We start from the raw sequence: 55,673 nt of genomic DNA, 5'->3' as shown, positions 1-55,673 counted from the left end.
ACGCGTTCGAGCCGGAAGCCTCTGCACTACTCGGCCGTAAGCACCGTGACGTCCGCGGCGCTGCCAAGGCCGGTGCGCACCAGGCGAGCGGCTGAAACCCCACCGTGGATCTGCATCTCAAAGAACGCCAGCGTCGCCGCGCGCGTGAGTTCGTGCTGGCGGGCAAAGAGCATGTGCGTGGGCGGGGGCAGGGGGCAGATAGGCTCGCAGGCCGACCCCGCGGTGTCTATCCCGGCGGCGGCACCGCCGAGAAAGCTTGGGTCGAAGCCGCCACTGGACGGCAGGGGTCTCGGGTCACCGGGTTGGAGAAACACGCCGGTGCAGATTGCCTCGTCGCCGTTTTCTTCTGGGGCGAAGGTGAGCCTGTCGGCGAAGCTCATGTGGGTGCCGCCGTCGAGGGTAACCAGGAATTTTGACGGATCGGCCAAGCTGTAGGGCACGGCCTGGTTGCTGTTGTAGGGGGTGATGAGGTCCTCGTCACCGCCCAGTATCATCAGCGGTGCGCTGCCGCCGTCGTAAAAGGTCTCGGTAAACGCGCAGGCAAAGGGAGCGAGCGCCACCACGGCGTCTATGCGCGGGTCTAAGAGATCCACGTGGTAGCCTGACAGCAGCACGGTGGCTCCGCCCAGCGAGTGACCGGTGGCACCTACGCGGCTGGTGTCTATCGCCCCGTAGAAGAAATCATTAGGGTCGGCGTTCATGGCCTCGAGGCTGTCGAGCATGAAGGAAAGGTCCAGTGCCTGGTTCGCCAGGTCGAGAAGCGTCGAACCACCGGGGGCAAACAACCACGACAGCGGAAAGTTGGGGGCTATTACTATGTAGCCTCGACTGGCGAGGTGGCGGGTGAGGTTGGCCGAATCACTGTTGACTCCACCGAAACCGTGCGCGCGCACCACCACCGGCCACGGAACACCGGAGGCCTGCAGGGGCGCGTTCACAAACTGTCCAAACACCGGCGAGATTGTGGACGGGTACCAGATCTCTACTTCCAGGCTGCGTTCGGCGGCACCGGGAAAAGTGCCGTTAGCGGGCACCGTCCTGCTGCTGTCGACCAGCGTGAGCGACTTGTTGCCCACGCCGTATTCACGCAGCTCAGCGAAGTCTTCTACGCCGAGGTCGGCCAGGTCGGCTTCGATCTCGATGTAGGCGTCGTCAATGTGAGACGACACGGCGGCGGTGTCTCCTGTCGAAGGGCACTGGCCGCCGGCCTTGGTTTCGGCTTTCTGGAAACCGGCCGCAAACTTGGAGTCACACTTGGTAAAATCGGTCGCGGCACCCTTGGCTTCAGCCTTGGACTGGGCCTTGAGAACGCAAGCCAGCTGTTTACCGGAAGCCTTGAGCTTGGCCGCACGGCACTTAGAGGCGGTCTTGGTCGAGTCGCCGTTTCCGACCAACTCGAGTGTAACCTGCGAAGCGACCAACTCGAGCCTGGGCTCCACCGCGGCCACGGTGCCACCCGCGCGGCACTGCTCCTTGGCTTCGACCTTGGCAAAAGCTGCGGCCAGCTTGCTCGCACACTTGGACACGTCGGCGGTGGTGCCTTTGATCTCGGCCTTGGCCTCGGCCTTGAGCCTGCACAGGCCGGCCTTACCGGCCTGCTTGAGCTTGTTCATCTTGCACTTGGTCTCAGAGTCCGGGCCCGCAAAGGCGGCGGGCGCTGTGGCCAGGGCAACAAAAATAAAAAGGCCCAGAATGGCTGCGACGTTCTTGGGGCGGACGGTCTTCATGCGGTACAGTCTCCCGGGTTACCTGCGAGGGCAGGGCCACTGCAGACTATAGAAAGGGTGAGGGTGTTTTGTCCAGTGATTTAACGCGAGACCCCCCCTTGTGGGGGCTTGCAATCGTGGGTATGCGAACTTATTCGTCCCAGGTGACCGCTGCAGCAACTACAGGGGAGACTATCGAGCCGCTGACCTCACGGCGCATGCCCCACGTCCTCAAGCGTTTGCGCGACGCCTACGTGGGTTGGAACGCCCCGGTGGTCACGCTTATAGCCGAGACCACGCGCGACCCTTACCGCGTGCTGACCTCCTGCATCCTGAGCCTGCGCACCCAGGACGGCGTCACGTCGGAGGCCAGCCGGCGGCTGTTCGCGTTGGCTCCCGACATAGAAAGTCTCGCGCGGGCCGACCCGGCGGTGGTGCGCGAGGCGATCTACCCGGTTGGATTCTACAAGACCAAGGCCCCTCAATTGGTAGAGATGTGCCGACGGATAGTCGAGGATCACGGCGGCCGCGTGCCCGACGACATCGACACGTTGCTCACCTTCAAGGGGGTGGGCCGCAAGACGGCCAACCTGGTTCTGACCTCGGGTTACGGCAAGCCGGCCATGTGCGTGGACACCCACGTGCACCGCATCTCGAATATCTGGGGCTACGTGTCAACGCGCACGCCCGAGCAGACCGAGATGGCGCTGCGGGCAAAACTACCCCGGCGGTATTGGCATGAGTACAACGACCTCCTGGTCGCTTTCGGCCAGACACTGTGTCGACCGATTTCGCCAAAATGCAGCGAGTGTCCGGTGGCCAGGTTTTGCCCGCGCCTGGGCGTGGGCAAGAGTCGCTGAGGCGCTCACGCGCGGGTAACGCGGCGGTAGACGCGTGGCAGCTCGCCGGGCAGCGAGCTTATGTCGTCTATGACCGAGTAGCGCGCGCCGGGGCACATGTCGCGCAGGTAGTCATGTCCCGAGGGGTCTATGGTTATGCAGAAGCTACCCACGCCCGAGCGCTCCAGTTCCTGCAGGGCCATGGCAGTGTCGCGTATGCCGTAGGTGTTTGAGCGCCGGTCTTCCCCGTAGTCGCTGTCCTGCGGAAACCCATCGCTGAGAAGTATCAGGTGGCGGGAGCGCGCGCTCACGCGGGCCAGCTTATCGGCCGAGTGCCTCAGCGCGGTGCCCATGCGTGTTGAGCGACGGGGCTGGATGGCGCCTATGCGACCCTTCACCATGGGCCCCATGGTCTCGACAAAAGATTTTACCTGGTAGTACTCCACGTTGTGTCGGCCGTTACCCGAAAATCCGTAAATGGCCCAGGAGTCTCCGATGTCGCCGAGCACCTCGGAAAGCACCACCAGGGTTTCCTTGATGAGGTCTATGACCAGGCGTGGCTCGTCGTCGCTGTCGGCCAGGGGTTCATCGGTAGATGCGCTCATGTCGACCAGGAACAAGGTCGCCACGTCGCGTTCTTCGCGGCGACGGGAGATATAGAAGCGATCAGTGGGCGACCTGCGCGACTTGAGCTCGGCCTGGGCGTCGACCAGTGCGTTGAGGTCGAAGTCGTGGCCGTCTTCCATGCCGCGTACCTTACGGTACTGCTCGGGTTTCATGCGGTTGAATTCCTGCCGCACCTGCGAGAGCAACTCGCCTGAGCGGCCGATGACCTCGAGATAGTAGTGGCCGCCGTCGCCCTCGATGCTGGTCTCCTGCAGGCTGCACCACTGGCGGCGGTAGTCCGACACCTGGTAGTCCCACTCGTCATAGAGATAACTGTCGGTGTGCACCTGTTCGCGCAGCCAGTCACGCACGGCGGCCGTGTCGCCGCGATCCACCATGGCACGTAGTTCGCGCAGCGAATCCGAGGGGAGCTTGCCCAGCAGGTCGGTAATGTAGAGTCCCAGCCCCGGTTGCTCGCTGCCGTGCGACTCGGAAAGCTTTAGAGAATCGGCCTGCTCAAGCAGGCGGCGGATCTCGTCAGTGCTCAGCGCCGTACCGGGGGCCTCGTCGTCGCCGTCAGCTTCGGACAGTTGCAGCTCACGCTCGCCCGGGTCCAGGGATTCGCCGTCGTCGGGGCCGGCCTTGGCCTTGTCGTCACCCGCCGCGCCGGGCATGGGGCCTGCCGGGTCCTCGCCCATGTCGCCGGGGTCGAGAATTGTCGCCCCGCCCAGCTCGATGAAGTTGTCTGGGTCGTCGGGGTCCTCGGCCCTCGACTCGGCCAGGGCGAGCAGCGGGTAGAGGGCGGCAAACAACGTGGCGCTGTCATACACGCTCGCTTCGGGATGGCGGAGTCGCCGTAGCGGTTCGGCCAGGGTCGCGGCCGAGCGGGCCAGCCGCGGCTCCAGGTCTTCGCGTTTGTGCCCGCCCACGGTGAGATGAAACAGCGCTTCGAGCAGCAGGTCGGCCGGGCGATCGGCCGCCTGCGGCGGTGGGTTGTCGGCGTAGTGGGCGCCCAACCGTTGCATGTCGATGGCCAGGCCGGGAAACTCGCGCTGCAGGCAGGCGTCTATTCTCGCCCCGTCGAGCAACACGAACAGGCCGTGTGCGAGCAAGGGGTTGGGGTAGGACTCGAGCAGGGCCGCGAGGCCCGTCGACTCGTCGGCCGGCTTGTTTTCACGACCTGCAACGGTGGGCGGCGACCAGCCCAGGCCCTTGAAGTGATCGATGTTGAAGTCAAAACTGCCGTACTCCCAGCGGCCAGCCACGTGGGCTACGGTGAGCTTGTACATTAGCAGGTTATCTTCGCTGCTCGAGAACAGGCTCACCTTTTCGGGAAGGCGCAGGCTTGTTTCATCGCCCGGCGACAAGGGCGGTCTCAGCCAGGTGCCGGTCGACGCAACGAGCTGAAAATGTCGGCGTGACATCATGCGCAGGTAGCGCTGCATGAGACCTTCTATCTCTTCGAACTGCATGCTCGCGCTGTGCTCGACGAGCAGCTTGTGGGCTGTCCTGGTGTGTATGGCCAGGTGGGCGAGCAGTGCCGCCTGGCCGCGGTCGGCCAGCTCGTCCGCTTGCTCGAGCCACAACTCGACACCCTCGCGCCCGCCCTCGTCGAGCGCCCGGTGCATGGATCTGAGGTAGGTGGGCAGCGCCGCGGGCAGCAGGCGTGTTACCGCGGGTGCGCGCGACAACAAAAACAAGGCGTCGTCCTGGTCGAGGTCGTGCAAGGTGGCCGACAGCAGGCGCAGCGCGTCGGCCAGTCCGTCGGCCGCTGGCGCAGACTTAAGTGCCTCTTCGACGGCTTCGAACAGTGGACGGCGACAGTCGGGGGAAAGCGATTTCAGCGCTGCTGGCAATGCGCTTACCAGTTCGCGTGCCGCGAGAGGGTCACCGGCGGACAGGTCAGCGCAGAACTTGAGACAGCGCTCCTGCTCCGAGGCTTCGAGGCCGGCGAGATCGCTGGCGAGTCGCGGTGGCCAGGGGGGAGCCTTGCGGCGGCCGGGTAGGCGGGCCGACACGCAGCGACTCCAGTGACCCACCGACCCCGGGGCGAGTACGTCCAGCAGGCCGGGCATTGTTTCCACCAGAGCCCGGCCTGCCATTTCCTCTTGCCAACCGCCGTCTACGAGCAGCTCGAGGGTGGCGTCGCGCCAGGCGAGTAGGGCGGTGGGGTTTACCGTGCCGCTTTCGAGCGCCGGCGCGGTTGCCTCGGCAAAGTCCCTGCCCAGTCGACGCGAGCGCTCCAGCAGTGGGGTGCAGCAGGCCAACCACTGCCCGGGTTCGAGCGGTGAGCCTTCGCGGTAGAGAAAACGGCTCGCCTCGAACCACGCGGACGCTGCATCGCGCTGCTCGAGGTCCTGTCCGAGAAGGGTGACGGTGCCGGCGAGCCAGTCGTGCAGGCGCGCGGGCGACTCGCGGGTTACCGCGGCAGCCGCGACCAGGAAAGAGTGAGCCAGCGTGACCGAGCGAAGTGCCAGCAGGTCGCCGGTGGCCAACAGTTTTTCACGGTCGGCGGGTGGGAGTGAAGCCACCATCTCAAGCGCGGCTTCCCCCTCACTGCCGTCGGCCAGGTGGCGGCTCGACAACCACTTTCGTTCGTCGCTCACTGCGTCAGTCGGGCGGAAAAATAGACGACACGAGTTCGGCCACGGCTCCCTGCGTGGCCGGGTCGTCGCTGAGGGCCCGTATCATTGTCGCCTCGCAGGCTCGCTGCCGGGTGGTGCCGTGGTTGATCAGCTGGGCGGCGTAGAGAAGCAGGCGCGTGCTCACGCCTTCTTCGAGTCCACCCGACTTGAGTTCGCGCACGCGCTCGCCGAGGTGGGCAAGGTCCATGGCCGTTTCGAGATCAACGCCGCTTTCGTGGGCGATGATCTCGGCCTCGCGGTCTCGCGGCGGGTAGCCGAACTCAAGCGTCACGAAGCGCTGCCGAGTGGACGGCTTGAGATCCTTGAGCACCGATTGGTAGCCGGGGTTGTATGACACCACGAGCATGAACTCGGGATGGGCCTGGGCGATCTCCGCGCGCTTGTCGATGGGCAGTATGCGCCGGTGGTCGGTGAGCGGGTGGATGAGCACCATGGTGTCCTTGCGGGCCTCGACCAGCTCGTCGAGGTAGCACACGCAGCCGCTGCGCACCGCGCGCGTGAGCGGGCCGTCCATCCACACGGTCTCGTCGCCACGGATGAGATAGCGGCCTACAAGGTCGCTGCCGGTCAAGTCCTCGTTGCAGGCAACGGTGATAAGCGGCAGGGGCCGGTCGTCGCTGGCCTTGACGAGTTTCCACGCCATGTACTCTACGAAGCGGGTCTTGCCGCAGCCGGTGGGCCCCTTGAGGAGTATGGGCAACTGAAGTTTGAAGGCGGCCTCGAAGATCTCGACCTCGTCGTTTATGGGCAGGTACCATGGGGCGTCTCCGTGGTCGCCGTTACTAATGCTGTCGGCGTTCGGGCTCACGGCAGGTCCTCCGGCTGGTCGAAGGCGCCAACCAACTCAATGCCGTCCAGCTTGTCCATGGTGAGGCCGCTCTCGCTGTCGACCAGCGCTATGTTGATCGCGTCGTCGAGGGAGCTCTTTTCGGCCAGCGAGGCCAGGGCTTCGTTGATGCGCGACTTGAAACGATTGCGTACCACCGGTGGCATATTGTCCATGGGGAAATTATTCAGCTTTACCTCGGCCAACGAATCAGAACTCCAGCTGATGGCGACTACCCGCGGGCCCACTATGCGGTGGTCGAGTAGCAGTCGGTCGGCGCCACGCTGGAAATCGCTGGAGGCATTGCTCTCGGCTTTACCACCGCCGGCCGTTGCCGCAGCGCTGCCGCCACCCGTGCGGCTGCTGCGCGGTGTGGGCCCGGCTGCCTGTAGGCTCTCCAACGACGCTACGAGGGTCTCGACACGACGTTTCTGTTCCGGGTCTTTGGCGATGGCCCCTGCTTTTTTCAGGCTTGCCAGCGCGCCCTCACGGTCGCCCATGCCGTTTTGCACCAGGCCGAGATTGAACCAGGCCTGCATGAAGCCCGGTGTTTTCTCGGTGACCTCGCGGTAGGTGTCGCGCGCCTCTTCGCGTCGTTCCTGGAAGAGCAGCGATGAGCCGAGGTCGGTGCGCACGGCCGCGTCGTCGGGGTCGATCTGGAGGTAACGATTGAAGAGTTCTTCGGCGCGTACGAACTGCCGGGCGTTGTACTCCAGGTTGCCGTACATGCGGATGGCTTCGCGCGAGTCGGCGTCCAGCTCGAGCACGTGGCCCAGGGCCTGCCGGGCCTTTTCGACGTAAGACGGATCGATCAGGCCTGCGCGGTAGCGCGCGCGGGATAATATCAACCAGGACTCGAGATCGTCGGGGCTGGCCTCGGCTGCCTCCGAAAGCCTATCGAGCACGCGTGTTACTTCTTCGGGCAGTTCCACCATCGGGTGGTCGGCCGGGGCGAGGTCGAGCGCGGGGGATGAAGCCGTCGGCCGGGTAGCGCCGGGAGCACCCGATACCGCCCGCTGCTGGGAGGGAGGGGGCGGGTTGAGCCGGTAAACGCCCAGGCCCCCAAGGGCAAACAGCAGGCCAAAAACCGCGAGCGCAAGGGGGTTTGCCCTGATTTCACGGGGCTTATCACGCCGCGGGGTGCCACAGTCGCCGCACCAGGACTGCCTCGAGGAGAGGCTGCCTCCGCACTTTGCACAAGTGTTCGATTTTGATTGTCTGCTCACGTCCTCAACTGGCTTATCAGGTATCCTTACGCTGTTGAAGTCCGCGCGACCAGCCCAGGGGCCGGTCGGAGGAAGCCGCCGGCCCAAAAAAACGGCAGCTGCTGCGCGACTGTTCTATAATCTGGGCTGGCTGCCTGCATGGCGAGTCACGGTCAGGGAGACCACGGGAAAGCGACAATGATAAACAAATTGAAACAGGCTTGGTCAAACTTGAACCCTACGCTCCGGTCGTGGCTGTCCACGGCAGTGAAAGCCGTCATAACGGTGGGCGCTTTCTACCTGCTGCTCTCGCACCAGGTGACCACCGAAGACGGTCGCAGCGTGACGACCTTCACCGCAATCCGCGAGTTCATACCTAATATCGACATGGACAACTTCTGGATGTTCGTGGCGCTTGCCGCCGGCATAAAGTTCATAGGCATACTTGCCAGCATGTATCGCTGGGTGCTGCTGCTCAAGGGCCAGGGCATAGCCCTCCCCTTCAAACATATATTCGGCTCGTTTCTCATCGGTCGTTTCCTGGGCACCTTCCTGCCGTCCACCGTCGGTCTTGACGGCTACAAGCTCTACGACGCAGCCCGCTTCAGCAATCGCACTGTCGAGGTAACGGCCGCGACGGTGATCGAAAAAGTCCTGGGCGTACTCGGAATTTTCTTTACCTTTCTCGTCGCAATGCCGCTGGGCATTTCGATTTTCGGCGACAACGCTTTCCGCGTCGCCGTGCTCACGGTGCCTATAGCGTCGGCCGTGCTCCTGCTATTTTTCACCATGCTGTTCAAGCCCACCCTGGTGCAGTGGGTGATAGAAAACTTTCCCATCCCGGCGCGCGACAAGATCGCGGATTTCGTTACGCGGGTGTCCAAAGCCGCGGCGGCATACAGCGACAAACGCATGTTGTTGCTCAACGCGGCGATTCAGAGCTGGCTCGTGCACTTCACGACAGCGGCGATGTATTTTTTTACGGCGCTGGCGGTGGGCGCCGTGGGCGCGAGCTTCTGGGAGGTGACCTTTGCCTCGTCGATACAGATTTTTGCTACCGTGATATCGCCGTTTACCATAGCTGGCGAAGGTATCCGTGAAATCGCGCAGACCTACCTGCTGGGCGAGAAAATGGGCACTTCACAGGCCATAATATCTGCCGCGCTGGGCTTCTGGGCGGCCGAGGCCCTGACCCTGACGGGCGCGTTCTTTCTCTGGGCTCGCCCCAAGGATTACCGACCCGAGTGGGTGCTGGTGGACGGCGAGCCCGTGGTCGTGACGGCCGACAGCGGCCAGGCCTGATAGGCCCGGGCTCAAGAGAGACATCCGGACAACGACCGGCACGGAAGGTCGTGGTGCGAAACGTGGTCAAAAAAAAGGCCGGCTCCCGTGGGGGAACCGGCCTTGCCACTTTCGCAGCGGGCTTCCTGGCAGATACCAGGTCAGCCCTTCTTCTTGATTTCCGCGCTGATGATGGTCTTCCACTGTTCAAAGGAACGGCCCGTGGGCTTCTTGCCGTTGATGAAGAAAGTGGGGGTACCCCGTACACCGACGGTGCCCGCCTCTTTCATCTCTTCGACTATCAGCGCCTGGGTCTTGGGCGAGTCCATGTCAGTCTTGAACTTCTCAACGTCCAAACCCTCGATCTCGCCGGCGGCCTTGACGAAGAACTCCGCGCTCAGGGCCCGGTAGTTTTCGAAGATCTTGTCGTGCATCTCCCAGAACTTGCCCTGGTTGCCGGCTGCAACAGCAGCCTTCGCGGCAGGCATGGCCTGCTTATGAAACGGCAGGGGGTAGTTCTTGAAGACAAACTGTACGTCGTTGGGGAATTCCTTGACTACCTGATCCACCAAACTGGTGGTTTGTGCACAGAATGGTCATTGAAAGTCCGAGAACTCGACCACCGTAACGGTCGGGTTCGCGGCGCCTTTCCAGAACGAGTTGCCCTTCTTTACCGGGTAGACCTTGTTCGGGTCGTCCTTGGGCTTGGACGGTCGCGCAGCAGCGGCCGGCCCTTTGGCCAGTATTGTTTTCTGACCGGCCGCCAAGCCTGCCAGTTTTCCTATCATGTCTTTTTGTTGTGCCTGTACCTCGTCGACCTTGGCCTTTATGTCGGTAACTTCCTGCGGGTCAACGCAGGAAGCCACGTAAAGGGCAAGGATCGCAACGATGGCTGAGGCGTAACGTGCCTTCGATCCCATTGGGGTGCATCCTCCTTGGAGCTTTTTGTAACGCGTTATTCTTCCGTTGCAGGCCTCGCCTGTCAAGGTGTCCAGGAAATATTTAGGCCCGGTCATCAGCGGGGGTATTGAGGACAGGGCCGCTGGCTGGTATCCAGATAGGGGGATGAGCGTTTTCGGGGACAGTACGATGGGCGGCAAAATGGGCTGGGGAACACCGCTCAAGTTGGCCGTATCGCTGCTGGCTGGCTACCTGGTCTATCGACAGGTGGGTGATCCCAGCTTGCTGGTGGCTGCGCTCCTGCAGGTCGACCCGCTGGTCGTGATCGGAGCGGTACTGCTCTACCTGTCCGGCCAGTTAATGACTGCCTGGCGCTGGCGCGTCATATCAGAACGCGTGGGTTTTCACGCCGGGCTGGTCTCCGTTACCCGTTTTTACTTTATCGGCATGTTCTTCAACCTGTTCGGCCCAAGCACCCTGGGCGGTGACGTTGTGCGCGCCCTCTATCTTGGCCGTACCGACGGCCGGCGCGCGGTGGCCCTCAACACGGTGTTGTTCGACCGCCTGTCAGGACTGGCCATGCTGGTGGTGGTGGCGGTGGTGGCCATCGGCGTGTGGGGCCGCTTCAGTTTGCCGCCGTGGTTGGTCTGGCTCACCTGGGCCCTGGGCCTGGCCATGCTGGTGGGCTGGTGGCTCATTCCCATGATCGCGCGACGCTTGCTGGGCGACACGAATCGAATACGGCGCTTGCTCGAAGACGATCTCGCCCCGTTCTGGTTCGACCGTGGGCTGTTGTTGAAGGCGGCATGGGTGTCGCTGGCCTTTCACAGCCTGCAGGTACTTACGCTTTACATGCTGGGCACCGGCCTGGGCCTGAACCTGCCGCTGGCTTATTACTTCGTCTTCCACCCACTGGTGACGATACTGTCAGCCCTGCCGGTGAGCTTGGCTGGCTTGGGAATAAGGGAGGGCGGGTACGTGTGGTTTATTGTTCACGCCGGGGTTTCGCCCGAGCTGGGCATAGCGCTGGGGCTGTTGTGGCTGATCGTGCTGCTGGCCTCGTCGGCGGTGGGCGGGCTGGTGTTTCTCGCCGATGATTCCGGCATGCCGGCGCTCAGGGGAAGCGAGCACGAGGCTTGACACTTCGCTGCGCGATCCCCGCCGCACTGACGTAGCCCCGGATTATTTACCGAGGTGGCTCCAGAGCCCGTTGTCGTCGTAGGTCACGCCAAACTCTTTTTCCATCAGGCTCACCGCCTGGACAACAGTTTTCTCGCGGCCGGGCTTGAGAGAATCAGGGTTTTCCGAGCAGTACCAAGCCATGTCCTGCAGCAGGTCGGGCCCCGCCTCGGCCGCGTTGAGAACGTACACCGGCACGTCGGAGAGCAGGTGCTTGTAGAGCAGTACCATGCGCTCGATTCTGTCGAGGATGAAGGCTCCCAGCGCTTCGTCACCATTCATCAGCGCCGCCACGTCGCCCCTGCGCGCCGCCTTAAGCGCGTCGAGCAGGCGGTCGCCGGTCACGCCCTGGCCGATGAGCAGCGAGGAGACGTCGGAGCTGTCGTTATAGAAGGGTTGAAAACTGCCGTCCGCCGCGCGGCCTTTCATTATGAAGTCGAGAGCCTGGGTGGGCCTGAGCCTGCGGATCACGAAGTCGAGGTCGGGGTCGTCCTCGAGCAGCATTATGAGGCCGAGCTTATGGACGTCGCGGTCGCAGTAAAAAATATCCCAGTCGGGGTCGTAGAAGAGACGCTCGTGCGGGTAATCGTGGGTGCACTGGCCCAACACTTCTCGGTGTCCGTCGGCGCCGTAGTCGGCCATGGGGTTTTCGATTACGGCTTCGTTTTCAGACAGCACCAGGTTGCGGCTCAGCAGGCCACGCGTGCGAAGGTAGAAGAACCTTTCGGTTGGCCAGGTGTCCCAGTTGCCGCTGCCGTCTTTGTTCTGGCCGGCCGGCACGAGGTTGATCCAGTCGTCCTGGGCCAGGTAGCCCACGCTCTTCATTGTGTCGGTGGCCTTGGTTTCGTCCGAGGTCAGGGTGTAGCGACGCTTGAGCTCGTTGCGCCGGGTGTCGATGTTGCGTTCTGCCCAGAAGGTGGCTGCTCGGGTTTTGCCCGAGCCGTCGCCACCCATGAACACCGTGCAGTTGCCGTTGCTCGACAGTATTGCGCTTGACGCGTGGGCGCCGATGACCTCTGCCACCGACATCACCGCGGTGGTGCCGGAGTGAATGCCACGGGATTTAATTTCGCCGTGGTAATCAGTGTTTATGGCAATTATGACCACCGAATCACCTATGTCGTCGAGCTTGCAGGCGTAGAAAAAGCACGAGGGGGCAATCGATTTGGTCGAGGTGTCGAAGAACTGCGAGTCTCGCAGCCTCGTCGGCAGTCCCAGCTTGATGGGGTTCTCGTCCTTATCCTTGAGCTGGCTGACGAATTCCTTGTAGGCGCGCTCGTTGGGCGGAATGCCTACCACGGAGATCGTGCGCACTATGGGCACCGGGCGATCCATGGCCTCGAAGCGCTGCTCGAGTACCCCGGCGAGTTCGAGGTTGACTGGGTCGTTGAGCTGGAAAAAGTTTACCTGCGTGGTGCGGTAGAGCTGCGGCACGTTGCCACGATGCTCGGCCTGCACGCCACCGCTGAAGAAACGGGCGCGCAGGGTCTTGCCGCCGGTCAGCACGTTCATGGCCTCGAGCCAGGCTCGCGCTTCTTTCACGTCGCGGTCGTGGCTCTTCTTGTCTATGCGCGCAACCAGGCGCGAGGAGAGCGTTGACTGGGTGGTGTTGTAAGAGCTCATCAGCGGACCAATGGTCGGGTCCTCGGCTGTCTCGAGGTCAAGGCGCAGGATCACATCGCCGCGGTCGTTGATGCCGACTTCGCGTAGGCCGGGGTTGTGGCGGATGTAGAGGCCGTCGAGCCATAGCAGGCGGCCGATCTGCGTCTTGGTCACGCCCGAGAGATCGGCTGCACCATCGGAGAACTCTGTGAGCTCGGCGGGCACGAGGTAAGAGGCCATCTGCTTGGTCATATCCGAGTTGAATACGCGCACGCGGCGGCCGAGTTCGGCTATGGTGATGCCGGCGTTGCGGGTCCGATCGCGGTCAATGGCGCTTTCCTCTGCCAGCAGCAGGCGGCCCTCGGCGTCGCGCGCCAGCTTTCTCGATGAGACAGCCTTGGGCTTGAGAAAGAGTTCAATTTTTGTGGATGCGTTGGTGTCGCTCGTCATTAGTGTGCCCCTGCGGAAGATGTAAACTCGCAAGTTATATGGAATGCCGACAAATCCGTCAACGTGGCCAACTCGGGAACGGGGCGCGATGGTGACCCGGTTGGAGCCCGAAGGGCTGCTGGCCATGAAGGATCACGCCGCCCGAAGCTACCCAGACGAGTGCTGTGGGCTGGTACTGGCCTCGCCCGAGGGGGCTCTTGAGGTGGTGCCGATTCGCAACGTGCAGGACGAAATGCACCGTGTTGACCCCGTGGCTTACCCCCGAACGGCCCGGACGGCCTACGTGGGGGACGCTGGCGAGCTGCGCCAGGCGCTGGAAAAAGCCGATGGGCCCGGTTGGCGGCTGGTGGCCTTTTACCACTCTCACCCGGACCACGAGGCTTATTTTTCCGAGGAAGATGTGGCCCAGGCCACCCCCTTCGGCGAACCCTCCTACCCAGAGGCCCTGCAGGTCGTGATCCCCGTGCAGGAGGGCAAGCCCGGGGCCGAGGCTGTATTTGCCTGGTCGGAGGCCGAGGGCAGCTACCTGCAGCTAGACTGAAGGAAGCCGCCGCCAAAGGGCCCTGGAAGTCGGTTCTGTAGCCTTGCCTTGGACCGGCTTCCGGTATTAGTTGACGGCATCTAGTCCGGGCCTGCTCGGACTGTTCGTTCAGAGGGGAGTAAGCATGACGAAGCGATCTTTTTCGAGAGTACTTTTTCCGAGAGTAATAGTGGCCCTGTTGACCGCTGGGAGCTTGTTCGCCCTGGCGCCGAGCGCCGAGGCCGCCAACATGGAAGCCGAGCTCGGCGTCGGCCTTTTTACCAGCCTGGAGGACGGGTCAGACCTGGACGCGGGCTGGCTGGGACGTGCCGGCCTGGTGGCAGGCCTCAGCGACAGGTTGGCTCTTGAGCTGACAGCCACGCGCATCGAGGCGAAGGACAGCGCGACTTCGGACTACCGTACCGCCGAACTCTATACCGCCGGCTTGAGGTTTTACTCCAACAGCGAGACCGACGCGCGCACCCGCGTGTTCCTGTCGGCTGGTGCCGGCCGGGGCTCGGGCCTGGGCGACGGCACTACCGAGGTAGGCTATCTCGGCGGTGGCGTGAGGTTGCGCCTGGGCGACAGCAGCGGCCTTACCCTGAAGGTCCCGCTGCTGGTGGATCTCGGCGGTGACGATACACAGGCCACCTTCATACCCAGCCTGAACGCTTTCCTGGTATTCTGATCCGGGCTTCCGAATGCCCGCGGGTGAGCCCGCAGGGTATTGGCCGCGCCGGGCTGTTGGCAGTCTGAACAGATGCTCGTAACGGCCAACGGCAGGCAGATCTCCTGCGAAATCGAAGGACCCGCCGATGCTCCGGCAGTGGTCTTTGTCCACGGCCTGGCTGCCTCGGGCTCGGTGTGGGCCGAGCAGGCCGGGCTTCTCAGCCAGCGCTTTCGTACCGTTCGTTTCGACATGAGGTCGCACGGCGATTCTTCGCCCGACCCTGCACCCTGTACCCGTTCTGACCTCGTGGCCGACCTGGCGGGCCTTCTCGACGCGCTCGACCTCGCGTCTGTGTCGCTGGTGGGCCACTCGGCCGGCGGCGTGGTGGCCATGCAGTCAGCCGTTGAGATTTCCGAGCGTGTGGACAGCCTGGTGCTGGTGGGCACGGCCAGCGAGTGCAACGAGCGCACGGCCGCCTGGTACCGCTCTACGGCAGAAAAGGCGGTCACCGAGGGTGGCGAGTCGGCGATGAAGGCCATGGGCATGAAGAAGGGCTCTGGCCCCGTGCCCGACGGTACCGGCCTGGGGCAGATGGCGCGTGCGATGGCGAGCATCAACGACCGGCCGTTGACCGAGGCCCTGCGTGCGGTCGAGATACCGACGCTGATAATCGTAGGCGACAAGGATTTCCTGGGTGCCGGCGGGTCGGTGATACTCAGCCGCACGATAGCCGGGAGTGAACTGGAGATCGTTGAAGGCCGTGGCCACGGCATCTACATCGAGGACCCCCAGTGGTTTGCCACGCGCGTTGGCGATTTTATCGCAGCGGCAGTTCTCTAAACGACGCGCTCGCCGCGCAGGGTCTGCGGGCCCGTCGCTTCTATCTTCACGTTCACCAGCTCACCGACCGCGGCCCCGTGCGGGTCGAATACCACCGTCTTGTACTGGGGGTTCTTTCCCGCCAGCCAACCGGCCTGCTTCTTCGCGGGTGACTCGGCCAGCACCTGCGTCAGCTGCCCCAGCATTCGCTCGTTTATGGACCGCGCGCGCTCCTGCTGCTCGTCGATCAGCCGGCTCAGCCGCGCGGACTTTTCTTCTTCGCTCACGGTCTCTTCGATGTCCTCGGCCCGCGTGCGCTCGCGTCGGGAGTACTTGAACATGTAGGCGTGGTCAAAACCGACTTCGTCCATCACCGCCGAGGTGGCTTCGAAGTCGCTCTCGCTCTCGCCCGGGAATCCCACGATGATGTCGGTCGACAGGGCGACGTCGTCCACTGACGCGCGCACCTGTTCAACCAGGCGCATGTATTGCTCCATGTCGTGGCCCCTGTCCATGGCCTTGAGCACGCTGTCGGACCCGCTCTGCAGGGGCAGGTGCAGTTGCGGCATCACCTTGTCGCAGTCGGCCATGGCCTCGATGTCGCGCGCGCTCATGTCGGCTGGGTGAGGCGAGGTAAAGCGCACCCGCTCGATACCGTCTACCGACGAGGCCATCCTCAGCAGCGCGGCAAAGTCGACCCCGTCGTGGTCGTAGGCGTTCACTGTCTGCCCGAGCAGTACGACTTCCTTGTAGCCCTGCTCGGCGATGCTGCGCAGCTCGTTGAGCAGCACCGGGGCGGGCAGGCTGCGTTCGCGACCGCGCACGTATGGCACCACGCAGAAGGTACAGAAGCGGTTGCAGCCGCGCATGATGGTCAGCCACGCCCGCGTGCCCTCGCCACGCACGGGGCTTATGTCAGCGTAGGTCTCGTCACGGTCAAGCCGGAGTTGGGCAAAGCTACCCTCGGCGTTGAGAAGTTCGCCCAGTCCGCGGTAGCCGTCCGGGCCCACCACGAAGTCGAGGCCGGGGATGGCGGCGAGCAGTTTTTCGCGGTGGTGCTGCGCCATGCAGCCCGCCAATCCTATGCGCACGCGAGAGTTGCGGCTGGCCGATATGAGCGCGCGCACGCGCTGGGCCACGCGCTGCTCGGCGTGCTCGCGTATGGCGCAGGTGTTGAGCAGCACGACACCTGCGTCCAGCGGGTCGGCCACCGGCCGGTAGCCGGCCTTCTCAAGCACACCCTGTATCAGCTCGCTGTCGGCCAGGTTCATCTGGCATCCATAGGTTTCCAGGTAGAACCCACGTCGCCGCGAGGCCTCGGCTACGGTCGAGAGACCGGCGTCCTGCTTGTCGGCTGTCGACTGCATTTGCTTCTTATAGCGGGCACCCGGGTCCGCGGGAAACGAGGCGGCGTATAGCGAGGCGTCATGTCTCGCGCCGTTGCTGCGCGATCGCCCCCGGGGTTACGCTTGGTCTTGTGCTGCAACCGTGGACAATGAGGGGCTTGAGCGTTCACGAGCACAGAAAGGACGGGCAGCGCGTGGTAGCCTGCGTGGTCGTCACGGTTTCAGACACGCGCACGGCCGAAAACGATTCGTCGGGCGACGAACTGCAGGCGCGACTCGAGCAGGCGGGCCACCGGGTGGCCTCCCGCGAGCTCGTGGCCGACGAACCCGATCTCGTGTGTTCCCTGCTCAAGGGGCTGATGGCGGCGGGCGACGCGGATGCAGTGATCCTCACCGGTGGCACCGGCCTGGCCCCGCGGGACGGCACCTTTGAGGTGGTGGACTCGCTACTCGACAAGAGGCTCGACGGTTTCGGCGAGCTTTTTCGCTCGCTCAGCTACGAGGAGATAGGCGCCGCGGCGATGCTTTCGCGCGCCGTGGCTGGCGTGGCGGGCGACGTGCTGTTGTTCTCTCTGCCCGGCTCTACGGCAGCCTGCCGGCTGGCGGCTGAGAAACTGCTCGTGCCCGAGCTGGGGCACCTGGTCGCGCTGGTAAGACCGGCGGCAGAATAACGATGAGCGCCATAAATATCCGGGTGCTGTACTTCGGAATCGTGCGCGAGCGCCTCGGCCTGCACGACGAGCAGCTCCAGCTGGCCGCCGACAGCACGGTGGCAGAGCTGTTGGCTGAACTGTCGCACAAGCGCGGGCTCAACGAGGCCGGCGTCGCCAGCTTGAGGGTTGCGGTCAACCGCGAGTACGTGGACGACGGGCACAAGTTGGCTGACGGTGACGAGGCCGCCATTATTCCGCCGGTGAGCGGTGGCTGTGGCCGCGAGGAGCCTGGCCACAAGGAACCCGGCGACAGGGAAACAGGATGATAGAAATAACCGACACGATCATCGACGTGGCGGCCGTCGAGGCCGCCGTCGGGGGACCGGGCGCGGGCGCCGTGGTGACATTCATGGGCACCACCAGGGACAGCAACCGGGGGCGCCGTGTTATCAGTCTGGAGTACGAAGTCTACGCCGAAATGGCGGTCGAGCAGCTAACGGGCATCGCCGATGACATACGCTCTCGCTGGCCGGGATCCGCGGTGGCCATGGTGCACCGCAACGGCAAAGTCGAGATAGGTGAGGCCAGCGTCGTAATAGCGGTCTCAACTCCGCACCGGGTCGAGGCCTTCGAGGCCTGTCGCTACGCCATCGACCAGCTCAAGCACGTGGCGCCGATATGGAAGAAAGAAACCTTTGAGGGCGGCGAGGTGTGGATAGGTTCGCTGGCCGATTGCGATCACGGCGACGACGACCACGCTGACGACCGCGACTGAGCTTCAGCTTTCTTCCGCGGGTACGAGCGGCCTGTTGTCGGCTGCTACACCGGCAGCGTCGCTGGTCGCGAGAAAGTAATCGAAGAGTACGCCCTGCATGACCAGCATCACCATTTGCCAGACCACCACGAAGGGCAACTGCATCTCGGGCGGTACCACGAGCGCGCCGGCCGGGCCCAGGTTGATCAGGAATACGTAGGGCGTCAGTCGCCAGCGACAGGCAGCGGTGAGTTGGCTGCTGGCAAACAGCGGCCACAGCCACGGCACCATGCGCTTGAGCGCCGGGCGCACACCGCTGAGCAAAGCGCCGAGGTCTTCGCGCCGCTGCAGTACGACCACGAAGGGCAGCAGGCAGAAGCGCACGAACAGAGACAGGTACACAATTATGCCCACTGCCGCCGACACGGCGGGCATCAGCTGGCTGCCGCGGGTGGCCAGCATGGCACCGGCCACGGCCACCGTGGCAGCGGCGGCGCAGAGCAGGGCCGCCAGCATACCGAAGAGCAGCAGGCCCAGCCCGCGTTCGGCGAACAGCGCCAGCACCTCGCGCCAGCCCACGGTAACGCCCAGGTGGGCGGCGTGAAACAGCACTACCGGCAAGAACATCATCAGCAGGGCGATCGGAACGGTGAGCAGGGCCGACAGGCCCCCGGCGCTGCCGTCGACCGGGCCGGCGGCGGCGAGCACGGCCAGCAGGGCGGCCAGCCCCAGCCACAACGCGAGATCGCGACGCACCAGTCTCCAGGCCCTGCGCATCTCGGCAGGAAAAATTACGAACAGCCAGTTGATGATCACCGCGTGTGCCTCTCCCCACGGTTAGCCTGTGCGTGCCCGGCGGGCAAGTCGCGACGGGCCTGCACACTGACCCGACACCTGTGTTCAACGCTCAAAGGTCGTGGTAGCCTTGGGGGGTCGTGGTTCTGCCCTCTAAGATGACCAGCCCGGGCATCGCCTGCCTGCTCGTGGCGGCGTTTGTGCAGGGCTGCGCTCCCGGCGCTGCGCGGCTGAACGGCCGCGGCCTGTCGGACATGCCCCAGACCTATGCCGACATGGAAATGAGCGCTGCCGACCAGGCACGCGGGCATTTCCTGGTCTCGCTGGTGGCAGCCGATGAAGGCGACAACCAGCGCGCCACCCGCGAGATGCAGCTCGCGGTTTCGCTGGACCCCGACGAACCCTTGCTTCGCGAGCGCCTGCTGCACCTCTACATACGCTCCGGCCAACTCGACATGGCCCTTGCCCAGGCGCGCTTGCTGGCCGACATCGACCCCGATGATTTTAAGAACCAGGTCCTGGTGGCCGACCTGCTGGTGTCATTGGCCCGCTACGAAGCGGCCATAGAGCAGCACGTGCTGCTGCTGGTCGAACATCCCGACAACGTGGAACTGCTCGTGCAGCTGGGCGCGCTCTACAACCGTACCGGCGACTACGAAGAGGCCGTTGCCGTGCTTGAGAAGGCGACCTTTTATGATCCCGACTCGGCCATCGCCATTTCCTATCTCGGTCGTTCCTACGCTTTGTCGGGCGACTTCGAGCGCGCGAGTGTATCGTACCGCAGGGCCACCGAGCTGGGCCCGGTGTCCGACCAGGTCTACCTCGAGATGGGCTACGTCTACACGCGCCTGGAACTGACCGAGCAAGCCATCGAATCTTACCAGCGTGCGCTCGACTTCAACCCTGACCTGCTGGCCGCGCGCAGGGAGCTCGGCAAGTTGTACGTAAGCCAGGGACAACTGGACGAAGCCCTGCGGCAGTACGAGGACCTGATGCCGCGCGAGGTCGACCCCGTCGACACGCAGGTGAAGATAGGCTTGATAAGCCTGCGGCGGGGTGACTACGACAGGGCGCGTACAGAGTTCGAGTTGGCGCTGGCCGCCCGGCCCGACGATGGCAGGGTGCGCTACTACCTGGCCAACACCTACCTGCAGGAGGGTGACACCAGGGAGGCAGAGCGCCAGTTGCGGCGCATACCCACCGACTCGGCGCACTTTGCGCAGGGCAGCATGGACCTCGCCCATGTGCTGGTGGCAGCCGAACGGATTGCCGACGCCATAGAGGTGCTCGACGCGGTGGTGAAAGTGGACAGCGACAATGTCGACGCGTTACGCTTCCTGGTCACGCTCTACTCGGGCTCGCGTGACTTCCAGCGCGCCCTCAAGGCGGGCCGGATGCTGGTGGACGCCTTCCCCGGAAACGATTCCTACCTCTACCTGCTGGCACTGGTTAACGATGAAATGGGGCGAGATGAGGAGGCGAACCAATTGCTCAGGCAGGTACTCGAGCTCAACCCTGAAAATGGGATGGCGCTCAACCACCTCGGATACACTTTTGCCGACCGCGGTGAGAACCTCGACGAGGCCGAGGACCTGATACGCCGCGCGTTGGTGGTCTACCCCAACGATGGCGCTATCCTCGACAGCCTGGGTTGGGTCTACTACCAGAAAGGAGACTACGAGTCGGCCGTGGTGGAGCTTGAGCGCGCGATGGAGCTTATAGGCCACGACGCGGTGGTGCGTGAGCACCTCGCCGACGCTTACGTCAAGGTGGGGCGGATGGCCGAAGCCCGGCGGGCTTACCGCGACAGCGAGGCCCGCGGCAAGGATCACGACCTGATTGAGCGGGTGAAGGGCAAGCTCAGCGACCTGGAGAAACAGCTGTCCGCTACCCCGCCGGAGCTGTAGTGGAGAGGCAGCCGCCGGCGATCCCGTGCGTGGTGATGTTTGCTGCCGTCGCTTTGACGGTCGGCGCGTGCTCCACGCTGGGCAATAGCGCCGTGGAACTCGCCCGCTGCACAAGCCAGGCCGACCTGCAGGCGGCGTTCGTTGATCGCGAGCAGTCCGTGGCCACCTTCAGGGGGCAGGCCCGCTTCGAGTACAACGGGCCGCAGGGTAACCGCAAGCTGTCGTGGATGGTGAGCGTGGACGGTGCTGAGCGGTTGCGCATTGACGTGATGACGGCCTTCGGCCCGGCCTGGTCGGTCACGGTGGAGGGCGGCCGCGTCGCCGCCTGGGATCGTGGTGAAGGAGTGCTTTACCTGGGAACGGCGGGCCGCGAGAGCCTCGCGAGCATGACCGATCTCGACCTGCCGCTTAACGACATGATCTACCTGCTGCGCGGCCTTCCACCGGCCACTGCCGGGGATGTCCTTGCCAGGGCCTGGTCGTCGGACGACGGCTGCACGGTCTCGTCGGCTTCCGACGGCACAGACCGCTGGTCGGCCACGCTGCGCGCGCGGGCGAGTGATGTCGTGGAGGCCCGGCGCTACGGCTCAAGCGGGCAGGTTTCGTGGCGCGCGCAGTTCAAGGATTGGAAGAAAACCGACGGCGCGCGCTTGCCGCACGAGTTGCAGTTGGAGCTTTCCGACGGTGGTAGGATACGGCTGGTATATTCGAGAATCTGGCGAAACCTGGACATGGGTGGCGAGTTGTTTCGGCTTGAGCCCGGCCCGGGGGTAAAAGTAGTGGAGGTCTGATGTTGCGTCTGCAAATAAACAAGACGAGGCCAGTGTCGGGCCACAGGGTCCAGGGTCTGATACTGGCGGTGGCTTTGCTGGCCCTGGCGGGCTGCAAGTCCGGTCCCGGCAGCAACGACGCTGGCCCGGCGGCTGACATCGATCTTTCGCCCGCCACGGGTGGCGCCATACTCGAGGGCAGCATCGGCGACGCCTCCAATCTTATTCCCATGCTCGCCGGCGACAGCTCGTCGCACTCGGTGGCATCTCTGGTGTTCGACCCCTTGCTCACTTACGACCGCAACCAGGACCAGCTCGAGCCCAGGCTCGCGAGCAGCTGGGAGGTGAGCGAAGACGGGTTGGAGATTCTCTTTCACCTGCGCGAGGACGTGCGCTGGCAAGACGGCGAGCCGTTTACGGCCCGCGACATAGAGTATGGTTTCAAGACCATCACCGACCCCACGACCCTGACGGCCTACGCGGAGGACTACCGGCAGGTTTCGGTCTTTGAGGTCATCGACGACTTTACGTTCAAGGTCACTTACGACAAACCCTTCGCCCCGGCGCTGGCCAGTTGGAACAACCTCGTGGTCTTGCCGCGCCACCTGCTCGAGGGGCGCGACATAAACTCGGCCACCGACTTTGCCCGCCACCCGGTTGGGCTGGGCCGGTACACGCTGGAGAGCTGGACCGCCGGCACCGATATTTCGCTGCAGGCCAACCCCGACTACTACCGTGGTCGCGCTTACGTGGAGCGCGTGGTCTACCGCATCATACCCGACCAGCAAACCCAGTTTCTTGAGCTAAAGACGGGCGGCCTCGACATGATGGGGCTCACCCCGTTGCAGTACAGCCGCCAGACCTCAAGCGACGCCTTCAAGAATAACTTTGCCCGCTACAAGTACCTCGCCAACAGCTACACCTATCTTGGCTACAACCTTCGCAACGATCTGTTCAAGGACCAACGCGTGCGGCGGGCTTTGAGCCACGCGATAAACAAGCAGGAAATCGTTGACGCGGTACTGCTCGGGCTGGGCGCACCGGCGCGGGTGCCGTACAAGCCCGGCACTTTCTGGCACAATGACAGCATCGAGGACCTCGCTTTCGACCCCGCCCGATCGCGGCAACTTCTGGCCGAGGCCGGTTGGAGCGACAGCGATGATAACGGTGTGCTCGACCGCGAGGGCAAGGAGTTCGAGTTCAAGATTCTCACCAACCAGGGCAACGACCTGCGCTTGAAGACCGCCACTATCATACAGCGGCGCTTCAAGGAGATAGGCGTCAAGGCCGAGGTCCGGGTCATAGAGTGGTCGGCGTTCATCAACGACTTTGTCGACAAGCGCGCGTTCGACGCGGTGGTACTGGGTTGGTCGCTGGGCCTGGATCCCGACCAGTACGATATCTGGCACTCGTCGAAGACCTCCGAGAAGGAGTTTAATTTCGTGTCGTTTGCCGACCAGGAAGTCGACGACCTGCTCGACAGCGCGCGCCGCAGCTTCGATAGGCATGAGCGCAAGAAGGCCTACGACAGGTTCCAGGAAATACTCGTCGAGCAGCAGCCCTACACGTTTCTCTACGTTGCCGAGAGCCTGCCCGCCGTCCACCGTCGCTTTTACGGCATAGAGCCGGCGCCGGCCGGCATCGCCTATAACTTCGAACGCTGGTACGTACCCACGGCCCTGCAAAAACACTCGCTGAGTCCGGGGGGCTGAGTCGGCGTGATCGCCTACCTCTCCCGTCGACTGCTCGGCCTCGTACCGCTGCTGCTCGGCATCACGCTCATTTCTTTCATGGTTATCCACGTGGCGCCTGGTTCGCCGATGGATCTTCTCACCGACATGAATCCCGACGCGAGTCCCGAGCTGCGTGACCGCTTGGCCGAGCACTGGGGGCTCGACGAACCGCTGCCCGTGCAGTACGCGATGTGGCTCAAGCGCGTGGTGGTGGGCGACTTCGGCAATTCGCTGTCGCGCGATCCGCGGCCGGTCATCGACAAGGTGGCAGAGGCCCTGCCCGTGACCCTGGTGCTCAACCTGATGTCGCTGTGCCTGGTCATGGCCGCGGCAATTCCTATAGGCGTTTACTCGGCCACCCATCCTTATTCGCGCAGCGACCGCGCGGCCACGGTGTTCGTGTTCCTGGGTTTTGCCATGCCCACTTTCTGGCTGGCGCTGTTGTGCATGATGCTGTTTGGCGTGGAGCTGGCGTGGCTGCCGGTGTCGGGCCTGCAATCGTTGGACTACAACTTGCTGGGGCCGTGGGGCAAGGTGCTTGACCGAGCGCGCCACCTGGTGTTGCCGGTGTCGATCGCGGCTATCACCAGCCTTGCGGGCATGTCGCGCTACATGCGTTCGAGCATGCTCGAGGTTTTTCGCCAGGACTATGTGACCACGGCGCGGGCCAAGGGACTTTCCGAACGCGTGGTGGTTTACCGGCACGCGCTGCGCAACGCTATGCTGCCGGTCATCACCCTGCTGGGCCTGTCGGTGCCGGGCCTCATCGGCGGCTCGGTGATTTTTGAAACCATTTTTGCCATCCCCGGAATGGGCAGGCTTTTTTACAGCAGCGTAATGGGTCGTGACTACACGGTGGTTATGGGCGTGCTGGTCATCGGTGCGGTGCTCACGCTGCTGGGCAACCTGCTGGCCGATGTTTCCTACGCGATTGCTGACCCGAGGTTGAGGCGAAGATGAGCATCTTGTCGCGCATAGCGAGTAACCGGCTCACACTGGCCGGGGGCGTGATGGTGGCCTTGCTGTTTGCGGTGGCGGTGCTGGCGCCGGTGATTTCGCCCTACGACCCCGGTGCCGTCAATACCCAGGCGATACTCGAAGCGCCGTCGTTCGCGCACCTGCTGGGCACCGACGGCATAGGCCGCGACGTGCTCAGTCGCATGATTTACGGCGCGAGGGTTTCGCTGATGGTGGGCTTCGTGGCCGTCGGCATCGCCAGCCTGATCGGCGTGCTGCTCGGTTCTACGGCCGGTTACTTCGGCGGCATGATCGACGCCGTCATCATGCGCTTCGTGGACGTGATGCTCTGCTTCCCGTCCTTTTTTCTCATACTAGCGGTGATCGCTTTTCTCGACGCCAGCATCTGGAACATCATGGTCGTCATCGGGCTTACCTCGTGGATGGGGGTGTGCCGGCTGGTGAGGGCCGAGTTCATGGCCCTGCGCAGCCGCGAGTTCATGCTGGCGGCCGAGGCCCTGGGCCTGCCGTCGTTGCGCATCATGCTCAGACACGGGTTGCCCAACGCAATGGCGCCGGTGTTCGTGGCCTTCATCCTGGGCGTGGCCGGCGCCATCCTCACCGAAAGCGCGCTCAGCTTCCTGGGCATAGGCGTGCAGCCGCCCGACCCAAGCTGGGGCAACATCCTCACCGAGGGCAAGAACACCATAGAGGTGGCCTGGTGGCTGTCGGTCTGTCCTGGCGTGGCCATCCTGCTGACGGTGCTCGCGTACAACCTGCTGGGCGAGGGCCTACGCGATGTCCTCGACCCGAGGCTCAAGGAGGGCTGAGGCAGGTGGCGGTATTACTCGAGTTACGCGACCTGGTGACGGTATTCGACACCGCCGACGGCGTGGCGCGGGCCGTCGACGGCGTGAGCTTCAGCATTGATCGTGGCGAGACCCTGGGAGTTGTAGGGGAGTCGGGCTGCGGTAAGAGCGTCACCGCCCTGTCCATCCTGCGCCTGGTACCGGAGCCGCCCGGCCGCATAGAGAGTGGCAGCGTTCTGTTTCAAGGCGCCGACCTGCTGCACATGAGCGAACCCCGGCTGCGCGCCATACGTGGTAACGAAATTGCCATGATCTTCCAGGAGCCCATGACCTCGCTCAACCCGGTTTTTAACGTAGGCTTCCAGGTGGCCGAGGCCCTGCGATTGCACCGGGGGTTGGGCAAGCGCGAGGCCGAGCGCGAAGCCGTACGCATGCTCGAGCTGGTCGAGATTCCCGAAGCCGAGTCGCGCGCGAGGGACTACCCGCACCAGCTCAGCGGCGGCATGCGGCAGCGGGTGATGATCGCCATGGCGCTTTCCTGTAACCCGAGCCTGCTCATTGCCGATGAGCCCACGACCGCACTCGACGTGACTATACAGGCGCAGATACTCGAGCTGCTGAGCGAGCTTCAGCAAAGGTTGGGAATGGCACTGCTGCTGATAACCCACGATCTCGGCGTTGTGGCCGAGAGGGCCGACAGGGTCCTGGTCATGTACGCCGGTCGCGTGGTTGAGCAGGGTCCGGCCGATTCGGTGCTGGGCAGTCCGCGGCACCCTTACACGCGTGGGTTGATTGCTTCGCAGCCGCGGCTGGGGGCCACCGGTGAACGGCTGCAGCCCATAGCCGGCATGGTGCCGAGGCTCACCGAGCTGCCATCGGGCTGCCACTTTCGAACCCGCTGCTTGCTGGCCACCGAGCGCTGCGAGCGCGAGGAGCCCCGCCTGGAGGGCGGCGCGCACGAGGTCTCGTGTTTTGAAACGTCGGTCCCGGCGAGTAACGGAGGCGGGCATGGCTGAAGTCAAACCGTTGCTCAAGGCCCGAGGTCTGGTGAGGGTGTTCAAGACCGGCGGCGGTGTGTTCGGCGCTGGCCGTGCCGAACTGCGTGCCGTGGACGGCGTCGACCTCGACGTGTGGCGCGGCGAGACCCTGGGTATTGTTGGCGAGTCGGGCTGCGGTAAGACCACCCTCGGACGGTTGTTGTTGAGGTTACTTGAGCCAACGGCCGGTACCGTGGAGTTTGATGGCCAGCAACTCACCGGCTTGTCGCGCGGGCAACTGCGGCCTTTCAGGCGTCGCATGCAGGTCGTCTTCCAGGACCCCTACGCTTCGCTCAACCCGCGCATGAAGGTGGGCCGTATCATAGCCGAGGGTATGGAGTTCCACGGGCTGGCCTCGGGTGCCGAGCTGCGCACGCAGGTGCTGGAGCTGATGGAGAGGGTGGGGCTGGGCGCCGACGCCTGGGATCGCTATCCCCACGAGTTCAGTGGTGGGCAGCGGCAGCGCATCTGCATCGCGCGAGCGCTGGCCGTGAAGCCCGAGCTGGTGGTGGCCGACGAACCGGTGTCGGCGCTGGATGTTTCGATACAGGCGCAGATACTCAACCTGCTGGCCGAGCTGCAGCAGGAGTTTGGCTTGACCTTCGTGTTTATCTCGCACGACCTGAGGGTCGTGGAGCATTTCAGCCACCGCGTGGCCGTGATGTATCTCGGGCGCGTGGTCGAAACGGCACCGGCTCGCGATATCTACGAGCGTCCGCTGCATCCTTACACGGCTGCGTTGTTGTCCGCGGTGCCCCGCGTAGACGCCAAAGCGCGTACGCAGCGGGTGGTGCTCAAGGGTGACGTGCCCAGTCCGGTCAGCCCGCCAGGCGGCTGTCCGTTTCATCCGCGTTGCCCGGTTGCCGAAGCGCGTTGCTCGACGGAAGTGCCACGGCTGCTACCACGCGGCGATGACCGCAGCGTGGCCTGCTTGCTGGCATAGCGCCAGCTCCTGGAAAATGGCGTTAGCGCTGGTCGCGTGAACGTATGCGCGCAGCCTTGCCGGTGCGGTCACGCAGGTAGTACAGGCGACTGCGGCGGACGACGCCGCGTGCCTTGATCTCCACCTTGTCGATGCGAGGGGAGTGAAGTGGAAAGGTTCTTTCGACGCCGACGCCGTAGGAGGTCTTACGCACGGTGAACGACGCGCCGCTGCCGCCGCGGGACCGCCGTATGCAGACGCCTTCGAACACCTGGATCCGCTCTTTATCGCCCTCGACGATGCGCGCGTGCACGCGCAGGGTGTCGCCCGGGCGAAACGCCGGTAGCTCTCGCAGTTGCTCTGCTTCTATCTGGTCTATGATGTTCATTGGCGCAATCCTCGGTCTTTCTAACCCGCCTTTCTACCCTGTGCCGCGTAGCCGGTCAAGAATTACCGCCGCTGCGGCCCGCACCGACAGGTGATTATAGTCGCCGGGGCCGTCGACAGGCGGCAGCCTGAGCTCGCAGCGCTCGACCAGCTCATCGGTCATCCCCCAGCCCGTACCCAGCAGGAGCAGCCAGGGACGGCTGTCGTCGGCCAGCTGCCGGGCGGCTTGTTTCCACGCCGTTTGGCGGGGCATGGGGCGGGCACTGGTGGCCACCAGGGTAGGCAGCTCACCGGTTTCGCGCTCGATCTCTATGAGCACGCCCTCAAGGTCGCGCTGCAGGCGCACCAGCTCCATGGCCTGCCGGCGATTGTCGTTGTAGCTGCTGCCAGGACCATCCAGCCAGTGGCGCGAAATTTTTCTCACCAGCCCGCGCAGGGCATCCACGGGTGTGACGACGAAAAACGCGTGGGCGTGGTATGTCCGGCAACTGCGCGCGATGTCGTGCACGTCGATGTTGGTAACCGAAGTGGTCACCACGTTGTGATTGCGGTCGTACACCGGGTGGTGCAGCAGGGCCACGTAGAGATCGGACACAGTCAGTCGTCCCCGGGCTCTTCGCCACGGCCACCGTCGCCACTGCGGTCTCCACCCAGGAGATCGGGACGGCGTGCCCGTGTTCGTCGTCCGGACTGCTCCTGTCGCCAGCGTTCTATCTCGGCGTGGTTGCCTGACAGCAGAACGTTGGGGACAGCTTCTCCCCTGAAAACAGCGGGGCGCGTGTACTGCGGGTATTCGAGGCGGCCGTCACTGAAGGATTCGTGGCGCGTGGATTCGTCGCTGCCCAGCGCGCCGGGTACCAGGCGCGTGACGGCGTCGATGATCACCAGGGCCGCCAGCTCGCCACCACTCAGAACGTAGTCGCCGATGGACAACTCCTCGTCGAACAGCGGGCGGATTCTCTCGTCCACTCCCTCGTAGCGCCCACAGAACAAGAGCACGCGTTTCTCGTCGGCCAGCCTGGCTGCGGCTTCCTGGCCGAAGCGCCGACCCTGCGGGGTGAGCAGCACGCTCACCCCCGGCGGCGCGGTGCTGCTCACCTGTTCAACGGCCGCAAACACGGGTTCAGGTTTCATCAGCATGCCTGGCCCACCGCCGTAGGGAGAGTCGTCGACCGGGTGTATGCTGCCGCCGGTAAAGTCTCGCAGCTGGTGCGCGGTGAGCCCAACCAGTCCGCGTTCGACGGCCTTGCCGGTAACGCCGCACAACGAGGCCGCCGAAAACATTTCCGGAAACAGGCTGATGACGTGAAACTCGGGCCCGGGGCGACTCATGCGCTGTCTCCTCCCCCGCGGCTGAAGTCGAGGCCTTCCCGGTTTACCACCACCCGGCCGGCCTCGCTGTCGACGCTCGTGACTACTGTTTTTACGACGGGGATCAGGGCCGTGACTTCGGGACCCTCGACTTTCCATACGTCGTTGGCCCCGGTCTGTATCACCTCGGTAACCAGGCCCAGCACCGAGCCGGCGCTGTCTTCTACCGTCGCTCCCAGAATGTCGTTTTCGTAGTAAGCATCGTCTTCCGCGTCGGGCAGGCAGCCCTCGGGTATCCAGGCATCGCTGCGCGCGAGCGGCTCGGCGGCGCTGCGGTCTTCTATTCCGACCAGCTTGAGCAGGGCGTCATCGTGTCTGCGCTTGAGCTGATCGATGGCAGCCGACAGCAGCTCGTTTCCATCGCGTCTCAGTATCACCCGGGTGCCGGGCAGCAGGGCGTCCATGATGTAGTCGTCGGCCTTGAGCAGCAGCGCGCCTTTTAATCCGTGCGCGCGCAGAATCCGTCCGGCGAGAAACTCGCCGGGAAATGGCTGTTTGGTTGAAATCTGACCCGGAGCCTGCGCCGCAGGCCCCTAGTCCTCGATGATCTCGAGAACGGCGCGGCAGTTTGCGCGCGAGGCGGCCGCGTTGAGAATGGTGCGCAACGACTTGGCTGTGCGCCCCTGCTTGCCTATCACGCGGCCGAGGTCCCCCTTGTCTACACGAAGCTCAAGTACGGAAGACTCATCGTTGACCGAATGGGTCACCTCTACGGCTTCCGGCTTGGTAACCAGGTTGGCAGCCAGGAACTCCAGGAGCTCCTTGAGAGCCTCGCCCTGTTTTACTACAGTGTCGAGCTCGTCCGCTGCAGGCCCGCTTTCTTCATCAGCTTGGCTACTGTCGGTGACGGTATCGCTCCCTTCTTCACCCATTGCTCGATTTTCTCCCCTTCAAGTTTGACCTCCGGTGGATCTGACAACGGGTTATAAGTACCCAGAACTTCAAGGTACTTCCCGTCCCGTGGAGCTCGCTTGTCTGCAGCCACGACTCTGTAAAAGGGTCGCTTTTTGGTCCCGCGTCTGGTCAATCGAATCGTAACAGCCATTAATATGTTTCCTGGGTTTCCCGTGCGCCACGGTCACCCGCGGTCAGATTCCCTCAGTTAATACTAGACCTCACGGCTCTTCTCAAGGGCTGCGGCCTATTTTCTGAGATCAGTAGTCAACAAAAGGCCCCCCGCTGACCGTTAAGACGACGGGGGGCCAAGGATTTATCCCCTTAAAACAGGGGGGTTACATCATGCCGGGCATGCCTCCGCCCATTCCGCCCATACCACCCATTCCGGCAGCAGCAGCAGCAGCTGCGTCACCGGCGCCCTTCTCTTCGGGCTTATCGGCCACGGCGGCCTCGGTGGTGAGAAGCAGTCCCGCCACCGAAGCGGCGTTCTGCAGGGCGGTACGGACGACCTTGGTGGGGTCGATGATGCCGGCCTTCAGCAAGTCCTCGAACTTGTCGGCGGCCGCGTTGTAGCCCAGGGCACCCTTACCGTTGCGTATGCGATCGATGACTATCGAAGGCTCGGCACCGGCGTTCCTGGCGATCCAACGGGTAGGCTCTTCGACTGCTCTTTTGAGCAGGTCGAGGCCGACGCTTTCTTCGTCGCTGGCCTCTACCTTGGCCAGTGCACTCGCGGCACGTACCAGGGCCACGCCACCGCCGGGAACGATTCCCTCTTCCACCGCAGCGCGGGTGGCGTGCAGTGCGTCTTCGACGCGGGCCTTCTTTTCCTTCATCTCGATTTCGGTAGCAGCACCGACCTTGATCACCGCGACTCCGCCCACGATCTTGGCAAGCCGCTCCTGCAGCTTCTCACGGTCGTAGTCCGAAGTAGTGGCTTCGATCTGGTTGCGGATGGTGCCGATGCGGCCCTGTATGTCGGCCTTCTTACCCGAGCCATCAACGATGGTGGTGTTGTCCTTGTCCACCACTACGCGCTTGGCACGGCCGAGATCGGTGAGGCCCACGTTCTCAAGCTTGAGCCCGAGGTCCTCTGAGATCACCTTGCCGCCGGTGAGCACGGCTATGTCGGTGAGCATTTCCTTGCGGCGGTCGCCGAAGCCCGGGGCCTTGACGGCTACGCAGTTCAGGGTTCCGCGGATCTTGTTCACCACCAGCGTGGCCAGGGCCTCGCCCTCGATGTCCTCGGCGATCAGCAGGAAGGGCTTGCCCGACTTGGCGATCGTTTCGAGTACCGGGAGCAGGTCCTTCATGTTCGAGATTTTCTTCTCGTGCACGAGGATCAGCGCGTCTTCGAGCGTGGCGGTCATGCGATCGGGGTCAGTCACGAAGTAAGGCGAGAGGTAGCCGCGATCGAACTGCATGCCCTCCACGACCTCGAGGTTGGTATCGAGGGCCTTGTTTTCTTCGACCGTTATGACGCCTTCCTTGCCGACCTTGTCCATGGCCTCGGCGATGATATCGCCGATGGTGCTGTCGGAGTTGGCCGAAATAGTGCCCACCTGGGCAATCTCAGCGCGGTCCTTGGTGGCCTTCGACATTTTCTCGAGGCTGCTCGTTATCGCGATCACTCCCTTGTCGATGCCACGCTTGATGGACATCGGGTCGTGACCTGCCGCCACCATGCGCGAGCCTTCGGTGAAGATCGCCCTGGCGAGTACGGTCGCAGTGGTCGTGCCGTCACCGGCAACGTCAGAGGTCTTGGAGGCGACCTCTTTCACCATCTGGGCACCCATGTTCTCGATCTTGTCTTCGAGCTCGATTTCCTTGGCTACCGATACGCCGTCCTTGGTCACGTTGGGAGCGCCCCAGGACTTTTCGAGAACCACGTTACGACCGCGTGGGCCGAGGGTTACTGTTACGGCGTCGGCAAGGGTATTGACGCCTTTGAGAAGCTTGTCACGGGCTTCCTGGCTGAAACTAACTATTTTGGCCATGTTACTGGTCTCTCCTCCGAGTGGGTTTTACCCGACTGGGTTTTTCTTTTTCCTTGGTAGCACTACGGGCCACCGCGGGGTTGCGTTCAGTTGGTATACGCGGCTCAGCCTTCGACCACGCCGAGGATGTCGTCCTCGCGCATGATCAGGTGCTCGATGCCGTTTATGTCGATCTCGTTGCCGGAGTACTTGCCGAAAAGGATGCTGTCACCCTTTTTGACGCCGGGCTTGCGCACGGATCCGTCATCGTTGACGCGGCCACCGCCAACGGCGACCACTTTGCCTTCCTGGGGCTTTTCCTTTGCTGTATCCGGGATGATTATGCCGCCGGCGGAAAGTTCTTCCTCGGCGATTCGCTGTACGAGTACGCGATCCTGTAATGGACGAATCTTCATGATGTATGTCTGCCTCCTGAGCCTGACAAGTATTGAGTCTGAAAACTAAAGTAACGCGGGCGCTTCGTAGCCCAGTAGACGGGCCATTTGTTGCCCAAACCTTGCGAACATTAATGGCGGGCAGCCGCGTGTCAAGGATATTTGGCAAAAAAACCGCCAGCCAGCCCCTCAAGGGCGCTTTTTTACCGGGGAAGGCTGGCTCCGGGGCCGGTTGCTCAGGACCGGGTTCCTAACGTCGCTTGGCTAGTTCTTCGCTGTACTGCCGGTAGAGCAGGTCCCACTCGCTGCTACCTTCTGGCACCTGTCGGCTGAGTGACTCGATGCGCTGCCTCACGGCCCGGTCGAGCTCGGGATCGTGGGCCCAGGCGGCCATGATGACCGAGGCCAGCACGCGCAGCGCCGCGCCTTCGTCCGCCACGCTGACGCCAGCAGTATTTCTCAAGGCCCCTAGGGCGGTCGTCGCGATAGATTCGACCCTCTGGTCCGACATTCCCCGTCCGGCACCGCTCACAGGGCAAAGTCCCTGGCCTGGGCGATGCGTTCTTTGAGCCCCCGCAGCAGCGTGCTGCGGTCCATGCCGGAGGTCGAGCTGCCCAGCTTTTCAAAGGTTCGTTCGGCTTCGAGCTCTATGGAGGCTTCGGCGGCAAAGTTGGCCGAGATCGCTGCCGAAACGGCCTTGGCCACCACGCCGTGGGGGCCATTTATGGCTGGCGAGGCCTCGTCGAGCAATTTGCGGGCGGCCTGCATGGCGACATCCTCTATCGACTGCTTGCTGCGGTCTTTCATGCTGCGTCCTTCATCCCGGAGCTACAATACCGGGGGCTGGGGGTTACCGCCAGAGATAAACGATCGTTGGGCGATTGTTGTCGTCGGCCCTGTTGAAAACTCTGCCAAGGGCAGTAGGCTGGTAAACAGATGATGGTCAAACCAGCCCCCCTGGCAGAAGGCGACAGGGTCGCCCTGGTGGCCCCGGCCGGGGTATGCGATCCCGGCCGCCTGGCAACCGGTGTGCAGCTGTTACGTGATTGGGGACTGGACCCGGTCACGCTGAACGTCGATGGGCGGCTTCGCTACATGGCCGACTCCGACCAGCGGCGCGCCGCTGCCCTCACCGAGGCTTTTTCCAACAGCGACTACCGGGCCGTGATGGCGGTTCGCGGAGGCTTCGGCTGCGCTCGCCTGCTCGACCGTTTTGACACGGCGCTGGTGGCTGCCAATCCCATAATGCTCACCGGTTTCAGCGACCTTTCGTTGTTGCTCAACCGCGTGGTGCAGGAAGCCGGCGTGGCCTGCTACCACGCGCCCATGGTTGCGGCCGATCTCCCGCGCCTCGGCGATGCTGCCAGGGAGTCGTTTAGGCGTTTCCTCTTCGGCGAAGACGGCTGGTTTGCCGGCGAGGCCGAGCAGTGCTGGCGCGGTGGCGTGGCGGAGGGCCTGCTGGTCGGGGGCTGCCTTTCGGTGCTGGTCACTACCCTGGGGACTCCCGCTGAAATAGACACCGAATCACGCATACTGTTTCTCGAAGACGTCGCTGAGAAACCCTACCGCATCGATCGCATGATGACCCATCTGCGACAGGCCGGAAAACTCGATCGCGTAGCCGGCCTGGTGCTTGGCCCCATGACCGATTGCGATGACGGCCAGGGTCCCGACATTCTCAGGGACATAGTTCTCGAGGCGTTGGCTGGCATTGACTGCCCGGTGGCCTGGGGGCTGCAGTCGGGGCACGGCTGCGACAACGGGGTTCTACCTTTCGGATGCAGGGTGAGGCTCGACGCCGACGCGCCAGGCCTCGAGCTGCTCGAGCCGGTGCTGTCCCCGGCCACGAGGTCGGGTTAGGCCGATTCCACGAGCTAAACAAGGTGAGTAAGGGCGGACAAGTATGGGCCGGGTTGGAGTCGCTGGTCGAAGAGGCCATGGGCCGGGGCGTGAGTCCGGGCGTGGTGCTGCTTGTAGGCCGGGGGGAGGACGTAATTTACCAGCGCGGCTGGGGTCGCCTGGGACTGGGCGAGACCCCCGGCGCAGACAGCGTGGTTACACCCGTTACATGTTTTGACTTGGCCTCTCTCAGCAAGCCCCTGGCGACGTTTGCCTCGCTTGTGTTGCTCATGGCAGAGGGGCGCTTGCTGCTGGGCCAGTCGGTGGCCGATTTTTTTCCAGGCTTTGGCGGCGTGGGGCCCTTTGCCGGTGCGGGAGCAGGTGGTGCTTCGGCCACCGTCGGCCAGCTGCTCACCCACAGTTCGGGCTTGCCCGACTGGGTGCCGTACTTCAAGGCCCCGGATTTTGCGGCGGCCGGGTCACAGCCGTTCACCTTCGACAAGCGTCGTCGCAGGCGCCTGGTGGCCGAGGTCGCCCGCCAGCCGCTGGTGTACGAACCCGGCAGCGAGTCGCGCTACAGCGATCTCGGTTTCATACTGCTGGGTGACATCGTAGAGCAGATCACCGGCGAGGGCCTCGACGAGTTCATCACATCGAGGCTGCTGCAACCGATTGGTACGGGCGCTGGTTTTCGTCGTCCGGGCTCAGGCGTCCGGGGTCAGGACGACGCCGAGTTAGCTCCCTGCGGAATCTGCGGGTGGCGGCAGCGGCTGGTGCAGGGACAGGTGCAGGACGAGAACGCCTGGCTTATGGGCGGGGTGGCCGGGCACGCGGGCTTGTTTGCCTCGGCCCGGGACATTCACCTGCTGGCCGCTGAGCACGAGGCCGCGCTGGCTGGCAAGTCGACGCTGCTCGACGGCCGGCTGCTGTGCCACCTGCTCGACGCCGAACCGTCGGTGCCTGGCTCGACCTGGCTGCCGGGCTGGGACACGCCCACGCCAGGCGCCTCGACGGCCGGCAGCTTGGTCGGCGCGCGCGCGCTGGGGCACCTGGGCTACACCGGCAGCTCGCTGTGGATAGACCGCGACCGGGGGGTGCACGTGGTGCTGCTCAGCAACCGCGTTCATCCGCACACTGGCAACCGCGGCATCGCCGCGCTCAGGCCGGCCGTGCACAACGCAGTGTTCGAGTGCGTTGATTCGCTGTCTCGACAGCGGTCACGCAAGCGTGCAGACTGAACGGGTCGTGGCAGGGAAATCACAACACGTACATCTCGTGGCTGTATGTGGCGTCGGCATGGCGCCGCTGGCCGTCATGCTCAAGCAGTCGGGCTACACTGTGAGCGGCTCGGACAAGGCTTCCTATCCGCCCATGGGACAGGTGCTGGCCGACGCCGGCATAGAGATACTCGAAGGTTTTTCGGCCGACCATCTCGACCCCCTGCCCGACGTGGTAGTTATCGGCAACGCGGTGTCGGCCAGCAACCCCGAGGCCGCCGAGGTCGAGCGCCTGGGGCTGCCCCGCCTGTCATTCCCCGAGGCGGTGGCCCGCTACTTCCTGCGCGACCGGCGTAGCCTGGTGGTGGCCGGTACTCACGGCAAGACGACCACTACCGGCATGCTGGCGCGCGTGCTCGAGGTCGCCGGCGAGGACCCCGGCTATCTGGTGGGTGGCCTGGTGCGCGACCTCGGAGGCTTGGCGCGGGCGGGCCGGGCGGGCGCCTGGTTTGCCATCGAGGGCGACGAGTATGACTCGGCCTACTTCGACAAGGGCCCCAAGTTTGTTCACTACCAGCCGGCGGCGAGCATAATCACCAGCGTTGAGTTCGACCACGCCGACATCTACCGCGACGTGGAGCACGTCAAGAGTTCGTTTGTGCGCCTGGTCGAGTTGCTGCCCGAAGGCGCCCCGCTGGTGGTTTGCGGCGACTATCCCCACCTGCTCGACCTGCTTGGTTCGTCGCCGCGGCCGGGCTTGATCAGTTACGGTTGCGGCGACAACAACCAGTGGAGGCCCACAGAACTCGAGCACGGTTCGGCCGGCAGCTCGTTCCGCCCGTCGCTTGAAGGTGAGCTGGGCCCGCGCTTACAGCTGCGGCTTCACGGCAGCATCAATGTGCTCAACGCGTTGGCGGTGTTCGTGCTTTCGAGACAGCTCGGTATATCCGACGCCGCCGTGGGCGAGGCCCTGGCGGGGTACCGGGGTGCCGCCAGGAGGCAGGAGCTGGTGGGCAGCGCTGCGGGCGTGGACGTGATCGATGACTTTGCCCATCACCCCACAGCGGTTGCCGGCAGCCTGGCTGCCATGGCCGACGCGTATAACGGGCGCAGGGTGTGGGCGGTGTTCGAGCCGCGCTCCAACACCAGCCGCCGGTCGGTCTTCCAGGCTCGCTATACCGAGGCCCTGGCCCTGGCCGACCGAGTCGTTCTGAGCGAGGTGTTCCACAAGGAGAACGATACCCTGGCCGAGGGCGAAGCACTCGACACCGAGGCGGTGGTTGAGGAGCTGAACAGTACTGGTACCCCGGCCTGGCAGGCCGACGGTCCCGACGCCATACTCGACCGCCTGCCGGGCGAGCTCAAAGCGGGCGACGTGGTGCTGTGTATGTCCAACGGCGCTTTTGGAGATCTTCCGCGCCGCCTGCTGGCTGCTCTCGGCGGCTGAGCTGTTCTATTTTCCGGCAGCGCTGTCGCCGCTGGAGCCATACACGCGCTCAAAATTGCGAGCGTTGCGCAGAACTTTTTTCACGTAGCCACGGGTCTCGCGGTAAGAAATTCTTTCGATGAACTCGTCCTCGTCGAGGCCGTCCAACCGGTCGAGCCAGCGTTGCGCCGCGTTCTCGCCCGCGTTGTAACCGGCGAGCATGAGGACTGGGTTATCGTTGAAGCGCCGCGCGAGCGAAGCGAGGTAGGCTGTGCCCAGCGCGATGTTGACGTCGGGCACGAAGAGGTCGTCGCGCGAAGGCTCTGCCCGGTCCGTCGTTTTGGCCACCCGCCTGGCCGTGGGCAAGAGCAGTTGCATCAATCCATAGGCAGCGGCCGGCGACGTGGCGTGCGCGTCAAAAACGCTTTCCTGTTTCATCAGTGCGTAGACCAGGGAGGGGCGGATCTTCCAGCGACCGGCCTCGCGCCCCACTATGTCGGCGTGGGCCCTGGGGTAGAGAAACGGATACAGCTGGGCATCGTTGAGCAGGCCCTTGCGATAGAGCTGAAGTGAGACGCGCAGGCTGCTGTTCCAGGCACCCGATGCGGCCAGCTGCGGTAAAAGGGCCAGCAGTTGTTCGCTGCTGCGGCCGCTGGTCAGTCGAGCGGTTTCGGTGGCCCCGTGGTGGCCCAGGCCGGCGATTCTCAGCGCTTCCGCCCGCGCCAGCGTGCGCCGTGCAGGCGCGTCAAGCGGGGCCGTTGAGCGCGGAAGATTCTCGACCTTGGCCGCGGGCGCCCTGAGCGGCAGCCGTTGCTCGACGAGCCAGGCATAAAAGCCGTCGGGAAACTCGGCCAGCAGCTGCCGGTACACGTCCAGGGCCTCGCTGCTGGTCTTGCCCGCCGCGCGTTCAATGGAGCGGGCTTTCCAGTACAGGGCACCTTCGCGTCCACTCGAGCTGGAGGGCCTGCTGACTCCCGATCCACGGGCGGGTGGCTTGGTAGCCTGCACGATGAGACCGAACTTCCACGCCGCGCCAGGGTAGTTACCCGCCCGGTACGAAGCCCAACCGGCCCTCCACGCCGACTCGCTGCGGATGTGCTGGTCACTGCTTTTTTCAGCCGAGCGATAGTGGGCGGCCGCACTGTTGTAGCGGCGGGCTGACTCATGGATGCGGCCCGAGGCGTAGTGGGCCTTGTGGTCTTCGTCCAGCCCCGACTCCAGCGACAGAAATTTTTCGAAACGTTGCAGGGCCAGCGTCGACTGGTTCGCGTTCCAGCTGTACACGGCCGACTCGTACAGCAGTCGCGCTGACCGGCCCGGGTCGCTTTCGCTCGCAGATTTCTGCGATAGCCACCAGGCAGCCGCCTGCTTATCTTTCAGGGCCGCGGTCGAGCGGGCCCGGCCGAGAATCGAAGTCGTGCGGGATGGGTGGCGCGGAAAGTCCTTGAGCAGCTTGTCCAGCATCGCCACGCGTTGGCTGTGCCTGCCCTCGGCACCCAGCAGCCGGGTCTCGGTCACCAGCTGCTCGGCGCTGGTCGGCAGCAGTTTTGGGTTGTCGCTTCGCAGATTGGCTGCCAGCTCGGCGGCCGGCCTGCCCGATTGACCGCCGGGATCTCTTGCCCTGGCGCGGTTGGCCAGCTCGAGCGAACGCGGGGGGTCCGAGGCCTGCAGGCGGCGCGCGGCCGCCACAGCGATAGCCGCAAAATCGGCATTGAGGGTGGTTCCGCCGCGGTACTTTTCGGCCAGCTCGAGTACGCGGGCGTTTGTTGTTTCCGACAGGCCAACCAGCAGCGCTGCGCTGGCGGGTGCCACCGGCGAGTCGGGTGCCAGCGCCAGCAGCTTCTCGAGTTCGCCGGCAGCTGCAGCTTTTTCATCGACGGCCGCCTCGGCGCTCAAGCCGGGAGCGGCGAGGCGGCTGCGGGCCAGGAAGTAGAGCACGTAGTCCTCCAGCAGGGCGAAGTCATTTTTCAGGGTGAGCAGGGTGCGCCGGGCCAGGGCCGGATCGTCGGCCCCGCTGGCGGACAGGGCCGTCACTGCAGATCCCAGCCGGGCGGCGTGGGTGGCGTCGGATCTGCCGAGCAGGGACTTTCCGGGTGCCGCCAGGGCGCTGCAGGCAGTAACGGCCGGGGCCAGCAGTGTGGCTGTAAGAAGGACGGAAAACGCTCTCGCTCTGATCAGCACGTGGTCTCCTTTTTGACTTTACCAGAGCGGGTTTAAGAATACAGGCCATGAATACCGGCCGCCTCGTATTGGCGTCTGCCTCGCCAAGGCGGCGCGAGATTCTCGATCGAGAGGGTTACAGTTTCGATATTGACGTAGCCGGGGTCGAAGAACTTCAGTGCCTGGGCGAGTCAGCGTTGCACGCCACTATCCGCCTGGCCCTGGAGAAGGCCGATGCGGTAGTGAGTCGGCGCCACGCGGGCGAAGTAGTCCTCGGCGCCGACACCACGGTGGTGGTCGAGAAAATGATGATGGGAAAACCCATCGACCGCGCCCAGGCGGTTGACTACCTGCTCATGCTCGCGGGGCGCAACCACTTGGTCTACACCGGCTGGGCACTGCTGGCGGCCGGCGGCGGTACGGGCCTGGCGCCCCCCGCCTGCGGGTTTACGCGCTCGGTGGTGCGCATGAGGGAGTTTTCGAGATTGGAGGCCGAGCGCTACGTAGCAATGGGCGAAAGCGACGACAAGGCTGGTGGGTACGCGGTGCAGGGGCTGGGACGCTCGCTGGTGGCTGCGGTAGCGGGCTGTGTGGACAACGTCATCGGCCTGCCCGTGGCGCAGCTCGAGGCCCCGCTCGCGCGCCGGGGAGTTCGGCCGCTGCAGCAAGGAGGGGGAGACGGTGGCGGTAGCCGATAATCTCGCCGAGGTCAGGGAGCGTCTGGCCGCGGCGGCTGCCCGTGCCGGCCGTGCCGCCCGCCCGCCGCGCCTGGTGGTCGTCACCAAGAACCAGCCCGACGAAGCCCTGCTGGAGGCGGCCAGGGCGGGGCAGCTCGACCTAGGTGAGAACTACCTGCAGAAGGCCCTGCCACGTATGCAGATCGCAGGCCTCGAAGACGTTCGCTGGCATCTCGTGGGACGCTTGCAGTCGAACAAGGCCAAGCGGGCAGCCGACGCTTTTTACCTGCTGCACGGTATCGACTCGGCTTCGGCCGGCCGGGCCTTGTCACGCGCTGTTGTCGCACTGGGAGAAGCGGCCGCGCCTTGCCGCTTGTTGATGCAGATCAAACTTGGCGGCGACCAGGGGCGGGCCGGCGTAGAAGAGGCCCAGGCCGAGCAGCTCTTGAGGCAGTTGGCCGACATGCCCGGGCTGAGCATCGAAGGCCTTACCGGTGTGGCCGACCCGGGGCAGGAGGCTCGCCCACAGTTTGAACGGCTGCGATTACTGCAGGAAAGACTGCGGGGGCTCGAGCTGCCGCGGGCAGCGATGGTTGAGATATCGGCCGGCATGTCGGCTGACTACGAGGATGCGATCATGGAGGGTTCAACGATGGTAAGGATAGGCAGGGCTGTGTTCGGGCAACGTGAAGGGGGCGAGTCGTGAGCAAGCAGGCGCCGGTTGTCGGTTTCGTTGGTGGTGGCAACATGGCTGCCGCGTTGCTCAAGGGCTTGCTGGAGCCGGGAGATGACGGCGGTGTTTCTCCAGAGTCAATAGTCGTCTGCGAGCCCCTGGCGGCTCGCCGCCGCGTGCTCAAGCGGCGCTTCGGAGTCAGGGTTACGGCTGATCTCGCGCAGCTGGCCGAGGCCGCCCAAACGGTGGTGCTGGCGGTAAAACCGCAGGTCATGGAAGAGGTTCTGTCGGGCCTGTCGCCGTTGCTCGGGCGCGGCAAGCTGGTTATTTCTATCGCGGCCGGTGTACGCCTGTCGCGCATGGAGAAGGCCCTGGGGCCCGGTGTGCGCGCTATTCGGGTCATGCCCAACACCCCCTGCCTGCTGGGTAGCGGCATGTCGGTGCTTTGCGCGGGGGCGACTGCGCGGAGAAAAGACCTCGCGGTGGCCAGGATCATGTTCGAAGCCGTTGGCGAAGTGCTCGTGGTTGAAGAAGAGAAGCTGATGGACGCGGTCACTGGCTTGAGCGGTAGTGGCCCAGCCTATGTTTACCTGTTTGCCGAGGCGCTGGCCCGCGGTGGCAAAGCGGCCGGGCTCGACCAGGAAACCGCTTTGCACCTCGCCTGTCACACCCTGGCTGGCGCCGCCAGGATGTTGCTTGAGAGCGGGCAGGGGCCCGTTGAGTTGCGCAAGGCGGTTTCGTCGCCGGGCGGCACCACGCTGGCCGGCCTTGCCGCTCTTGCCAGCGGGGGTTTCAGCCAGACCGTGGCTTCGGCCGTGAAGGCAGCCACGAGGCGGTCGAGGGAACTCGCCGTTGACAAGACTGGCCGCCGTTCCTAGTTTCGTTCTGTTCCCACAAGGGAAACAAAAAACAACGGAAGCGTAACCAAGGTGCCAATCTACGAATACGAGTGCCCCGTCTGCGGGGTTTTTGAACACCCCCAGTCCATGTCCGACGATCCCCTGTCGCGCTGCGCCACCAAGGGTTGCCGGCGCAAGGTGAAGCGGCTGATTTCGTCGTCGTCGTTTCAGCTCAAGGGCGGCGGCTGGTACTCGGAGGGCTACCAGAAAGGCTCCGGGGACGATTCATCCAAGGACAAGAGCGCTGCTTCGCCGGCCAGCTCATCGGCCGGTTCGTCGTCTGACTCTTCGTCCAGCAGCGGTTCCGACAGCAGCCCGGCCAGCGGCTCAAGCAAGGGGTCGGGCAAGAGCTCGAGCAAAACTTCGGCGAAAAAACCCACAAAATAAGCTGCATTGCGTCAAAGCCCGGCCCACGGCCTTGACTTTTATGACGCAGTGAGTAAAGTAGTGCACAGCTAAGCGTTACGGCCAGCTTTTAGGCTGTCCGCACATGGATACGGCACGGGTTTGGGTACAAACTTAAACCTGTGTTCCTTGGGCGGGTTCCCGTTTGGCGCTCCCCCTGTTGGGGGGGCAAAGATGGGGCCGGATGACGCGGTACGACAAGAGGGAATAAAAAATGACAAAAGCAAAGAAGCAACCTACACCGCTTTTCGGTAACGTAACCAATACCGTGGACAGGGTTCGTGGCGAGGTCGAAGGGGCCGCGGAGCGTTTCGGACGTCGCGCGGTGTCCATGCTCCCTGAGCAACAGCAGGGCCAGGTCGACAAGGTGGTCGACAAGATGGTTGACAGTATCGGCGAAGTTCGCGAGGACCTCAACGGTCGCGTCGACGAACTGCGTGAGCAGATCGAAGAGCGCCTGGCCGACGCCAGGACCGAGCTCGACAAGAGGGTCACCGGGCTGCGCAAGCAGACCAACGGCCGTCGCCGCGAGCTGACTTCCAGCGCCCAGAAGGAAGCCGGTAAGCTGGCCACGCGGCTGGCCAAGTGGCTCAAGCTGCCTGTGCGCGGCGATGTTGATTCGGTCAAGCGCAGGCTCACCGCCATTGAGCGCAGGATCGACACCCTCGAGAAGGGGTCACGCCGTAAAGCAGCGGCCTGACCTGGGAAATCCGTAAAGCGGGGTTGAGCGAGATCGGGAAACCGATTCGGTCAGCCCCGCTTCTTTTTGCCTGCTACCTTCCGTCTCACCCGCCCCCAGCCACCGCCGCCGGGGGTCTGCACGCGAACTCGGTCGCCGGCGGCCAGTTGCAGCTCGGTTTTCGAGGCGATGGCTTTCGTTCGGCCGCAGCTGCTCACCGTATCGCGGCCCGGTAGACCGGGCTTTCCGCCCGCCAGTCCCCAGGGCCCCTCTTGCCGCCGGTCGGCCAGCAGTGTCAGTGTGGCTGGCACCAGGACCTCTATTTCTCGATCTATTCCGTCACCCCCGCGGTGCTTTCCGGCCCCGCCCGAGCGCCTTCGCAGCCCGTAGCGGATCACTCTCAGGGGGTAATAGGATTCGAGCAATTCCACGGGCGTGTTGAGCGTGTTGGTCATGTGGGTGTGCAGGGCGTGGCAGCCCGGACCCGACGGTCCGGCGCCGGCTCCACCCGCCACCGTTTCGTAGTAGGCAAAGTGGCGATCACGGTGCACGTCCCAACCTCCGAGCGTCAGGTTGTTCATCGTGCCCGAGCTCGCCGCCGGTACACGACCGGGCAGTGCTCGGGCCAGGGCCCGCAGCAACAGGTCTACTATACGCTGCGAGGTTTCGACGTTGCCTCCGGCCACGGCTGCCGGAAAGCGGCAGTCGACGAGCGTGCCCGGCGTCGTGAGTATGTCTACGGGCTCCATCATGCCGCGGTTTGCCGGTACCCGGCTGCCGGCGAGGCACGCCACGACATAAAAGACCGCCGACGTGGTCACCGCGAGGTTGGCGTTGAGCGGGCCCCGGCATTGAGGGGCGCAGCCTCGCAGGTCGATCTCCAGGCGTTTGCCCCGCCGCCGTAGCGTGACCGAAAGTCGCAGTGGCTCCGGGTCAATACCATCGTTATCGAGGGAGTCGCGGGCGTTAAACTCGCCGGTGGGCAGCTCCTTGATCATGGCTTCGACCAGGCGCTGCGAGTAATCCTGGAGCTCCTTCATGGCGCGCGTGATACGCCCAGGGCCGAAGCGAGCCGCCAGTTCGGACAGACGCTGATCGCCGCTGCGCAGGGCCGCGACCTGGGCGTCGAGGTCGCCCATCCTCTCGGCGGGCACGCGGGTGTTGGCCAGGAACAGCTCCATCGTTTCGCGTACCACGCGGCCACCCCGGTAGAGGTGAACCGGCGGCATGCGGAATCCCTCCTGGTGGATGTCGGTGCACAGCGCCATCGAACCGGGTGCGTGGCCTCCCACGTCGGCGTGATGGGCGCGGGCCGCCAGCCAGGCAAAGGGTCGGCGAGTGCGCCCGGCCCTGCTCGACTTGTCGTGGCCGGCTAGGAAGACCGGTGCCACCACGGTGAGGTCGGGCAGGTGGGTACCGCCCGAGTAGGGGTCGTTGAGCAGCATGATGTCGCCGGCGAGAACGTCTCCGCTGTCAGCCGTCATGGCCTCGATGGCTGCCTTGACCGACAAGGGTGTCGAGCCGAGGTGCACCGGTATGTGCGCAGCGTGCGACACCATGCCGCCAGCCGCGTCAAAAATCGCGCAGGAAAAATCGCGACGCTCCTTGATGTTGGGCGAGAAGCCGGCCTGGCAGAGCACGGTGCCCATTTCTTCGGCCACCGCGACCAGGCGGTTGCTGAAGAGCTCGAGCTCGACTGGATCGAAGCGTTCAGCCACCGTCTTTCTCCAGCCGCAGGTTAGACTCGGCGTCCACGCGGGCGGTCCAACCGGTAGCAATCAGCGAGGTAGAACTGTACTCGGTCACCAAGGCTGGCCCCACGAAACGGTCCCCCATCACGAGGTCGTCGCGACGGTACAACGGCAGCCTTCGTTTTCTGCCATCGAGATACACGCTCACGTTATGCGCGGGCGTCGGGGTCCTGCTACGGCCAACCGTGGCCACGGTCCTGCGCCTGCGGCGGCGGGCTTCGGTTGCGGTTACGTGCAGCGCGCAGGCCTCCACCGGCCGCGATTCGTCGTGGTGGTGAAACAGCCTGTGGTGCTCGCGGTCAAAAGCGGCGCGGAAGCCTGGCTTCAGCGGCACTTCGATTTCGCTTGATTGGCCGAGGTAGCGCAGCCCCACGCTTCGGCTCAGCCGTATCTGACCCGGCCGGCAGCCTTGTTGCAGCAGCTCGGCACAGGCCTGTTTTTCGAGCGCGAGGCAGCGTTGCCTGAGCTCGCCGATGTTGGGGTCCTGCAGTGACAGCGCGGCCCTCAGGTCGCGGCTGAAGCTGCCCTCCAGCACTCCCCCTGCCGAAAGCAGGCCGGGGTTGCAGGGGAGCAGCACGCTGACCATCTGCAGCGAATCGGCCACCGCGCAGGCGTGCAGGCCCGCCGCACCGCCGAAGCCCAGCAGGGTCGCGCCGCGCGGGTCCTGGCCACGCTCTATGGTTATGCGGCGAATTGCCCTCTCCATGTTGGCCTCCACTATCCGGAGCACGCCCTCGGCGGCACGTTCGGCCGACAGGCTGCCCATGCGCTTGCCCAGTCGGGTCATCACCCGGCGTGCCCGCGCAAGATCGACAGGCATTTCACCGCCGAGCAGTCCGCCGCCGGCGAGTCGTCCGAGCAACGCGTTGGCGTCGGTTACCGTGGGTTCGCTTCCTCGCCCGTAACAGGCGGGGCCGGGCGTGGCACCCGCGCTCGCCGGTCCTACCTTGAGCGCGCCGCCGGCATCGACCGACGCTATCGAACCGCCGCCGGCGCCCACCGTGTGAATGTCCACGGCCGGGCAGCGCAGCGGGATGCCACCGATAACGGTGGTGTTGGTGAGAGGGATAGACCCGTTGATCAGCGTGACGTCGGTGGAGGTGCCCCCCATGTCGAGCGTCACGGCTTGCTCAAGGTCAACTGCGCGCATGACCTCGAAGGCCGCCGCGACTCCGCCCGCTGGCCCCGAGAGCATGCTGCGAACCGGCTCGCGGCTCACCGTCTTTACGCCCAGGCAGCCACCCGAGGATTGCATGACGCGGAAATCGGTAGTTCCGCACTTCAGCGCGAGATCTTCGAGGTGCCGTTCCACCCGCGGGCGCACGAAGGCGTTGGCCACCGCGGTCGAGGCGCGCTCGTACTCTCCGGGTTCGGGCGAGAGCTGTTGCGAAAGGGTCACCGGTACGCCGAGTTGGCGCAGGGCCTCACCCACGGCTTTTTCGTGGGCCGGGTTGACGTGGGAGTGCAGCAGGCACACGGCTATCGATTCGACCCGCGCTCGTCGCAGCTTGCTGGCCAGTTGGTCGAGAGCTCCCTTGTCGGGGCGCAGCAGGGCTTTGCCGTCGGCCGCGCTTCGTTCGGCCAGGCCGAAGCTCATGTTTCCTGCCAGCAGGGGTTGCTCGCGTCGCGGCTCCAGCCGGTAGAGTTCGGGGCGGGCCTGCCTGCCGATTTCGAGCAGGTCTTCGAAACCCGCGGTGGTGACCAGTGCGGTGCGCGCGCCTTGCCGCTGCAACATAGCGTTGGTGGCTACGGTGGTGCCGTAGCCCAGGCGGTCGGGGGGAGTTCCGTCGAACAGGCGCGCCAAGGCGTCGAGTACCGCGCGGCCGGGATCGTCGGGCGTGGACAACAGCTTGCACCAACCGCTGCTACCGTCCGAACGGCGGTAGACCACGTCGGTGAAAGTCCCACCGGTGTCTACGCCTACCTCGAGTCTGCCTTGAGCATTGCTCTGCACGCGTTCGATTCTACCGCGGGCCCGTGGCGCAAGGCGCTGCCCGTCCCACGAGTTGCCGTCAGCGGCAGTCAATAGCCGTTGCCGCCCGGCTTTAACAACTCCGCCCGGTCGCGCTCTTGCGGGCGTAGCCGGGTGGGGTAAGAATGAAGGGCGATGCGTTCTTCTACGCCTGTTGCCGTAGCCCGGCACACGTTCTCTCTCATGGCCGTGGCCGCCTTCTTGACGGTGGTGACGCTGTTGTCGGCGTCCTCGGTCCTGGCGGCACAACCGCCGCTACTGCTGTACATGGCTGCAGACCTGCGGGAAGCCGACATCGAAGAACCCGACGCTTCGCAAGAGGACCTCCTGGAAGCCGGCCCCCGGGCTGCCCCCTGGCAGCCGGTTTCGGCTGCGGGCGAACGCCGCCTTGCGATAGCCAGCAGCGACCGCGTGTTGCTGTCCATGGTCCCGGTACAGGTAGCCGCCGGTGGGCGCGTTTTCGTGTACGGCGAACTGCCGGCCCCCCTGCTGGGACAAAAGCTCGACGCCGAGGTGCTCCTCTACGAAGAAGGCGATTGGAAGCGAAGGCATGTATTCAGTCCGGGTGAGGGCAAGCTCGGCCGCCTGAGCAGCACACTTGTTGTTCCCGAACGTGAACCCGGACCGGTGGTGGCGGCCTTGTACGCGCAGTTGGCCACCAACGGTGGAGCGCGCACCATCAGCAGCCTGCCGGTAAGTATCCCGCGCTCTTCGGAACTGCGTTTTGGATACAGCGTAGATTCCGAGGACTGGAAGGGCCTCGCGCCGGTGTCCATCACGGTTCGCGCGCGGGTGTTCGAAGACGGACGGCCCGCGCTGCAGACGGTGAAACTTTTCAGCGCCATGGTCGATCCTGGTCAACTGGAGCCGGCCTGGTTCGACATCGACGTAGATGTTTCGTCGCTTGGCGGTAGGCAGGTCAGCATAGAGTTCGAGTCGCGCTCTGTGGGTGGCGGTTCTAAAGTGGTGCCGGCGGTGGTTTGGAGTTCGCCGATGGTGGTCGCCAGGAAGGGCCGCGACAGGCGCCCCTCCCTGGTCATCGTTGGGCTCGATTCATTTCGCTATACGAGCATGGGCTGCTGCGGTTCGCGGCGCGACACTACGCCTTTCATGGACGAGTGGTTCGGTGGCAACGGCGCGATCTTTGACAACGCGTCGACCCCGTCAGTCACTCCGCAATCGGCGTGGATGAGCGTGTTTACCGGGCTGTACCCGTCGGTGCATGGTGTGCTCGACAACAACGAAGAGCTGTCGCCGCAGGTCGACACCCTGGCTGCATTGCTGTCGCGTGGGGGCTACCGCACGGTGGCTTTTACCGAGGGTGGTGCCGCGGGAATCTCGAGCCCCCTGGCTGCCGGCTTCGACAGTTTCGTGGCCGACGAGGGCTACGACCTGGCCGACACCGAGGGCCGCCTGGTCGGCACGCTCGAGTCCGCGGGCAACTGGGTCAACGCGCACTCGGACGAACCCTTTTTCATGTTCGTGCACAGCTATCGGCTGCATGCACCGCACCTTCCGCCGCGGGGCTACGGCAGCATGTTCAAGGACGACAAGTTGTTTGCCGACAGCCGCGTCGACGAGGGCGCCCTGGTGCGCTACGAACGCGAACTGCGCTACTTGGACGACCAGCTCGGCGCCTTCGTAGACTCGGTGGTGAGAAAACTCGACGGCAACGTGGTGGTGGTGGTCACCTCCGATCATGGCCAGGAGTTTCTCGAGCACGGTGCGAGGGGCGCGGGCAGCCATCTTTACGAAGAATCGTTGAAGGTTCCGCTCATGATGAGTGGCCCTGGCATAAAAAAATCCACGCGCTACGACGCTTCGTTGAGCCTGGTCGACCTCGCTCCCACACTGGTTGAGCTGTTGGGTATCGAGGCGCCACCGGGTGTACAGGGAGTGTCGCTAGCCAGTTCGCTGGGCAGCGGCCTGCCTTTTTCACTGTCGCCTCGGTTCAGCGAAGCAAGGGGGCGGCTGCGCGTGGACGAGAGCGGTAAAGGCCTGCGCTGGAAATCGCCCGCTTACGCAGTCAAGCAGGGACGCTACAAGCTCATCATGCAGCCGGCAACGGGTGGTGGGCAGGAGTTGGAGGCCTACGATCTCGCGATTGATCCGGCTGAGCGCAACAACCTGCTGGCTGGCGGCGGGCAGGCCCCCGACTGGGCGGCCACGTTGACCGAGGCCCTCATGGGCTACCCTGTTGCCTGTAAGCAGGTGGCCAGGGGCGCTGGGCCGAGTGCTCAGCGCGGCTACGCCGGCCTGCTCAAGTCGCGCGCGCTTGGCGAAGCGACCATCCGCAAACCCTGAGTCAGCCCGCGGTCACCGATACGTTTTCGATTCTCGCCGAGGGCACGAGCGCAGAGCTGCCGACCAATCTGCGCTCGGACGAGAGAGCGCTTATGTCGCGCAGGGCTTCGAACAGGTTTCCGGCTATCATGGTTTCGCGTATCGGCCGGCGCTGTCCGTTTTCGACCAGGAAGCCGTTCTTGACCACGCCCGAAAAGTCTCCAGTCACCGCGTTGGTGCTGCCCGAAAAACGGTTGACGAGTACGACGGGGCCGCCGTCGCTCGCCAGTAGATTGCTTTCTTCACCGGCGGCCAGCTCGAGGTAGCTCGGGCCAATACCCGGAGGGGATGAGGCCGACCCCGCGGCGTGGCCGGTCGAGCGGGCGTCGCCACCGGTGAGCGTCGCTTCGTGCTGGTTAAACAGAAAGGTGCGCAGCCGCCCGTCCTCGATGATGGTGGTTTTTGCCGTCGCCACGCCTTCGCGATCAAAGGGACTCGAGGTCACCATCGAGTCGAGGGTCGCGTCGTCGACCAGGCTGAAAGCCTCGCAGGCGATGACCTGCTCGAGCTTGTCGGCCAGGGGGCTCCGGCCCTTGCGGACGGTGTCGGCGCACAACGCCCCCATCAGGTTTGACAGAAGGAACTCGGCAACGGCTTCGGGAGACAGCACAACGGGGCCGCGGTAACTAAGGCCCTCGCCGGCACCCAGCCCCGCCAGGCACTTGTCGGTGAAACGATCTGCCGTCTTGAGCAACGCCGCTTCGAAGCCGTCCAGCTTGCAGCTCGACTCGCTGTCGTAGTCAAAGCTGGCAATGTCTTCTCCGTCCACGGCCATGCCGAACAGGGATCCGCCGGCCATCGTAGCTGATTTTGCTTTCTCGATTCCCAGCGAGTTGACGAGCGCGCTGCGCTCGATCGAAAAGCTCACCGACCCCGAGTCGATGGTGACGCGCGGGTCGCGCGACTTGACGGCCTCGGCCAGAGCAGCGGCGAGGCGGCTGGAGTCGGCCACTGTCATTTCTTCGATCGCCGGGTCGTAAAGGCCCTCGACGGTAGTGCTGTCACCCGTGGGCGCGAAGGCGTTGGCCTCGTCGGCCGGGATGACCGAAGCCTGGGCGAGCGCCTCTTTTATGCTGTCGGCCAGGCTCCTCTCCGATACGTCGTTGGCGGTGACGAAGGCCTTCGAGCCCTGGCTTATTACCCTGAGCCCGAACACGGTTTCCTCGCGGGACTGAACGGTGTGCACTTCGCCCGACTCGATGTTGGTTTCTACCCCGCGGCCGCTTTCGACCATGGCTTCGGCCTGTTCGGCGCCGGCGTCAATGGCCATGTCGACCAGTTGTTTGCAGATCTCCAGCGGATCCCGGGGCGAAACACTCCCCCCTGTCGAGCTCACTGCTCGCCCCCGAGCAGTGCCTTGCATCTGATGTAGGGTCCGCCTGCGTCAACTTTGGCCGGTTGCCCCTTGCCGCAGTAGCCCGACCCGAGGTCCCAGCGAAAACTGTCCGACACGCTGTCCACCGTTGACAGCACGTCGAAGGCGATACCGGTCACCGTGACTCCCTTGACCAGCGCCCCGAGTTTGCCGTCCTTGATCTCGCGCGCTTCCTGCACGCCGAACATGAACTCGCCGGTGGCGTCGGCCTGGCCGTTGCGAGGGCCGTCGAGGAGGTAGCCGTGCCTCGTGCTCGCGATCATCTCTTCGAGGCTGGTCTGCCCCGGCTCGAGGTAGGTGTTGCGCATTCTTATGAGCGGCTCGTCGGCGTATTCCCAGGCCCTGGCGTTGCCCGTGGGCGCGACACCGTAGCGAGCCGCGCTCTCGCGGTTGTGGAGGTAGGACTCGAGTATGCCGTCGCGGATGATGACCGTGCGACCGGCGAGCACGCCCTCGTCGTCCACGGGTATGGTGCCGCCGGCGCCGTCTTCGAGTTCCGAAGCGCCACTGTCGCACAGCGTGACCAGGTCGCTGGCCACGCGCTGGCCCAGCTTCCCGGCCGCCACCGATCCTGCTTGTACGAAGTCGGCTTCGACCGTGTGGCCGATGGCCTCGTGCAGCAGCAGCCCCACTATCGAGGGCGCCAGGATGACCGAGGCACGGCCGCCCTGCGGGTGCCCGGCCGACAGCAGGTCAACAGCGGTGCGCGCCGCCTTGCCGGCAAAGTACTCGCCGTCGCCGTGGCGAAACAGGCACTCCCAGCCACCGGTAGTGCCAATCGCTTCGAAGCCGGTCGACATCTCTCCGTTTCTTTCGGCCACCGCCTGCAGGCGCAGCTCGGGTCGCACCAGGCGAAAACTCGCAGCGGCTCCGTCGGTGGTGACGATGGCTTTTTCTTCAAAGATTTCTGAGTAGCCGCAGGTAGCAGACGAGACCGACGATGAAGAACCGCGCACGGTTTCTTCGAGCTTGCGGGCCATGCCGACTTTTTCCTCGAGCGAGCGTTGCTCGATCTCGTCGACTCCCGGTTGGCTGAAGTCACCGGTGGCGAGTTTGACCTCGGGCAGGTCGGCTACCGCCTCGCTTCGCAGCGAGGCGCCCGAGCTCGCGGCGGCCCGCGCCGACTCGATGGCTCGCTTGACGTCGGCGGGTTCTGAACTTCCGGTGGAGGCGAATCCCCAGGCGCCGTTCTCAAGCACGCGCACGCCCAGCCCGGCAACCGAGCGCGAGCTGCTGCTTTCGACTTTGCCTTTTTCTACGACCACCCCGCGGGAGGTCTTGGCGTGGTATCTGAGCTCAACGAAGCCCCCTGCCGAGGCGGCGGCCTGCTTGAGGGTCTCGATTACTCCAGCGGCGGACATCCGCCTATTCTAGGCATGTTTTCGGGTTGTTCAACATCCAGCGACCCGGGGGTTTGTGTGCCCGCTGCCGCTGCGGTAATTAGCCGGGTGGATTCCGCACCTGCAGCGGGCGTACCGGCCAGGCCGGGGCGCAAGATCAAGGTAAATCCCTTGCGTTGTAAGTCGGAATCCTGTGATGGCCTTCTGGCCTTCGAGGAAACGGATGAAGGATTTCTCATGGGGAACATGATCCTTCTGGCGGATGAGGTTGAGGGGAAGAGGTTTTTTCCGTGCCCGAAGTGCAGGGGTCGCAACCTGGTCGACGAAGTCGAACACGGTGGCAGGACCCGCGTCCGCGTTTTTGGTTTTGAGCCCGACAAGTAGCAAGCAAGCGGCGTTTGCCGCTTGCTGTTCTTCGGGCAACAGTCACTGACAGCCACTGGTTCTTTTTCGTGCACCGGGTAGTGCCTTGCGCGCTTTTGCGCGCTCGGTTGGTGTACCGAGTGAGAAGTTTGAACAAGTATAAGGTGTTGGGTGCGCAGAGCGCGGCGCTGCCGGTGGCTGCGCTGGCCTGCGCGCTGCTCGTCATTCCCTCGTTTTCCGGTGCGGCTTCGCTCCCGGAGGGACCACGCCCGGGTGTTTCAGTGGAGGCGAAGCGACGGCCAAGTAGCCAGCAGCTCAACAGGCTGGATCGGCTCGAGCCCCTGATTCGCTACTTCAGCTCCTTGTCTTACGGCCCCGACGACGCGCGCGTGAACGGCGACTACATTCGCGCTTTGATACTCACCGAATCGGGCGCCAACATACGCGCCCGCTCGCGTAAGGGTGCAAGGGGACTGACGCAGATCATGCCGTCCACGGCCAGGTGGGCCGTGGCTCATCTCGCCCGCGAAAACTACGACTACCTGTATGTAGACGAGGACGTGTTCAAGGATTTCGTGGCCGACGATCTTTACCATCCCGGTTTGAACGTGTTGTTGGCCTGCTACCTCAACGCCACTTACAACCAGCGTTTTGATGGACAGGTTGAGTTGATGGCCGCGGCTTGGAATGCCGGGCCCGGGGCGGTGCGGCGTTATGGAAACCAGCCGCCCCCTTATCCCGAAACACTTACCCTGATCAGGCGAGTGCTGGGATACATAGATTTTTTCACGGCTACCGTCGGCGTTAATCCCGCATCACCCGGACTGGCTCTCAAGTAGCCAGCCTTTCAAGTAGCCAGCTACCGCGTAGCGGGCCGGCCTGCGGGGCCGGCGGTCTAGTGAAGTGTGCGGACGCGCTCGTTGCTGGCGCCGGCCACCGAAGCGTCGTTGTGCGAGCGCTCCCTGGCGAAGGGCAGCAGGGTCTCCATTATCCAGGAACCTTTTACTCGCTTGCCGGTGAAAACCACCTGCGAAGAAGACCTCTTTGAACCACTTTTTTCGTTACGCTTTGCCATGCTCGTTTTTCCTCCCGAAAGACTGTGGGTGGATAAAAGCATGGCTCGTGCCAGCGTCGTGGCAGGCAGTTGAAAATAGTTAAGTTATGGAAATTGCAAGAGAATTACCCTCGCACACGCCATGGCAAAGGGCACGGCAATGAACCGCGCGGTACAGGATTGTCCGCCTCAGCGGCCCTTGAACTGGGGGCGGCGTTTTTCGAGGAAGGCGGTCACGCCTTCGGCGTAGTCTTCGCTCTGAAAACAGCGCGAGACAAGGTCCTTGACCTCGTCGGGAGATATGCGGCCGACTCTGCGCGAGGCCTGTTTTGAGTAAGCCAGCGCGAGGGGAGCATTTGATGCTACCTGGGCAGCGATTTTCCTGGTGGTTTCTTCGAGCTGGTCCGAGCTTACACAGCGGTGCAGCATTCCCATGCGCAGCGCTTCTTCGCCTTGCACGAAGCGGCCGGTGAGCAGCAGATCCAGCGTCGTAGCCTCTCCGAGCAGGGCCAGCAGCCGTTCGAGGGCGTGGTGCGGGTAGGCCAGGCCGAGGCGGCCGGCCGGGATGCCCATGGGCACGTCCTGCGCGGCTATCCTGAGATCACAGCCGAAGGCCAACAGGCAGCCACCCCCGATGCAGGGCCCGCCCAGCATGGCGATAGTGGGGACCGAGAGCTTCTCGAGCGCCGCGAGCGTGTCGCGGCTTCCCTCGTCGTAGCGCCGTGCTTCTTCGGGGTCTGAACGCAGGGCGCGGAACTCGGTTATGTCAGCCCCGGCAACAAAGTTACCCTCTGTGCCCGTCACCACGATTACCCGGACTTCTTCGTGCGAGGCCAGGTCCTGCAGCAAAGCGGGAAACGCCTGCCACATGTCTCGGGTCATGGCTCCGCGGCTCCGCGGGCGGTCAATTTTGAGCCAGCCAACGGCACCGTCTATCGAGCTCTTCAGTTCTTCGGTGCTGTTCACGGTGACAACGGTATAGCGCTGCCAGGGTTTTTGTGGAAGTCAGGGCTGAAAAGTCCAGCCGTAGAAGCGGGGTAGGGCCTGGCCCAGGGGGAGTTATTTCAGGGGGAGGCTGGCGTTGGCAAAGGTTCCCGAAAGCTTGACCTTGCCCGAGTTGATAAGCTTGAGAGCCGTCGACACCAGGGTTCCCTCGGTGCAGTGACCGTGGCTTTCGTCCTCGATCGTGACGAGGAGGTCGAGCAGGGTCGTCTTGCGTACGGTCTTGTGAGTCGAAGCCATGCCCGGGCTGAAGCAAAATGCTTGCCCAACGAAAAGCAGTAAAAAGGGCCTGTAAACAGGGGGGCTAGAGATTCAGGGATGCAAGAGCCGGACGTAAGCGTGCAGTGCTGCGCGAAAACGTAGATCCGGGGGAGAGCGTAGACCCGGGCGAAGACGTAGACCCGCCTCAGCGATGTCGGCGCGTGGTCGGGTCGAGGCTGGCCGGTTCGACGTGGACGACCACGTCTGTCACCGCGGGGTAGCTCTGTTTTATCTTGTCCTCGATTTCCTCGGTGACGTGGTGCGATCGGAGTACACTCATGTCGTCGGGCAGGTAGAGCTGCAGGTCAACGTAGATGTCGCTGCCGTTACTGCGCGAGCGAACCGCGTGCACGCGGCCCATGGCCCGGTTGTTCTCGAACAGGGCGGCTATTTCCTCGCTGGGTATGGGAGCCGCGTCCGACAGTACGGCCAGCGCGTCGCGCATGATGATGTAAGCCGTGCGCGCTATCAGGGCACCGATGCCAGTTGCTACCAGGATGTCGAGGCCCGGGTAGCCCAGGCGTACGGCGGCCAGCGATCCTATTACCGCCAGCGATGCGTATACGTCCGAGCGCGTGTGGGCCGCGTCGGCCTTGAGCACCCGGCTGTTGAGCCGCTCGCCGGCAGAGTGTTCCCAGCGGGTTACGGCGATGTTGACGAGCAGGGTCGATATCATGACGGCAAACGCCAGTGGGCTCGCCGTTGGGACAGATCCACCGTGTGACCTGTCCAGCGCCGCGCCCAGCACTTCCCAGGCCGCCAGCACCAGGAAGCCAGCGATTACCAATGCCGCCACTACCTCGTAGCGGCGATGCCCGTAGTGGTGGTCCGCGTCGGGCGGCCGCGAAGCCGCGGTTACGCCCAGTATGCCCACCACCGTGGCCAGGCTGTCGAACAGGGAGTGGTAGCCGTCGGCCAGGATGGCGATGCTGGCCGTCATCGTCCCGGTCAGCAGCTTGGCAATCGCGACCGACAGGTTGAGCACCAACACTGCCGAGAGCACCCCGGTGGTACCGGTACGCCTCCCGGAAAGCGCCCCGGGCTTGTCGCTGTAGCGGCTTTCGGAGGTCATGAAGGGCATCATGTCAGCGCGAGGGGCAGATTCCAACGTGGCCTGCGGCCGGTGGCCCCTTATAGTGCAAGGCTTGTTACCTTGACGAAAAGTTGGTACTCAATGTCGATAAGCCGTTCCCCGGGGCGGCTACGCGTATATGGGTAAAGACGGTATAGAGGTAGACGGGACGGTCAAAGAGAACCTCCCGAACGCATTTTTCAAGGTGGAGCTGGAGAACGGCCACACCGTGCTCGCCCATATTTCGGGTAAGATGCGTAAGTACTATATCCGTATCCTTCCAGGCGACGCCGTTAAGGTGGAGCTGTCGCCCTATGATCTGACCAGGGGTCGGATAATCTGGCGAGAGAAAACGCCCCCCCGCACGCCTCGCAAGCGGCGCTAGCCGGGGTGGCCGCCGTTGGGGAGTGGCCAAATTGGTAAGGCACCTGATTCTGGTTCAGGCAACTGAAGGTTCGAATCCTTCCTCCCCAGCCATTCTCGTCCACTGACTTTCCTGCTTTTTCGAGCTCCTGCCCCCGGCGTTCACAAATGTTCGTTTAGCAGGTCGAGTGAAGCACCGCGGTCAATGCTGCTGCTGTTGTTGCGGGTGCAGGCTTCTGGCACGCCCATTGCTCATTCAGCAGCGGGTAGTTGGGCTCGAGCCCAGGCAGACCCGGGGGAAGTCTTATGGACGACCAGTTTTCAGACGGGGATTCACAACTTTCAACAGGTAGCGAGCCCGCGGCGGAATCGCCGATGGGTATACTGCGCTGGTCCGGGTTCGTCCTGGGGCTGGTGGCGGTGGTGGCGGCTGTGGCCGCGCTCATGCCATCCAACGGTGAGCTGCAACTCCGGGCAGGAGAGTCGGCGCAGAGGGCAGGGATGCTTGAAAGCCTGGGCGCTACGATCGCCGTAGTGCCGGCCAACGCGCTTTGCGGTAACGCCCAGTTGGATGAGGGTGAGGCCTGCGACGACGGTAACCTTTCCAACTCGGACAAGTGCCTGGCTAATTGCAAGCTGCAGAGCTGCGGAGACGGATTTATCCACGTTGGCTTTGAGCAGTGTGACGACGGAAATTCTGACGACGCCGATAGTTGCCTGGCTAGCTGTCGCAGTGCTCGCTGTGGGGACGGCCTGGTCCAGATCGATGTAGAGAGCTGCGACGATGGCAACGCTGATAACAGCGACGCCTGCCTCTCCAGTTGCGAGACTGCCTCCTGCGGCGA

The 55,673-nt window shown here is 64.0% G+C and carries 57 protein-coding genes and 1 tRNA gene; 30 read left to right on the top strand and 28 right to left on the bottom strand.

From position 1 onward, the window contains the following. Positions 1-26: 26 nt before the first annotated feature. The gene (locus EYQ35_10685) at positions 27-1,727 is read right to left on the bottom strand and encodes a hypothetical protein (protein HIF64601.1); all 1,701 of its coding nucleotides are present in this window, start codon (positions 1,725-1,727) and stop codon (positions 27-29) included. A gap of 197 nt (positions 1,728-1,924) precedes the next feature. On the opposite strand from EYQ35_10685, the gene EYQ35_10680 reads away from it, so the two are divergent. Beyond that, positions 1,925-2,566 (top strand): endonuclease III, encoded by a 642-nt coding sequence (locus EYQ35_10680; protein HIF64600.1) that lies wholly within the window; start codon positions 1,925-1,927, stop codon positions 2,564-2,566. A 5-nt stretch (positions 2,567-2,571) separates the two neighbouring features. On the opposite strand, the gene EYQ35_10675 is transcribed toward EYQ35_10680, so the two are convergent. Genes EYQ35_10675 through EYQ35_10665 form a run of 3 tightly spaced genes read right to left on the bottom strand, consistent with a single transcriptional unit; the run spans position 2,572 to position 7,848 of the window. Continuing rightward, complete coding sequence (locus EYQ35_10675; protein HIF64599.1) at positions 2,572-5,757, bottom strand: hypothetical protein; 3,186 nt, start codon at positions 5,755-5,757, stop codon at positions 2,572-2,574. A 4-nt stretch (positions 5,758-5,761) separates the two neighbouring features. Next, positions 5,762-6,604, bottom strand: coding sequence for a CbbQ/NirQ/NorQ/GpvN family protein (locus EYQ35_10670; GenBank protein ID HIF64598.1), 843 nt, complete (start codon positions 6,602-6,604; stop codon positions 5,762-5,764). Next, on the bottom strand, positions 6,601-7,848 hold the full coding sequence (locus EYQ35_10665; protein ID HIF64597.1) for a tetratricopeptide repeat protein: 1,248 nt from the start codon (positions 7,846-7,848) through the stop codon (positions 6,601-6,603). Before EYQ35_10665 ends, EYQ35_10670 begins: the two co-directional genes overlap by 4 nt. Positions 7,849-7,986: 138 nt before the next feature. Here EYQ35_10665 and EYQ35_10660 point away from each other — a divergent pair, with 138 nt between their 5' ends. Beyond that, positions 7,987-9,129, top strand: a complete 1,143-nt coding sequence (locus EYQ35_10660; protein HIF64596.1) for a flippase-like domain-containing protein — start codon at positions 7,987-7,989, stop codon at positions 9,127-9,129. Positions 9,130-9,269: 140 nt separating this feature from the next. Here the strand turns inward: EYQ35_10660 and EYQ35_10655 are convergent, their stop codons facing one another. Further along, positions 9,270-9,680, bottom strand: coding sequence for a hypothetical protein (locus EYQ35_10655; protein ID HIF64595.1), 411 nt, complete (start codon positions 9,678-9,680; stop codon positions 9,270-9,272). Between the two features lie 24 nt (positions 9,681-9,704). After that, on the bottom strand, positions 9,705-10,028 hold the full coding sequence (locus EYQ35_10650) for a hypothetical protein (GenBank protein HIF64594.1): 324 nt from the start codon (positions 10,026-10,028) through the stop codon (positions 9,705-9,707). A gap of 145 nt (positions 10,029-10,173) precedes the next feature. Here EYQ35_10650 and EYQ35_10645 point away from each other — a divergent pair, with 145 nt between their 5' ends. Continuing rightward, positions 10,174-11,148 carry a flippase-like domain-containing protein gene (locus EYQ35_10645; protein HIF64593.1) on the top strand — a complete coding sequence of 325 codons (975 nt, stop codon included), beginning with the start codon at positions 10,174-10,176 and terminating at the stop codon, positions 11,146-11,148. A gap of 42 nt (positions 11,149-11,190) precedes the next feature. Here the strand turns inward: EYQ35_10645 and EYQ35_10640 are convergent, their stop codons facing one another. Then, positions 11,191-13,239 carry a hypothetical protein gene (locus tag EYQ35_10640; GenBank protein HIF64592.1) on the bottom strand — a complete coding sequence of 683 codons (2,049 nt, stop codon included), beginning with the start codon at positions 13,237-13,239 and terminating at the stop codon, positions 11,191-11,193. Positions 13,240-13,282: 43 nt separating this feature from the next. Here EYQ35_10640 and EYQ35_10635 point away from each other — a divergent pair, with 43 nt between their 5' ends. From EYQ35_10635 to EYQ35_10625, 3 genes are all read left to right on the top strand, one after another. Next, on the top strand, positions 13,283-13,780 hold the full coding sequence (locus EYQ35_10635; GenBank protein HIF64591.1) for a M67 family peptidase: 498 nt from the start codon (positions 13,283-13,285) through the stop codon (positions 13,778-13,780). A gap of 124 nt (positions 13,781-13,904) precedes the next feature. Next, on the top strand, positions 13,905-14,447 hold the full coding sequence (locus tag EYQ35_10630; GenBank protein HIF64590.1) for a hypothetical protein: 543 nt from the start codon (positions 13,905-13,907) through the stop codon (positions 14,445-14,447). Positions 14,448-14,519: 72 nt separating this feature from the next. After that, positions 14,520-15,269, top strand: coding sequence for an alpha/beta hydrolase (locus EYQ35_10625; protein ID HIF64589.1), 750 nt, complete (start codon positions 14,520-14,522; stop codon positions 15,267-15,269). Here the strand turns inward: EYQ35_10625 and miaB are convergent. Next, positions 15,266-16,615 (bottom strand): tRNA (N6-isopentenyl adenosine(37)-C2)-methylthiotransferase MiaB, encoded by a 1,350-nt coding sequence (miaB, locus tag EYQ35_10620; protein ID HIF64588.1) that lies wholly within the window; start codon positions 16,613-16,615, stop codon positions 15,266-15,268. The genes EYQ35_10625 and miaB overlap by 4 nt on opposite strands. A 128-nt stretch (positions 16,616-16,743) precedes the next feature. Between miaB and EYQ35_10615 the strand changes: the two genes are divergently transcribed. The 3 genes from EYQ35_10615 to EYQ35_10605 are packed head-to-tail and all read left to right on the top strand — an operon-like array spanning position 16,744 to position 18,022. Continuing rightward, a complete protein-coding gene (locus EYQ35_10615; GenBank protein ID HIF64587.1) occupies positions 16,744-17,265 on the top strand; it encodes a MogA/MoaB family molybdenum cofactor biosynthesis protein in 522 nt (173 codons plus the stop codon). 11 nt (positions 17,266-17,276) lie between these two features. Then, complete coding sequence (gene moaD, locus EYQ35_10610) at positions 17,277-17,573, top strand: molybdopterin converting factor subunit 1 (protein ID HIF64586.1); 297 nt, start codon at positions 17,277-17,279, stop codon at positions 17,571-17,573. Then, entirely contained in the window at positions 17,570-18,022 is a 453-nt protein-coding gene (locus tag EYQ35_10605; protein HIF64585.1) for a molybdenum cofactor biosynthesis protein MoaE, read from the top strand. Before moaD ends, EYQ35_10605 begins: the two co-directional genes overlap by 4 nt. A gap of 3 nt (positions 18,023-18,025) precedes the next feature. On the opposite strand, the gene EYQ35_10600 is transcribed toward EYQ35_10605, so the two are convergent. Continuing rightward, positions 18,026-18,817 carry a hypothetical protein gene (locus EYQ35_10600; GenBank protein ID HIF64584.1) on the bottom strand — a complete coding sequence of 264 codons (792 nt, stop codon included), beginning with the start codon at positions 18,815-18,817 and terminating at the stop codon, positions 18,026-18,028. Between the two features lie 137 nt (positions 18,818-18,954). On the opposite strand from EYQ35_10600, the gene EYQ35_10595 reads away from it, so the two are divergent. The 7 genes from EYQ35_10595 to EYQ35_10565 are packed head-to-tail and all read left to right on the top strand — an operon-like array spanning position 18,955 to position 26,952. After that, complete coding sequence (locus EYQ35_10595) at positions 18,955-20,703, top strand: tetratricopeptide repeat protein (protein HIF64583.1); 1,749 nt, start codon at positions 18,955-18,957, stop codon at positions 20,701-20,703. After that, complete coding sequence (locus EYQ35_10590; protein ID HIF64582.1) at positions 20,703-21,494, top strand: DUF4292 domain-containing protein; 792 nt, start codon at positions 20,703-20,705, stop codon at positions 21,492-21,494. The genes EYQ35_10595 and EYQ35_10590 overlap by 1 nt, the downstream gene beginning before the upstream one ends. Next, the gene (locus EYQ35_10585; protein HIF64581.1) at positions 21,494-23,185 is read left to right on the top strand and encodes a peptide-binding protein; all 1,692 of its coding nucleotides are present in this window, start codon (positions 21,494-21,496) and stop codon (positions 23,183-23,185) included. Before EYQ35_10590 ends, EYQ35_10585 begins: the two co-directional genes overlap by 1 nt. 6 nt (positions 23,186-23,191) lie before the next feature. Continuing rightward, on the top strand, positions 23,192-24,166 hold the full coding sequence (locus EYQ35_10580) for an ABC transporter permease (protein ID HIF64580.1): 975 nt from the start codon (positions 23,192-23,194) through the stop codon (positions 24,164-24,166). Beyond that, positions 24,163-24,993 carry an ABC transporter permease gene (locus EYQ35_10575; GenBank protein ID HIF64579.1) on the top strand — a complete coding sequence of 277 codons (831 nt, stop codon included), beginning with the start codon at positions 24,163-24,165 and terminating at the stop codon, positions 24,991-24,993. The genes EYQ35_10580 and EYQ35_10575 overlap by 4 nt, the downstream gene beginning before the upstream one ends. Next, on the top strand, positions 24,990-25,988 hold the full coding sequence (locus tag EYQ35_10570; protein HIF64578.1) for an ABC transporter ATP-binding protein: 999 nt from the start codon (positions 24,990-24,992) through the stop codon (positions 25,986-25,988). Before EYQ35_10575 ends, EYQ35_10570 begins: the two co-directional genes overlap by 4 nt. Then, positions 25,981-26,952 (top strand): ATP-binding cassette domain-containing protein, encoded by a 972-nt coding sequence (locus tag EYQ35_10565; protein HIF64577.1) that lies wholly within the window; start codon positions 25,981-25,983, stop codon positions 26,950-26,952. The genes EYQ35_10570 and EYQ35_10565 overlap by 8 nt, the downstream gene beginning before the upstream one ends. Positions 26,953-26,974: 22 nt before the next feature. On the opposite strand, the gene EYQ35_10560 is transcribed toward EYQ35_10565, so the two are convergent. From EYQ35_10560 to EYQ35_10515, 10 genes are all read right to left on the bottom strand, one after another. Next, positions 26,975-27,319 carry a 50S ribosomal protein L19 gene (locus EYQ35_10560; protein HIF64576.1) on the bottom strand — a complete coding sequence of 115 codons (345 nt, stop codon included), beginning with the start codon at positions 27,317-27,319 and terminating at the stop codon, positions 26,975-26,977. Positions 27,320-27,352: 33 nt separating this feature from the next. After that, positions 27,353-28,024: an RNA methyltransferase gene (locus tag EYQ35_10555; GenBank protein ID HIF64575.1), complete on the bottom strand. Its 672-nt coding sequence runs from the start codon at positions 28,022-28,024 to the stop codon at positions 27,353-27,355. Further along, positions 27,916-28,650 carry a tRNA (guanosine(37)-N1)-methyltransferase TrmD gene (gene trmD / locus EYQ35_10550; GenBank protein HIF64574.1) on the bottom strand — a complete coding sequence of 245 codons (735 nt, stop codon included), beginning with the start codon at positions 28,648-28,650 and terminating at the stop codon, positions 27,916-27,918. Before trmD ends, EYQ35_10555 begins: the two co-directional genes overlap by 109 nt. Next, on the bottom strand, positions 28,647-29,195 hold the full coding sequence (rimM, locus tag EYQ35_10545) for a 16S rRNA processing protein RimM (protein HIF64573.1): 549 nt from the start codon (positions 29,193-29,195) through the stop codon (positions 28,647-28,649). The genes trmD and rimM overlap by 4 nt, the downstream gene beginning before the upstream one ends. Positions 29,196-29,222: 27 nt before the next feature. Beyond that, positions 29,223-29,561, bottom strand: coding sequence for a KH domain-containing protein (locus tag EYQ35_10540; protein ID HIF64572.1), 339 nt, complete (start codon positions 29,559-29,561; stop codon positions 29,223-29,225). Then, entirely contained in the window at positions 29,474-29,734 is a 261-nt protein-coding gene (gene rpsP / locus EYQ35_10535; protein ID HIF64571.1) for a 30S ribosomal protein S16, read from the bottom strand. The genes EYQ35_10540 and rpsP overlap by 88 nt, the downstream gene beginning before the upstream one ends. Before the next feature lie 187 nt (positions 29,735-29,921). Continuing rightward, a complete protein-coding gene (groL, locus tag EYQ35_10530) occupies positions 29,922-31,583 on the bottom strand; it encodes a chaperonin GroEL (GenBank protein HIF64570.1) in 1,662 nt (553 codons plus the stop codon). A gap of 104 nt (positions 31,584-31,687) precedes the next feature. Further along, positions 31,688-31,978: a co-chaperone GroES gene (locus EYQ35_10525; GenBank protein HIF64569.1), complete on the bottom strand. Its 291-nt coding sequence runs from the start codon at positions 31,976-31,978 to the stop codon at positions 31,688-31,690. Positions 31,979-32,207: 229 nt separating this feature from the next. After that, a complete protein-coding gene (locus EYQ35_10520) occupies positions 32,208-32,489 on the bottom strand; it encodes a DUF507 family protein (protein ID HIF64568.1) in 282 nt (93 codons plus the stop codon). Continuing rightward, positions 32,486-32,764: a hypothetical protein gene (locus tag EYQ35_10515; GenBank protein ID HIF64567.1), complete on the bottom strand. Its 279-nt coding sequence runs from the start codon at positions 32,762-32,764 to the stop codon at positions 32,486-32,488. The genes EYQ35_10520 and EYQ35_10515 overlap by 4 nt, the downstream gene beginning before the upstream one ends. A 129-nt stretch (positions 32,765-32,893) precedes the next feature. Here EYQ35_10515 and EYQ35_10510 point away from each other — a divergent pair, with 129 nt between their 5' ends. From EYQ35_10510 to EYQ35_10500, 3 genes are read left to right on the top strand one after another with little or no spacing between them, the layout of a single operon-like run. Further along, the gene (locus tag EYQ35_10510; GenBank protein ID HIF64566.1) at positions 32,894-33,817 is read left to right on the top strand and encodes an LD-carboxypeptidase; all 924 of its coding nucleotides are present in this window, start codon (positions 32,894-32,896) and stop codon (positions 33,815-33,817) included. Further along, positions 33,736-35,034, top strand: a complete 1,299-nt coding sequence (locus EYQ35_10505; GenBank protein HIF64565.1) for a class A beta-lactamase-related serine hydrolase — start codon at positions 33,736-33,738, stop codon at positions 35,032-35,034. Before EYQ35_10510 ends, EYQ35_10505 begins: the two co-directional genes overlap by 82 nt. Positions 35,035-35,041: 7 nt before the next feature. Further along, on the top strand, positions 35,042-36,460 hold the full coding sequence (locus EYQ35_10500) for a UDP-N-acetylmuramate:L-alanyl-gamma-D-glutamyl-meso-diaminopimelate ligase (protein HIF64564.1): 1,419 nt from the start codon (positions 35,042-35,044) through the stop codon (positions 36,458-36,460). A gap of 6 nt (positions 36,461-36,466) precedes the next feature. On the opposite strand, the gene EYQ35_10495 is transcribed toward EYQ35_10500, so the two are convergent. Then, complete coding sequence (locus EYQ35_10495; GenBank protein HIF64563.1) at positions 36,467-38,620, bottom strand: hypothetical protein; 2,154 nt, start codon at positions 38,618-38,620, stop codon at positions 36,467-36,469. Between the two features lie 47 nt (positions 38,621-38,667). Between EYQ35_10495 and maf the strand changes: the two genes are divergently transcribed. From maf to EYQ35_10470, 5 genes are all read left to right on the top strand, one after another. Further along, entirely contained in the window at positions 38,668-39,297 is a 630-nt protein-coding gene (gene maf / locus EYQ35_10490; GenBank protein HIF64562.1) for a septum formation protein Maf, read from the top strand. Further along, entirely contained in the window at positions 39,188-39,982 is a 795-nt protein-coding gene (locus EYQ35_10485; protein ID HIF64561.1) for a YggS family pyridoxal phosphate-dependent enzyme, read from the top strand. Before maf ends, EYQ35_10485 begins: the two co-directional genes overlap by 110 nt. Before the next feature lie 41 nt (positions 39,983-40,023). Next, on the top strand, positions 40,024-40,827 hold the full coding sequence (locus EYQ35_10480; protein HIF64560.1) for a pyrroline-5-carboxylate reductase: 804 nt from the start codon (positions 40,024-40,026) through the stop codon (positions 40,825-40,827). A 51-nt stretch (positions 40,828-40,878) separates the two neighbouring features. After that, positions 40,879-41,235, top strand: coding sequence for a zinc ribbon domain-containing protein (locus EYQ35_10475; protein HIF64559.1), 357 nt, complete (start codon positions 40,879-40,881; stop codon positions 41,233-41,235). Positions 41,236-41,467: 232 nt separating this feature from the next. Further along, positions 41,468-41,953: a hypothetical protein gene (locus EYQ35_10470; protein ID HIF64558.1), complete on the top strand. Its 486-nt coding sequence runs from the start codon at positions 41,468-41,470 to the stop codon at positions 41,951-41,953. Positions 41,954-42,003: 50 nt separating this feature from the next. Here the strand turns inward: EYQ35_10470 and EYQ35_10465 are convergent, their stop codons facing one another. Together EYQ35_10465 and EYQ35_10460 are read right to left on the bottom strand one after the other, a co-directional pair. Beyond that, positions 42,004-43,650, bottom strand: a complete 1,647-nt coding sequence (locus EYQ35_10465) for a hydantoinase B/oxoprolinase family protein (GenBank protein HIF64557.1) — start codon at positions 43,648-43,650, stop codon at positions 42,004-42,006. Continuing rightward, on the bottom strand, positions 43,643-45,904 hold the full coding sequence (locus EYQ35_10460) for a hydantoinase/oxoprolinase family protein (GenBank protein ID HIF64556.1): 2,262 nt from the start codon (positions 45,902-45,904) through the stop codon (positions 43,643-43,645). Before EYQ35_10460 ends, EYQ35_10465 begins: the two co-directional genes overlap by 8 nt. Between EYQ35_10460 and EYQ35_10455 the strand changes: the two genes are divergently transcribed. Continuing rightward, on the top strand, positions 45,791-47,959 hold the full coding sequence (locus tag EYQ35_10455) for a hypothetical protein (protein HIF64555.1): 2,169 nt from the start codon (positions 45,791-45,793) through the stop codon (positions 47,957-47,959). The genes EYQ35_10460 and EYQ35_10455 overlap by 114 nt on opposite strands. A 1-nt stretch (position 47,960) precedes the next feature. Here EYQ35_10455 and EYQ35_10450 read toward each other — a convergent pair whose 3' ends face one another. Further along, on the bottom strand, positions 47,961-49,361 hold the full coding sequence (locus EYQ35_10450; protein HIF64554.1) for a TldD/PmbA family protein: 1,401 nt from the start codon (positions 49,359-49,361) through the stop codon (positions 47,961-47,963). Further along, positions 49,331-50,734, bottom strand: a complete 1,404-nt coding sequence (locus EYQ35_10445) for a TldD/PmbA family protein (GenBank protein ID HIF64553.1) — start codon at positions 50,732-50,734, stop codon at positions 49,331-49,333. The genes EYQ35_10450 and EYQ35_10445 overlap by 31 nt, the downstream gene beginning before the upstream one ends. 87 nt (positions 50,735-50,821) lie before the next feature. On the opposite strand from EYQ35_10445, the gene EYQ35_10440 reads away from it, so the two are divergent. After that, entirely contained in the window at positions 50,822-51,097 is a 276-nt protein-coding gene (locus EYQ35_10440) for a hypothetical protein (protein ID HIF64552.1), read from the top strand. 14 nt (positions 51,098-51,111) lie between these two features. After that, complete coding sequence (locus tag EYQ35_10435; GenBank protein ID HIF64551.1) at positions 51,112-51,915, top strand: hypothetical protein; 804 nt, start codon at positions 51,112-51,114, stop codon at positions 51,913-51,915. Between the two features lie 56 nt (positions 51,916-51,971). Here the strand turns inward: EYQ35_10435 and EYQ35_10430 are convergent, their stop codons facing one another. The 4 genes from EYQ35_10430 to EYQ35_10415 form a co-directional block, all read right to left on the bottom strand. Continuing rightward, positions 51,972-52,151, bottom strand: a complete 180-nt coding sequence (locus tag EYQ35_10430) for a hypothetical protein (protein HIF64550.1) — start codon at positions 52,149-52,151, stop codon at positions 51,972-51,974. Positions 52,152-52,319: 168 nt separating this feature from the next. Then, on the bottom strand, positions 52,320-53,096 hold the full coding sequence (locus EYQ35_10425; GenBank protein ID HIF64549.1) for an enoyl-CoA hydratase: 777 nt from the start codon (positions 53,094-53,096) through the stop codon (positions 52,320-52,322). A gap of 93 nt (positions 53,097-53,189) precedes the next feature. After that, the gene (locus tag EYQ35_10420) at positions 53,190-53,372 is read right to left on the bottom strand and encodes a hypothetical protein (GenBank protein HIF64548.1); all 183 of its coding nucleotides are present in this window, start codon (positions 53,370-53,372) and stop codon (positions 53,190-53,192) included. A gap of 166 nt (positions 53,373-53,538) precedes the next feature. Further along, positions 53,539-54,501, bottom strand: coding sequence for a cation transporter (locus tag EYQ35_10415; protein ID HIF64547.1), 963 nt, complete (start codon positions 54,499-54,501; stop codon positions 53,539-53,541). Positions 54,502-54,604: 103 nt separating this feature from the next. Between EYQ35_10415 and infA the strand changes: the two genes are divergently transcribed. The 3 genes from infA to EYQ35_10400 form a co-directional block, all read left to right on the top strand. Further along, positions 54,605-54,850 carry a translation initiation factor IF-1 gene (gene infA, locus EYQ35_10410; protein ID HIF64546.1) on the top strand — a complete coding sequence of 82 codons (246 nt, stop codon included), beginning with the start codon at positions 54,605-54,607 and terminating at the stop codon, positions 54,848-54,850. A gap of 16 nt (positions 54,851-54,866) precedes the next feature. After that, positions 54,867-54,942, top strand: a tRNA-Gln gene (locus EYQ35_10405). A 192-nt stretch (positions 54,943-55,134) separates the two neighbouring features. Next, on the top strand, positions 55,135-55,673 hold a 539-nt coding region (locus EYQ35_10400; GenBank protein HIF64545.1), incomplete at its 3' end, for a DUF4215 domain-containing protein.

The organism is Candidatus Binatota bacterium (genome assembly GCA_012960245.1).
Lineage (GTDB): Bacteria > Desulfobacterota > Binatia > UBA1149 > UBA1149 > UBA1149.
The sequence above is the reverse complement of the archived record's forward strand: the minus strand, read 5'-3'. Positions and strand labels throughout refer to the sequence as shown.

Coding starts and splice junctions, on each gene's coding strand:
- EYQ35_10685 (HIF64601.1), bottom strand. CDS start 1,727: ATGAAGACCGTCCGCCCCAAGAACGTCGCAGCCATTCTGGGCCTTTTT.
- EYQ35_10680 (HIF64600.1), top strand. CDS start 1,925: ATGCCCCACGTCCTCAAGCGTTTGCGCGACGCCTACGTGGGTTGGAAC.
- EYQ35_10660 (HIF64596.1), top strand. CDS start 7,987: ATGGCGAGTCACGGTCAGGGAGACCACGGGAAAGCGACAATGATAAAC.
- EYQ35_10650 (HIF64594.1), bottom strand. CDS start 10,028: ATGGGATCGAAGGCACGTTACGCCTCAGCCATCGTTGCGATCCTTGCC.
- EYQ35_10645 (HIF64593.1), top strand. CDS start 10,174: ATGAGCGTTTTCGGGGACAGTACGATGGGCGGCAAAATGGGCTGGGGA.
- EYQ35_10640 (HIF64592.1), bottom strand. CDS start 13,239: ATGACGAGCGACACCAACGCATCCACAAAAATTGAACTCTTTCTCAAG.
- EYQ35_10635 (HIF64591.1), top strand. CDS start 13,283: ATGCCGACAAATCCGTCAACGTGGCCAACTCGGGAACGGGGCGCGATG.
- EYQ35_10630 (HIF64590.1), top strand. CDS start 13,905: ATGACGAAGCGATCTTTTTCGAGAGTACTTTTTCCGAGAGTAATAGTG.
- EYQ35_10625 (HIF64589.1), top strand. CDS start 14,520: ATGCTCGTAACGGCCAACGGCAGGCAGATCTCCTGCGAAATCGAAGGA.
- miaB (HIF64588.1), bottom strand. CDS start 16,615: ATGCAGTCGACAGCCGACAAGCAGGACGCCGGTCTCTCGACCGTAGCC.
- EYQ35_10615 (HIF64587.1), top strand. CDS start 16,744: ATGAGGGGCTTGAGCGTTCACGAGCACAGAAAGGACGGGCAGCGCGTG.
- EYQ35_10605 (HIF64585.1), top strand. CDS start 17,570: ATGATAGAAATAACCGACACGATCATCGACGTGGCGGCCGTCGAGGCC.
- EYQ35_10595 (HIF64583.1), top strand. CDS start 18,955: ATGACCAGCCCGGGCATCGCCTGCCTGCTCGTGGCGGCGTTTGTGCAG.
- EYQ35_10585 (HIF64581.1), top strand. CDS start 21,494: ATGTTGCGTCTGCAAATAAACAAGACGAGGCCAGTGTCGGGCCACAGG.
- EYQ35_10575 (HIF64579.1), top strand. CDS start 24,163: ATGAGCATCTTGTCGCGCATAGCGAGTAACCGGCTCACACTGGCCGGG.
- EYQ35_10565 (HIF64577.1), top strand. CDS start 25,981: ATGGCTGAAGTCAAACCGTTGCTCAAGGCCCGAGGTCTGGTGAGGGTG.
- EYQ35_10560 (HIF64576.1), bottom strand. CDS start 27,319: ATGAACATCATAGACCAGATAGAAGCAGAGCAACTGCGAGAGCTACCG.
- trmD (HIF64574.1), bottom strand. CDS start 28,650: ATGAGTCGCCCCGGGCCCGAGTTTCACGTCATCAGCCTGTTTCCGGAA.
- EYQ35_10540 (HIF64572.1), bottom strand. CDS start 29,561: ATGGGTGAAGAAGGGAGCGATACCGTCACCGACAGTAGCCAAGCTGAT.
- rpsP (HIF64571.1), bottom strand. CDS start 29,734: ATGGCTGTTACGATTCGATTGACCAGACGCGGGACCAAAAAGCGACCC.
- groL (HIF64570.1), bottom strand. CDS start 31,583: ATGGCCAAAATAGTTAGTTTCAGCCAGGAAGCCCGTGACAAGCTTCTC.
- EYQ35_10525 (HIF64569.1), bottom strand. CDS start 31,978: ATGAAGATTCGTCCATTACAGGATCGCGTACTCGTACAGCGAATCGCC.
- EYQ35_10515 (HIF64567.1), bottom strand. CDS start 32,764: ATGAAAGACCGCAGCAAGCAGTCGATAGAGGATGTCGCCATGCAGGCC.
- EYQ35_10510 (HIF64566.1), top strand. CDS start 32,894: ATGATGGTCAAACCAGCCCCCCTGGCAGAAGGCGACAGGGTCGCCCTG.
- EYQ35_10505 (HIF64565.1), top strand. CDS start 33,736: ATGCAGGGTGAGGCTCGACGCCGACGCGCCAGGCCTCGAGCTGCTCGA.
- maf (HIF64562.1), top strand. CDS start 38,668: ATGAATACCGGCCGCCTCGTATTGGCGTCTGCCTCGCCAAGGCGGCGC.
- EYQ35_10480 (HIF64560.1), top strand. CDS start 40,024: ATGGCTGCCGCGTTGCTCAAGGGCTTGCTGGAGCCGGGAGATGACGGC.
- EYQ35_10470 (HIF64558.1), top strand. CDS start 41,468: ATGACAAAAGCAAAGAAGCAACCTACACCGCTTTTCGGTAACGTAACC.
- EYQ35_10455 (HIF64555.1), top strand. CDS start 45,791: ATGCGTTCTTCTACGCCTGTTGCCGTAGCCCGGCACACGTTCTCTCTC.
- EYQ35_10450 (HIF64554.1), bottom strand. CDS start 49,361: ATGCAAGGCACTGCTCGGGGGCGAGCAGTGAGCTCGACAGGGGGGAGT.
- EYQ35_10445 (HIF64553.1), bottom strand. CDS start 50,734: ATGTCCGCCGCTGGAGTAATCGAGACCCTCAAGCAGGCCGCCGCCTCG.
- EYQ35_10430 (HIF64550.1), bottom strand. CDS start 52,151: ATGGCAAAGCGTAACGAAAAAAGTGGTTCAAAGAGGTCTTCTTCGCAG.
- EYQ35_10420 (HIF64548.1), bottom strand. CDS start 53,372: ATGGCTTCGACTCACAAGACCGTACGCAAGACGACCCTGCTCGACCTC.
- infA (HIF64546.1), top strand. CDS start 54,605: ATGGGTAAAGACGGTATAGAGGTAGACGGGACGGTCAAAGAGAACCTC.